The sequence below is a fragment of the Maricaulis sp. CAU 1757 genome (assembly GCF_054482675.1).
Genome location: NZ_JBTLRI010000002.1, coordinates 341543 through 396923, shown reverse-complemented (window position 1 = coordinate 396923; position 55381 = coordinate 341543). Strand labels below are relative to the sequence as shown.

Sequence of the window (55381 nt, the reverse complement as noted above, 5' to 3'; positions counted from 1 at the left end):
GCCGCTGGCGAGGTGGTTGAGGCCTGCTATCAGGGCCTTCATGCCCCGCGCCGCGGCAAACAGGGTCACCGCCAGGGCAATGAAACCGTTCAGTGACACCGCGGCCAGCGGGACGTTGGCGATACGTTCCATCTGGTCGAGCACGAAAGACTGGGCGCCACCCGGAATAATCTCGGCAAAGCGCGCGAACTGGGCTCGCGCATCTTCCATCGAGAACAGGAAGCCGTAGAGCGACATGGCCAGGGCCAGGGCGGGAAACAGGGCCAGCATGGAGAAGAAGGAGGCGCCGCCGGCGAACAGCATGACATCACGCGCCATCGAGCGCTGAATGGCGGCGATGACCGGCGCCACGACATGTCCGACCGGAACGGCCAGGCGTCGCGCCTGTTGCACGGCCGGGTGATCGGCCGGTACCAGTTTCCGGAGTGACTTGAGCATATCCCGTCGTTTACGACCTAGGGCGAACCGCGACTCGCTCATTCCGGCCCGGTCTCGCGACTGATGCCAAACATACGGTAAGCCCATGTCTTTTTCCAAGGCCGTTGACCTTCTCGAGCTGGCCAAACGCGCCAGCGGCCGCATCGGTGTTTCGCTGGACGAGATCGAGGCCGAGTTCGGCTGCGTGCGGCGCACTGCCCAGCGCATGACCGGGGCGCTGGAACAGGTGTTTCCCGACACCGAGGCCTATTTCGATGTCGAGGGGCACAAGCGCTGGCGTATCCCGCGGCGGCGCGTCGCCGAATTCTTTGCCCCCTCGGCCGACGAGATCGCGGCGCTGGAACTGGCCGCGCCGGTGCTCGATGCCGAGGGGCTGGGTGGCGAGGCGGCCAAGCTCCGTCAACTGCGCGAGACTATCAAGATCCTCACTCCCGAACGCCGCCTGATGCCGCTAGAAGCGGACGAGGAGGCGCTGCTGGAGGCCATGGGGCACGCCGCCCGCCCTGGCCCGCGTCCGGCCAATGACCCGGCCGTCGATGCCGCCATCGCCGAAGCCCTGAAGGGGCCGTTCGTCCTGCGCATCCAGTATCGGGGGCGCCGCGACGCGGCAGCGGCCGAGCGCCTGGTCGAGCCCTACGGACTGCTGCTCGGCGCCCGGCGGTATCTGGTTGCCCGCGACCGGCGCCGCGATGACAAGGTGATGCGTCATTATCGCGTCGAGGACATTTCCGCCGCCGAGGTGACGCCGGACTGGTTCGCCCGCGACCCGGACTTCTCGCTCGAAGACCACGCCCAGCGCGCCTTCGGCGTGTTCCAGAACCAGGCCGAATTCGGTCCGGTGGCATGGAAGTTCAGCCCCGACGCGGCGCCACACGCCGCCCGGTTCCGCTTTCACCCGCTGCAGAGCAATGAATGGCTGGAGGACGGCTCCCTGGTCGTCCGCTTCGAGGCCAGCGGACACCTGGAAATGGCCTGGCATCTCTATGCCTGGGGCGACCAGGTCGAGGTCCTTGAACCCCGGGCCCTTGCCGATCTGGTCGCTGGCCATCGCCGCTCCGATTTCCCCAGCCTGCCCTAGCGCACCCCGATACGCACGCTGTCTGAAGGTGTCCAGGACGGCATGGAATGTCCGTCGGACGAGCTCATCGCCAACAGGTAGCCCTTGGCGAGGTAGCGGCACACCGAGCGAAGGTCTTCCACGTGCAGGCAGTCCAGCGTGTCGCCGGGGCGCTGCATGCGGAAATAGCCGTCGCGGAAACGGTGCGGCTTCATGGTGCGCAGGGCACCGTTGGCACCTTCGATATAAGCGTTGATAGCGAGAGCCATCGTGTTCTCCATCCGTATACGAGCTTCGATGAAGACATCTTGCGGGCCGGGCGCGACAAAACCAGTCACCCCAGTTTCTGGCCTGGCAGACGCAGAAACGCCGGCCTTGGGGAGACCGGCGTTTCATCGACTCGCGTCGCGGTCGCAGACCGGCAGGCTGGCGAGGGACAAGAGAATGCCCGCGGGTCTCAGGGGCAGTCTCGGTAACTGCGCCTGAATACGATATGAATGCATTATGCAACTATCCGGAAAGCTTTGGTCTTGGATAACAACCGGACCTTGGGCTTCATTCGGACTCTCGCGACACATGGCGACCATTGACCAGACGGTGATTGACGCGGCAACCCTCGCCCACGAAGCCCTGCTGACCGGGCGGCCCGGCGGCAAGAGCCTCGACTGGCGTGGCATGGATCTGCGCGGGGCGTGCTTTGATGGCCGGGACCTGCGCGATGCCGACTTGAGCGGCGCCCGCCTCGACGGATGTTCGTTCAAGCTTGCGCAACTTGGCGGTGCCCGCCTGTCTGGTGCCAATCTGACTTCGGCAAACCTGGTCGGGGCCGATCTGAGCGGTGCCGATATGCGCGGTTGTGTGTTGGTTGAGGCGGATCTCACCGGCGCTCGCTGCGATCATGCCGATCTGCGGGAACTGGCCGTTCCCGATAACAACGGGGCCCTCAAGGCCCAGCCGGCCTGCCTCGACGGCGCCTGCCTGTCCGGCGCCAGCTTATCGCAAGCGAGACTGAACGCGGTCTCGGCCCGCAAAGCCGACTTTTCCGATACCTGCCTCAAGGGCGCCCGCTTCAATCGGGCGGACTTGTCGGGCAGCGTCTTCGCCGAGAGCCTGCTGGCCGGAACCGTGTTTGTCGGCGCGAATGTCAGCGATTGTGATTTCCGGGGAGCCGACCTGACCGCTGCGGATTTCAGCCAGGCCGGCCAAACAGACATGGTGACCGACGATGCAGCCGCGGCTCATACAGCGCAGCGACTCGACCCGGTCACCGTCACACGCCTGCTCGACAACCACGAAAAGCGGGTCACGAGCGACGGGCGCGAGGGCGAGCCCGCTGACCTGCAGGGCTGCGATCTGCGGGGCGCTGCCGATCTGACCGGGCGGGCCCTGACCGCGCTGCAGGCCCAGGGCGCCAATTTCAGCGGCCTTGACCTGCGCAACACCGAGCTCCAGGGCGCCCGCCTCGCCGGCGCCGACCTGCGCCACTGCAATCTTCGCGGGGCCGATTTGCGGGGTGCCGACCTGACCGGCGCCCGCTTGCGCCACAGCGATCTGCGCGGCGCCTGTCTGGGTCCGCTCGATCTCGGGCCCGGTCGCCGCCTGCCGACCTCACTCATGAACAGTGATTGCCGCTTTGCCGACATGCGCGGCGCCGAGCTCGCTCATGTGCGTGCCGAGGGCACCCGGCTGATCCTGACACGGATGGGCACGACGGAAGCCGGCTGCCTGCGGGCCGGCGGCGCGCAAACCGACAAGAGCATTCTGACCTGAGGGTCAGATGCCCCAGTCCTCAAGCACTGCATCGCGATCGGCTCCGGGCGCGCTCGTCGCCTGGATGGCGCCGGGCGTACGCGAAAAGCGCGGGGCCGGCGCGGGCTGGCGCACGCCGTCCCGTTCAACCTGGCAGCCCCGCTCGCGGATGTGCGGATGCTCGGCGGCTTCCAGGTAATCGAGCACCGGCGCAAAGCAGGCGTCCGTGCCTTCGAGCAACTCGCACCATTCATCGCGGGTTCGCTGGCGGAATATTTCCGCGAATGCAGCCTTGGCCTCGTTCCAGTTGGCGCCGCTCCAGTCGGCCGGATAATCCGCCACGCTGACGCCGATTTTCTCGCACAGCAGGGCATGGAATTCTGGCTCCAGCGGGCCCACGGAGACGTGCTTGCCATCACGGCATTCGTAAGTCGTGTAGAAATGCGCCGCTCCGTCGAGCAGGTTCCTGCCCCGCTTCGGCGACCATAATCCGAGGGCTGCCAGCTGGTATTGCGACGCCATCAGCGAGGTCGCCCCGTCGACGATGGCCGCGTCGACCACCTGCCCCTCCCCGCTCGCCTTGGCATGATGAAGGGCGGCCAGGACCCCGAAGGCGAGATACATGGCACCGCCCCCGAAATCGCCGACCAGGTTGAGCGGTACGGCGGGACGCTCCCGGTCTCCAATGGCACCGAGGGCACCGGACAGGGCAATATAATTGATGTCATGTCCGGCCGCGTGGGCGAGTGGGCCGTGCTGGCCCCACCCCGTCATGCGGCCATAAACCAGGGCCGGATTGGCAGCCAGGGCGACATCCGGCCCCAGGCCCAGCCGTTCCATGACGCCCGGGCGGTAGCCCTCCAGCAATATGTCGGCCTGCCCGATAAGCTTTTTGCCCAGTTCGATTTCGTCCGCCTGCTTCAGGTCGAGACAGACGGACCGGCGTCCGCGACCGAGAATCTCGGCCGGGCCGAGGCCGGCTGCGCCCGGGCGGTCGATGCGCACCACGTCGGCGCCCATGTCGGACAGCATCATGGCGCAGAACGGCGCCGGGCCGAGCCCGACGAATTCCAGAACTTTAACGCCTTTTAGAGGACCTTGCGTTGTCATGGTTACCGACTTCCTCGCGATTCGTTGATTGTGAAGCGTGGCATCTGTGACAAGATCTCCAAATACAGGCGGGCCGAAAATGTCGGCAGGGGGAAATATGGGCCGGGAACTCGACGTTCTGATCCATGCCGGATCGGATGCTCCATCCGACATGGTCGAAGCGCTTCAACGCCTGGCTTTGCAGGTGCGTGTGGTGCGCGGTGACAGTCCACCGCCGCGGCGGCGGCGGATCTGGGCCGCCGGTGTCATCCTTGCCGAGACCGACCAGGATGTCATCGACGGTCTGGCTGCGTTCCAGCGCTTCGCGCCCGGCGAACGTCCGGTTCTGGTGGTGGGACCTGGCCGTATCGGACCTCAGGACCAGATCGACGCCTGGATGCGCTCACCGGCACCACCGGTTCAGATCGCTGCTCGGGTGCGCGCGCTGGTGCGCTTGCACACCATGGAGATCATTGCCCGCCACCGCACCGAAGCGACGGCGCTGTACGGACGTCGCGGCGATGGCGTTGAACGCCGGGAACCCAAACCCTGCGTGCTCTATGTCGGCGACGCCTCGCCGCGCTTCATGGCGCTGAGATTTGCCCTCGAACAGGAAGGCGCGGAGCTGATCGCCGCCTTCTCGTCCTACTCGGCCTTTGACTATCTCCATGAACGTCCGTTTGACGCCGTCGTGCTCAATGCCACCGGGAAGCGCGACATCGCCTTCACCATTTCCTCGGCCATGCGGCGCAATGCCCGGCTCTACCACACGCCGGTTCTGCTCCTGACCGACCAGGTCGACAGCGAAATGGCGGAAGAAGCGTTTGCCCGCGGTGTGTCCGACATCCTGCCGCCGTCCAGCGACGAAGCGGAACTGCGAGAGCGCATCATGACGCTGACGGCCGAGCGCCGCCGCCGCCGCCAGGCCAAGGCCGCGCTGGAAGCCTGCCGCGAACCGCGCACGTTGGAGATCGAGACCGGCCTGTTCCAGCCCGGCTTCCTGACGTCGCACATTGCCGACCTGCTCCAGGCCAGCGCCCGTGATGAACTGCAATTCTCCGCCATCGCCCTCGAAGTGCTGCTGCCGGAAGGCGCAAACCAGCCCGATGCTGCTTCAGCCGAGAAAGCGCGGCGCCAGTTCGCGGCCATGCTGCGCCATCTGCTGAGGTCCGAAGACGGCGCCTGCCGGATTGCCTCTTCGGTGTTTCTTGCCGTCCTGCCCTTCACCGACGCGGCCGGCATCGGCTCCGTCGCGGCGCGCGTGTCGGCGATCGCCGAATGCACAGCGTTCGAAAGCCAGGACCCGCTCCAGCCATTCCGGCTGAGCGTTCGGGCCGCACCGGTCCTCGTGCGCCCGGGGGAAACGGCCGACGAGCTGGTCGACCGCGCTGTGAGGAGTCTGCGCTCAAACGTCTCGCCCCTGTCGGCACAAGGCTGAGCGACCTCAGGCCGGCATTGCCTCGGCCTTGCCCCGTGCCAGATCGGCCAGCGGCTGCATGGCGCGCTCGATGGCCCGCAGCCGGTCCTCCGGTGCATCCCACTCGGCCCGCAGGACAAGCTTCTGGTCCGGTCGCACTTTCCAGAGGGCCGGATTCTTCGAGATGTGCTCGACCAGGCCGCGCGGATCGGCAAACCGGTTATTGCGGAAGTGCACGACGGCGCCCTTGGGCCCGGCATCGACTTTCTCCACCCCGGCCTGCTTGCACAGGGCCTTGACTGCAACCACCCGCATCAGCGTTTCCACTTCCTGCGGCAGCGGCCCGAACCGGTCGATCAGTTCGGCGGCGAAGCCTTCGCGTTCCGCCTTGTCCTCGAGCGAAGACAGGCGACGATAAAGCTGCAGTCGGACGTCGAGGTCCGGCACGTAATGATCGGGGATCAGCACGGCCGCCCCGGCATTGATTTGCGGTGACCAGTCCTGGTCATCCTCTTCACTGCCACCGGAACGTAGAGAGGCCACCGCCTCTTCCAGCATCGACTGGTACAGTTCGACACCGACATCCTTGATATGGCCGGACTGTTCCTCGCCGAGCAGATTACCGCCGCCGCGCAGATCGAGATCATGCGAAGCAAGAGTGAAACCGGCACCCAGCGAATCCAGCGACTGCATCACTTTCAAACGGCGCTCGGCGCTTTCGGTGATCTTCTGTCGGGCCGGGGTTGTCAGATAGGCATAGGCACGCGTCTTGGAGCGCCCGACACGGCCGCGCAACTGGTAGAGCTGGGACAGGCCGAAACGGTCTGCGCGATGGATGACCAGCGTGTTGGCGGTCGGGATATCAATGCCGGATTCGACGATCGTGGTGGACAGGAGCACGTCGTAACGACCTTCGTAGAAGGCCGTCATGATGTCTTCCAGCTGGGTCGGCGCCATCTGCCCGTGCGCCGCCACATAGGTCACTTCCGGCACGCTTTCGCGCAGGAATTTGGTTGCCTCTTCCAGATCGCTGATCCGTGGGACGACGAAGAAGGCCTGGCCGCCGCGATACTTCTCTCGCAACAGCGCTTCGCGAACGGATACCGGGTCGAACGGTGCCACATAGGTGCGTACCGCCAGCCGGTCGACCGGCGGCGTGGCGATCAGGGAAAGGTCGCGAATCCCGGTCAGGGCCAGTTGCAGCGTGCGCGGGATCGGCGTCGCGGTCAGCGTCAGCACATGTACCCCGGAGCGCAATTCCTTCAGCCGTTCCTTATGCTTGACCCCGAAATGCTGCTCCTCGTCGACAACCAGCAGACCGAGGTCGGAAAATTTCACGTTCTTGGCCAGCAGGGCGTGTGTGCCGACGACGATTTCCACCGTCCCCTCGGCCAGACCGTCCCGCGTCGCCTTGGCCTCCTTGGTGCCCACCAGGCGCGACAAGTGCCGCACCTTGACCGGCCAGCCGCGGAACCGTTCGGAGAAGGTCTTGTAATGCTGGCGCGCCAGCAGGGTCGTCGGCGCCACAACCGCGACCTGCTGACCGGACATGGCCACCACGAAGGCCGCCCTCAGCGCCACTTCGGTCTTGCCGAAGCCGACATCGCCGCAGATCAGGCGGTCCATCGGCCGACCCCGGGCCAGGTCGGAGAACACGTCGTCGACGGCATTGAGCTGGTCGTCGGTCTCCGCATAGGGGAAGGCCGAGCTGAACTCGTCATAAATGCCGCTCGCCGGCTCGATCGGCTCGGCCGTGCGCGACAGTCGCTTGGCGGCGATCTTAATGAGCTGGTCGGCCATGTCCCGCAGGCGTTTCTTGGCCTTCGCCTTGCGCGCCTGCCAGGCCACGCCGCCGAGCTTGTCGAGCTGCGCGGTCTCGCTGTCGGCGCCGTAGCGCGACAGCAGTTCGATATTCTCCACCGGCAGGTAGAGACGGGCCTCGCCGGCATACTCAAGCTCGATGCAATCGTGCGGCGCGTCCTGTACCGGCAGGGTTTTGAGGCCGATGAAACGTCCCAGGCCATGGTCGGCATGGATGACCAGGTCGCCGGGCGTCATGGCGCCGGCCTCGACAATGATGTCGGCCGATTTGCGCTTGCGGCGGGGGCGCGCCAGCCGGTCGCCGAGAATGTCCTGCTCGGAGATCACCGCCAGCGTGTCGGTCTCGAAACCATGCTCCAGCGGCAGCACCACACGGGCGACCTGCCTGGGCTTCAGCCCGGTCACATCGCTCCAGCGATCGACCAGGGCGGTCTTGCCGACGCCGTGATCGGCGAGCACGGACGCCAGCCGCTCCGAGGCCCCGAGGGTCCAAGACGCCAGCACCACCCGCTTGCCCACCTTGCCGAGGTCGGCAATGTGCGACGCCGCGGCGTCGAACACATTGACCTCCTGGGCCGTACGTTCTGCGGTGAAATTGCGCCCCTGCTTGCCGCCCACATCGATGCTTTGCGGGCCCGGGTCCCGGAAGGCGGTGAAATGGCGCTGCGGACGCTCGGCGAGCCCGGCCTCCCAGTCGGCCCGGTCGAGATACAGCGCTTCCGGCTTGAGCGCGCGGTAGGCCGGTGCCGACAGGCTGGATTCGTGCTTGCTCTCAGCCACCGACTGGCGCGCCTCGTAATAGTCGCGCACCTGGGACACGCGTTCGTCGAGCGCTTCCTCGGCCAGCTGGTCAACGGCGATCAGGCTGTCTTCGGGCAGGTAATCGAACAGGGTTGCGGTCTGCTCGTAGAACAGCGGCAGCCAGTGCTCCACGCCGGCCGGCCGAGCCCCGGCGCTCACCGCTTCATAGACCGGGTCGCCGCCCTGCACTGCCCCGAAGGTCTTCACGAAGCCCGAGCGGAAGCGCGAAATACTGTCGTCGTCGATCAGCACCTCGCTGACCGGCCGGAATTCGATCCCGTCGAGCTGGCGGGTCGAGCGCTGGGTTTCCGGGTCAAAGCCGCGGATCGATTCCAGCGTGTCACCGAAGAAATCCAGACGCACCGGCTCGCTGGCGCCCGGCGGGTAGACGTCGACCACGCCGCCGCGCACGGCATAATCACCGGGCTCCATGACGGTCGCCGTACGGGCGTAGCCGTTGACCGAGAAATGCGCCTTGAGCACTTCGACATCGACGCTGGCACCGGGACGCACCGCAATCGCCGACTGGGCCATCACGGCGCTGGGAGGCACCCTCTGGGTAACGGCGTTGATGGTGGTGACCAGCAATGTCGTGCCGCCGAGATCCTTGGCCGCCAGGCGGGCCAGCGTTGCAGCCCGGCGCGCGGCCACTCGTGGCGACGGCGAGATCCGGTCGTAGGGCTGGCAGTCCCACGCGGGAAGCCGAAGCAATTCCAGGTCCGGGGCAAAGAATTCGAGCGCTGCCACAAAGGCTGCCGCGCGGCTGTCATCGCGGGCCACGAACATGCTGAGGCCGCCGCGCAGGCGCGCCGCGTCGGCAAAGACAAGCGCGTCCAGTCCTTCCGGAGCACCGCCGACAACGGCGCGCCCCTTTACGGCGGCGATCATCTCGATATCGGCCGGTGCGTCGCTTGCCATCGTCCGGATCAGCCTTTCGGACCGTCGCCATAGGCGGCGTCGCTGTGGGCCCGGAACTCACGCAGGCGTGCCATCACCGGGGTCTCGAACTCGGGCGGGGTCGGGGTGCGCCCGATGATCCATTCATAAATGTCTTGGTCGGGCTGATCGAGCAGATGCTCGTAGGCGTCGAGGTCCGCCTGCCCCATGGCGTCGAGATTGTTGTCGGCAAAGCGTCCGAGAATGAGGTCGGCTTCCTTGAAGCCACGGCGCCAGGCACGGATCTTCAGCTTCTTGCGCTGGATTTCGAGAGCATCGGTCATGCGCCGCATATAGGGCCTGACAAAGCCCTCGTCGACCAGTGGCAACCGCTTCACTTGCCGATAAGGTGCAGCTTATGCGGCCCGAGATTCTTTTTCCCCTGTTCCAGGACGTCACCGCCCTGCCCGGTGTCGGGCCGCGCCTGGCGGCGCTGATGCACAAACTCACCGGGCCGTGTGTGCGCGATGTGCTCTTCCACAAGCCGACCGGCCTGATCGACCGTACCCGCCGCGTTACCATCGCGGAGGCCGAGGGGGACCAGGTTGTCACCCTGACCGCCACCGTCGAGGAACACATATCCCCGGTGCGCCAGGGCCAGCCCTACAAAGTGCGAATGTATGACGGCACGGGCTTCCTGCACCTGGTCTTCTTCCATGCCCGTCGGGACTATCTCCGGAAGCTGCTGCCAGACGGCGAGGAACGTGTCATATCGGGGCGCGCCGACCGCTTCGGCTCGGAAATCCAAATCGTGCATCCCGATCTGGTCCTGAAGCCCGACGAAATGGACTCAACGCCTCTGCTCGAGCCGGTCTATCCGCTGACCGCGGGCCTGTCGGGCAAGGTCCTGCGCAAGGCTGTCGCCGGAGCCCTGGCGCTGCTCCCGGATCTGCCGGAATGGCTCGAGGATGATGTGCGCTCATCGAAGGGCTGGCCGGACTTCAAGCGCGCCGTTCGCCAGCTTCACGAACCGGCCACCCTTGACGATCTGGATCCTGATGCACCGGCCCGCGCCCGCCTTGCCTATGACGAGATCTTCGCGCGCCAGCTGGCCCTGCAACTCGTTCGGGCCAAGCGTCGGGCGCAATCCGGGCGAGCCCTCAAGGGCGATGGCAGCCGCATTGCCAAGCTGCTCGATGCCGCGCCCTACGCCCCAACTGGCGCCCAGAGCCGCGCCTTTGAGGACATCCGCGCCGACATGGCATCAGGCGACCGCATGACCCGCCTGCTGCACGGCGATGTCGGCGCCGGCAAGACCTTCGTGGCAGCGCTTGCCGCCGCCCAAGCGGCCGAGGCCGATACCCAGACGGCGCTGATGGCGCCAACCGAGATCCTCGCCCGCCAGCATGCCAGGACATTGCACGAACTGCTCACCCCAGCCGGTTTGCGCGTGGCGGTGCTCACCGGTCGCGACAAGGGTCAGGCGCGGGCCGAACTGCTAGCCGATCTCAAGGCCCACCGCATTGATGTGATCTGCGGTACCCACGCCCTGTTCCAGGAAACCGTCGAATTCGCCGACCTCGGCCTTGTCGTGATCGACGAGCAGCACCGCTTCGGGGTCTCCGACCGGGTTCGGCTGACCGCCAAGGGGCAGCGCCCCGACACGCTGGTGATGACCGCTACGCCAATCCCGCGCACTCTGTCACTCGCCGTTTACGGCGATCTCGACGTATCGCGACTGGACGAGAAGCCGCCCGGTCGGGTGCCCGCCGATACCCGTCTTGTGTCCTTGGAACGCCTCGATGAAGTTGTCGAAGGCGTGCGCCGGGCGATCAGTCGCGGTGACCGTGTCTACTGGGTGTGCCCGCTGGTCGAAGAAAGCGAGCTGTCCGAACTGTCCGCGGCCGAGGATCGCTGGCGACACTTGCGGGCGGCCTTCGGTGACGACCGGGTGGGCCTCCTGCACGGCCGCATGAAAGCCCAGGAAAAAGAGGCCACGGCCACTGCCTTCCGGGCCGGCGAGCTGGACGTTCTGGTCGCCACCACGGTGATCGAGGTTGGCGTCGATGCCCCGGATGCGACGGTGATGATCATCGAACACGCCGAGAATTTCGGCCTCGCCCAGCTCCACCAGCTGCGCGGCCGTGTCGGGCGCGGTGACAAGGCCTCGTCCTGCCTGCTGCTGTACAAGGCACCGCTCGGTGAAACCGCCCGCAAACGGCTGGAGCTGATGCGCGAGACCGATGACGGCTTTGTCCTGGCCGAGGAGGACTGGCGGCTGCGCGGAGCGGGCGACCCCCTCGGACTACGCCAGAGCGGGCTACCGGACTTTCGCCTCGCGGACATCGAAGCGCATGGCGAGCTTATCGCCGAGGCCAATGACCGGGCCCGTCTGGAAGTGTCGCGCGATCCTGATCTGGAAGGGCCACGCGGCGATGCGCTGCGGGTCCTGCTGTACCTGTTCGGGCACGATCACGGCGTGCGGCTGCTGCGCTCCGGCTAGGAGGCCGCGACTTCCGGCGGCAGGTTTTCGCGCACACCGGGCGGCAGTTTGTCCGTGGTCACCATGCCGAAGGAAATGATCAGCTTGGCCGCCTCCTCGACCGACATGTCGAGCGGAATGGTGTTGGCGCGTGACGTGTAGATGAGAAAACCGGAGGTCGGGTTCGGCGTTGTCGGGATGAACAGGCCGATGACATCGTCGGCGATCTTGGTGCGCAACTCACCCCGGCCCTCCGCCGATACGAAGGCCACCACCCACAACCCCTCTCGTGGGTACTCCACCAGCACCACGTCCTTGAAGGAATTGGCTTCGCCGGAGAACACCGTCTCCACGATCTGCTTCAGGGCCCCGTAGACATTGCGCACCAGCGGCACGCCATTGAGGATGCGCTCGCCGACAGCAATCAGGCTGCGACCGAAGATATTGGCGGCCAGCGCGCCGAGCGCGGTGAGCAGAACCACCGCGATGACGATGCCCAGCCCGGGGATGGTCCAGTCCGCCGGGAGATAAGTCTCCGGATTATAGCGAGCCGGAATCAGCGGCTTAACGACGTTGTCGACGAAGCGGACAAAGGTCACGATGAGGAAGAATGTGACACCCAGCGGCGTGGCAATCACGATGCCGGTCAGGAAACTGTTGCGAAGCCAGCGAAACATGGCGCTCCTGCAGTGCGAACGAGGTGGGCGGCACGAAAGGCGGGATTGCCTCTTGCCGCGCGGGAACAATACGTGATGGGGTGGGCCCCGCCAATTGGTTGATTTATCCGGGTTTGGCGCCGGATGCGAGAACGGACAGCGGGAAAAGAACGTGAAGGTGCTTGCAATGACCCGATGGATGATCCTGGCCGGTCTCGGCAGCTTCGTAATGCTTGTCATTCTCGCGGGGTGGCTCGGCCGCGACCAGGTTTTCCAGACCTTCCAGGACCCCGGCGAACCCTACCAGACCTACACGCCACCGCCCGGTGCCGACTATTCCGATCCTGACGGCTGGTTTGTCAGCGAAACGCCGGAGAGCGACGACCAGGCGGCAGTCTTCTTTGTTCATCCCACGACCTATTCGGGTGGCTCCAACTGGAATGCCCAGCTCGACAAGGCCAGTGCGAACGAGACGGTCGAACGCATTGTTCTGCCCAACTTCGCCGCCCCGTTCGGGGCCGACGCGGCGCTCCACGTGCCACGCTACCGCCAGGCCGCGCTCTACACCTTCATGAACAACCGCGAGGACAGCGCCCTCGCCCGCCGCTTCGCCTTCGCCGACATTGAACGCGCCTTCCAGGCGTTTCTAGAGCGCGTCGGGCCCGACCGGCCGATCATCCTCGCCGGTGTCGACCAGGGCGGGTTTCACGTCCTGGGACTGTTGATCAACAACGTGGCTCCGTCCGACGCGCTGCGCGCGCGACTGGCCGCCGCCTACATCATCGATGCTCCGGTTCCGCTGGATCTTTTCGAAAGCTCCCTGGCCAATCTGGCGCCGTGCAACGGCCCCGACAGCACGCGCTGCGTGTTTGCCTATTCCACCGCACGTCCCGACGAATCCGACCGTATCCGTATCTGGTCGGAGCGTACCATGACCTGGACGCCTGAAGGCGGCCTCGGACTCGTCGATGGACGCGGCCTGCTATGCGTCAATCCGATCCTGTCGGCTCGCAGCAGCGATTATGCGTCGGCCCGGCAGCATCGCGGCGGCGTTGCAGCGGAAGGCCTGCCGGCCGGCGCCTTTCCCGCGCCGATGCCGGCCCAGACCGGTGCCCAGTGCGCCGACGGCCTGCTGTTCATCGATCGGCCGCGCAGCCGCGACCTGCGCCGACGCCAGCGCATCGCCGAGGATTATCGGTTCCCGCCCTACAATTTGTTCTACGAGGATCTGCGCGTCGACGTTCAGCGCCGCACAGGCCGTGTGATCGCCCAGCTGGAAGAGGAACGCCGCTGGGCGCCGGACCTGGCACCGATCGAGGATGTCGAGGAGGCGCCCGTGGTGCCGATCCCGGACCAGCGGCGCGGCTAGTAGCCCTTCGCCAGCGCGTCGAATTCCAGCAACCGGCTGACCAGGGCCTCGAACTCTCCGAGCGGGACCATGTTGGGGCCGTCTGACGGGGCTTTGTCCGGGTCCGGATGGGTTTCCATGAAGACTGCGGCAACCCCGATCGACACCGCCGCCCGGGCCAGGGTCGGCACGAATTCGCGCTGACCGCCCGATGTGGTGCCCTGCCCGCCCGGCTGCTGCACGGAGTGCGTGGCGTCGAACACCACCGGTGCGCCGAACCCGGCCATGATCGGCAGAGAGCGCATGTCGGACACCAGCGTGTTGTAGCCGAAGCTGGCGCCACGCTCACAGGCCATGACATTGCCATTGCCGGCCTCGACGATCTTGGCGAGGACGTTCTTCATATCCCACGGGGCCAGGAATTGCCCCTTCTTCACATTGATCGGCTTGCCCGTCTGGGCGGCAGCGATCAGCAGGTCGGTCTGTCGGCACAGGAAGGCCGGTATCTGCAGCACGTCGACCGCCTCCGAGGCGATGCGGGCATGTTCCTCGGTGTGGATGTCGGTCAGCACCGGCAGGCCGCTTGTCTCGCGGATCTCGGCGAAGATCGGCAGCGAGGCTTCGAGGCCAAGCCCGCGCGCGCTTTTCAGGCTGGTGCGGTTGGCCTTGTCGAAGGAAGTCTTGTAGATCAGGCCGATGTCCAGACGGTCCGCGATTTCGCGCAGCTGCGCAGAGACTTCAAGCCCGTGCTGGCGGCTTTCCAGCTGGCACGGACCGGCAATCATGGTCAGCTTGCGGTCATTGCCGATCTCGATGGGGGCCTGGCCCGGACGGGGAATGGAAATGACGGTATTGGGCTGGCTCACGAGAGGTCTCCTTGCGACGCGGCTTCAGGCGCTCTGATCCGATATCTGCATGCAAGCGTACCGAAACAAGGCCCTTATCAAGCGAGAGAGCAGCGATGGCAACCACATCTGATAGCCGCCCCGCCCTGGTCTGGTTCCGGCGCGATCTGCGGCTGGATGACAACCCGGCCCTGCGCGCTGCCGCCGCAACAGGGCGACCGCTCATCCTCGCCTTCATCCGCGACAGCGACCGCGACATGGCAGCCGCCCCCGGGGCCGCGGCCGATTGGTGGCTGCATCATTCGCTGGCAAGCCTGCAGCGCCGGCTCGGCCAACACAATGGCGGACTGGTTCTGCGACACGGCGACAGCGAAATCCAGATCCCTGGCTTGGCGCAGGATCACGACGTCGCCGACGTGTTCTGGAACTCCACCGGATTGCCCTGGCTCGACGCCCGCGACGAGTCGCTCGCGCAGGCCCTGCGCGACAGCGAAATCACGCCGCACCGCTTCCACGCGGCCACCCTGCTGCGGCCCGACGAGGTCTCGACCAAGTCCGGAACGCCCTACAAGGTGTTTACACCGTTCTGGCGCCAGGCCCTTGAAGTGCTAGACGTCCCTGAACCCAAGCCGGCGCCGGACAGGCTGAGATGGGCCTCGCCCTACCCCGATGGTGATGCTCTGGATGATTGGCAGCTTGTCCCGACGCAGCCGGACTGGGCCGCGGAGTTTGCGGACCACTGGACCCCCGGCGAGAGCGCCGCGGTGGACCGGCTCGAGGCGTTTCTGGACAGCCATCTGGTCGATTATCCGGAGGAGCGCGATCGCCCTGACCATGCCGGCACGTCTCGGCTGTCACCGCATATCAACTGGGGTGAGCTGTCCGTGCGCACGATCTGGCATCGGGTGCAGGCGCGCGTCTCCAACCAGGTCACCCGCAAGGCCGCCGACAAGTTTCTCGCCGAGATCGGGTGGCGGGAGTTTGCCTTTTACCTGTTCCACCATTTCGGTGATTTGCGACGCGAGAACTTCAATCAGGATTATAACGCCTTTCCGTGGCGCAACACGCCCGAACGGCTCGAGGCCTGGCAACGTGGTCAGACCGGCATTCCCATGGTCGACGCCGGAATGCGCGAGTTATGGGCCACCGGATGGATGCACAATCGGGTCCGCATGATTGTCGGCTCCTATCTGGTGAAACATCTGAATTGCCATTGGCAGGCCGGCATGGAGTGGTTCGAGGACACGCTCGTGGATGCGGAACCGGCGGTCAATGCGGCGAGCTGGCAGTGGGTCGCCGGCAGTGGCGCCGACGCCTCGCCCTTCTACCGCATTTTCAACCCGGCACGGCAGGGCGAGCGTTTCGATCCGGATGGCTCCTATGTGCGCCGCTGGGTGCCGGAAATCGCGGATCTGCCGAATGCCGACATTCACGCTCCCTGGGACGCGTCACGCGCAACACTGGACAAGGCCGGCATCAAACTCGGGCAGACCTACCCCCGACCCTATGTCGAACTCGATGAGGGACGGGAGGCGGCCCTGCAGGCCTATCAGGAGCTGAAGGACGCGAAGAAGCAGGGCTGATCAGGCAGTGCGGCGAACATAGCGAATGGTCTGGCCCCGGGCCTCGAACTCGCATCCAATCCACCGCCCCTCCGAATCATACCAGAGGTCGACAGTCAGACTGCCGCTGAGCCGGATATGGCGGGCCTCTACGATGCCATTGGCGCTTTCGAAGCTCACCAGACCCAGGTCTTCGACGGCAACATCCATCACTTCGCCGGTCTCGGTATTGAGCACTTGGTCGGTGCCGGGTTCATAGCCCGCCCAGTGGCTGGACGGCACAAGGTCGAGGACCGGATCCGCACCGTCGACCTCATAGGTCAGGCGATCACCGTCCTTGAGGGTGGATCCGGTCACGGATTGCAGCTCTCCGCCGCGCCACACTTCCGCTGAGTTGTGCTCGTAGCGAAACAGCGTGAGCGGGCCGACGCCAGCGCGCAGGCTGATATCCACTTCGGCGGTAAAGCCGTTTGGGCCCGTGGCTTCAAAATCTATGCGATGCTCGCCAAATGACGCGCCATTGCGGAACACGTCAAAAACGACATCCTCCGGCGGGGATGCGGGCACCGGACTGAGGGGTGCGCTGTCAAAGGCCGACAGGCTGCAGGCGGAAACCAGGGCGACAAGACTGGTGATAACGCGGTGGGTCATGTTTATCCTACGGTTCGACTTCCGGTCCGGATCATGTGCGGGAAACACCTAGGTCTCCCCGGCTTCGGTCCTATATGCAGAACGTCAGCCAATTGAGGGAGTTCCCCCGTGACCCGAGCCGCCACCGTGATCGACCTGATCGGCAACACGCCCCTGCTGCGCCTCAACCGCGCCAGCGAGGAAACCGGCTGCGAAATTCTCGGCAAGGCGGAATTTCTCAATCCCGGCGGCTCAATCAAGGATCGCGCCGCCCTCGGTATCATCCGCGCCGCCGAACGCTCTGGCGCCCTCAGGCCCGGCGGCACCATCGTGGAAGGCACGGCCGGCAATACCGGAATCGGCCTGGCCATGGTCGGCGCTGCCCTCGGCTACAAGGTCGTCATCGTCTTTCCGCGCACGCAGTCGAAGGAAAAGAAGGACGCCATTCGCCTGCTTGGTGCCAAACTGATCGAGGTCGATGCCGTACCCTACGCCAACCCGGCCCATTACGCCCGTTACTCCGGCCAGCTCGCCGAGGAACTCAATGCCAGCGAGCCCAACGGGGCCATCTGGGCGAACCAGTTCGACAATGTCGCCAATCGCGATTTCCATGCCGAGACCACGGGCAGGGAGATCTGGGAGCAGACCGACGGCAAGGTCGACGGCTTCATCTGCGCGGTCGGCTCCGGGGGTACGCTTGGCGGCGTGTCCAACGCCCTCAAGGCCCGCAATCAGGACATCCAGATCGGTATCGCCGACCCGGGCGGCGCGGCCCTTTACGGCTATTACAAGTATGGCGAGCTGAAAAGCGAGGGCACCTCGATCACCGAAGGTATCGGCCAGAGCCGGGTGACAGCCAATCTGGACGGCGTGACAGTCGACTGCGCCTACCGCATCAGCGACGAGGAAGCCTTGCCGATCATCTTTGACCTGGTTCAGGAAGAAGGGCTCTGCCTCGGGGGCTCGGCCGGGGTCAACATTGCCGGTGCCATCCGCCTGGCCCGCGACCTTGGCCCGGGACACACCATTGTGACAGTGCTGTGTGACCACGGATCGCGCTACCAGTCCAAGCTGTTCAACCCGGACTTCCTGCGCGAAAAGGGCTTGCCGACACCGCCCTGGCTCGACGCATGATGTCGCCGCTGATCTCCGTCGAGGATGCCGTTGTGCTGCTTGACGCGCCGGGGGTCACTTTCCTCGACGCCAGCTGGACTTTTCCCGGCGGCCCCGGCTATCGCTGCGAAGGCTATATTCCCGGCGCGCTCGAATTCGATATCGACACCGTGCGCGACACCGCGACCGAGCTGCCGCACATGTTGCCCTCGCCGGACGGGTTTGCAGCCCATGTTCGCGCCCTGGGCATCTCTGCCACCACGCGGCTTGTGGTTTATGACCGCATCGGCGTGTTCAGTGCGCCGCGGGTGTGGTGGATGTTCCGGGCCATGGGGCATGACGCGATCCAGGTGCTCGACGGCGGCCTGCCCCTCTGGCAGGCGCGCGGGGGGCCGATCATCGACGAGCCGGCGGAACCATCCGGTGAGGGAGATTTCACCGGTCATCCGGTGCCGCAGCGCGTCGCCGACCGGCAGCACCTCCTGGACACGCTGGAGACCCGGGGCTGCGCCATACTGGACGCTCGCCCGGCTGAACGCTTTGCCGGCCGGACTGCCGAGCCGCGTCCCGGCATGCGGGCGGGGCACATGCCCGGTGCACTGAACCTTCCATGGACGACCCTGATCGGGGAAGACGGTCGCCTGCGTGCCGACGAACGGCCGTTTCAGGATATCGGTCTGGCTTCGGATCGGCCCGTCATAACCACTTGCGGCTCCGGCGTCACAGCCTGCATCCTTGCGCTTGCGCTGGAGCGCCATGGACGCATTTCCGCGGTCTATGACGGTTCATGGGCGGAATGGGGCAGCCGCTCCGACACACCGGTCCAAACCGATTGAGATGGCCATGAAAGACGACACCCTGCTGACCCGGCTCGGCCGCCCGCACGATGATAGCGGACTGGTCAATCCACCCACCCAGAGGGGTTCGACCATCCTCGCCGACTCGGCCCGTGAACTGTACGACGCGCCCGCCGGCAAGCCGCATTACGGCCGTGTCGGCCTGGCATCCCAGAGCGCCCTGCGTGATGCGCTGACAACCCTGCAGGGGGGCGCGGGATGCGCCCTCACCCCGTCCGGCCTGATGGCCAACACACTGGCCATCCTGTCAGTCACCGAAGCTGGTGGCCGCGTGCTCGCGGCCGATTGCCTGTACGGACCCGTGCGCGGTTTCCTGACGACGACGCTCGCCCGTTTCGGCGTCGAAACGGAGTTCGTGCCGCCGCGTATCGGCGCCGACATTGGCGACCATATAAGCGATGACGTCCAGGCCATACTGCTGGAATCGCCCGGCTCCCTGACCATGGAAATGCAGGATGTTCCGGCCATCGCCAGGATCGCGCGGGACAAGGGCGTCGTCACCATTATCGACGACACCTGGAGCGCCGGCCTGACCTTCAAGCCGCTGGCCCACGGTGTCGATCTCGCGGTGCAGGCGCTGACCAAGTATGTCGGCGGACATTCAGACCTCCTCATGGGCGCTGTCGTGGCACGCGATGACCGGCTTTGGCGGCGCCTGCAGACCACCGAGCGCAGCCTTGGCCTGAATGTCTCACCCGATGACGCCACCCTCGCCTTGCGGGGCCTGCGGACCCTGTCACTGCGCATGCGGCGCAGCGCCGAGAGTAGCCTCGCGATCGCGGACTGGCTGTCGCAACGCCCCGAAGTGGGCGCCATCCACCATCCGGCCCGCGCCGATCACCCCGATCATGCCCTGTTCAAGCGCGACTTCACCGGCGCGGCCGGCCTGTTCTCGTTTACGCTGCCCGGCTGGGAGCTGGCGCGTACAGAGCGTTTTCTCGACGCCCTCGACCTGTTCGGCATGGGCTTCTCCTGGGGCGGGTACGAGAGTCTGGCCATTCATTGCAGCCCGCAATTGCGACGCTCGACCTCGGCGGGCGGGATTGACGGCGAACTGATCCGCCTTGCCGTTGGCCTGGAAGCGCCGGAAGATCTGATCGAGGATCTGGACCGGGCCTTCACCGCCGCAGGGGCGCCTTGACGCCCGGCCAGACGGGAGGCGTATGCCATGTGGATATTCTTGTTGTGGTGGCTGGTGGATGACCACCTGGCTGAAGCCTTGGGACAGCCGGGCCTGGGCGAGTTGCCGATCTGGGTGCCGCTGATACTGGGTCTGGCCTTCAGTTTCACCTTCAGCACCGATGTCAGCAGCCGCAAGGCACGCTGACCCGTCGGAAATTGGCGTCGGCGTGATAGGAGAGGCTGGGCATCCGAAGGCTATGTCCTTCGCGCCCGCCCGTTCCGGTTTGCCCCGGTATCAAGCCGTGGCGCCTCCGGCAGGACTCGAACCTGCAACCATCCGCTTAGAAGGCGGGCGCTCTATCCGGTTGAGCTACGGAGGCGAAGCCGCGATTAGTGCGACCAGGGTTGCTTGCGGTCAGCCGAAAAATTGTCGGCATAGGACTTCACGTAACGCTTAGGCTCCTGGGCCTCAACCACCTGAAAAGGCAAGCCTTGGCGCTTGGCGTAAGCCATCGCCTCTTCCTTGGTGTCGAAGTCGAGGCGGATCTGGCTGCGCATGTCGGAGCTCGACGTCCAGCCCATGAGGGGCTCGGGAGAGCGGGCCATCTCCGGGGTGAATTCCAGGCGCCAGCGCCGCGTCTTGCCGCGGCCGGACTGCATGGCATTGCGAGCGGGACGATAAATCTTCGCGAACATGCGGTTCTCCCTATCCCGAGTCTCATCAATGGTGAGTCTCATCAATGGTCGGGGCGGCAAGATTCGAACTTGCGACCCCCTGGTCCCAAACCAGGTGCGCTACCAGACTGCGCCACGCCCCGAAGCCGCCCTTATGTAAGCGGTTGGAGGTTTAGGCAAGCCTACTGCGCCTCGTCTTGTGCATCCGTTGCAGCGGCCTCGGCCTCATCTTGCTCAGTGGAATCGGCACTCCCCTCTGCTGGCAGTGTTTCCGGCGCAGCGGGAGCAGGTGATTCCGGGGCTGCGAAAAAGCCGTGCTCGACCCGGTCACCCGGCTGGATGCCCAGTTCAAGTGTCCGCCCGGCAGCCAGTTCCAGCACACCGGCCACGACCCCGTCCGAGCTCAGTCCCCGACGCGAGCCGGGTTGGGCAAAGGCGATGATCTTGGCAATTCGGCCATCCGGCTCGATGAAGACGAGATCCAGCGGCACCAGCGTATTCTCCATCCACATCGCGGCGCGGCGCGGCGGCTCGTAGCGGAACAGCATGCCGCCCGCCGGGTCGACGCTGTCACGCCACATCAACCCGCGCTGCAACTGGTCAGGCCGGGTCGCCAGCTCGGCCATGAATGTGTGGGAAGCATCGCCGGAATGAATGACCACCGCCTCCGGCCCTCCGAAGATGACCTGGGTGTCCTGGGCGGTGGGATCGACGGCACTTGGCGCAGCCTCATCACTGGCTTGGTTTGCGGGAGCCGTCTGTTCCGCGACCTGGCTCCAGACCGGCGTCGACGCGCTGATCAGGGCAAAGCCGGCCAAGGCGGCGGTGAAGGCGAAACGGGGGGTCAAATCATGCATGTAGCGAAGCTAGCCGCGCCCAACCGGTCAGGCAATCACCGAAACGCAATTCCATGAGGATGGAAACAGGAGATTGGCGATGCAGGGCGCCGGACCAGGTCCGGCGCCTCATGCCTGGCCGGCCACTATCCCTGGCCGGCCATCTGCGCCGACTTGATTTCCGCTGCCAGAGCCCCTTTCGGGCCTTCCACGCAGCGCACCTCAAGGGCATCGCCTGGCTGGACATCTTCCAGACCCGCGCGACGCAGGGTGGCGGCATGCAGGAACACATCGCCCTCCACTTCCTCGCAGGTGACAAAGCCATAGCCGCGCACGGCGTCAAACCATTTCACCACGGCCTGACTGAAGGGCGCACTGACAACCGCGTAGGGATGGAAGCGTCGGGGCCGCGACGGCGTTTCGGCATCGCCACCGCGCATTTCGAGCAGCTCGACCGCCTGGCGGCCCTTTTCGCCGCGAACCGCCTTGCACACGATGGTGGCGTTGGGAAGCACACCGCCCTGGCCGTATCGCCTCAAGCAACTGGCATGCAGGAGGATGTCGCCCTGCCCGTCACTCGCATCGATGAAACCATAGCCGCGCGCCGGATCGTACCATTTTACGCGGCCCTCCAGTTGAAGCACCTCAGTGTCTTCAAAAACTTCGTGGGCCAGAACCATGACTGTCTCGCTTACAAACAACCCCAGAGGGAAATGTTGTACACAAATCAGTTCATGAACGGAAGGTTAAATTCGTATTTTTCGAGTAAACAGTGTTCAATATATAGTAGTTGAGATCAATTCTCAGCACGGTAAACGCAATATATAGGGGATCGACTTATCGCTTAACGCAACGTCGTGTGAATGCGCCCAAATCAAGGCAAGAGATTTTTTTCGCCTGACAGGAGAGTGGTCGACTCAACGGAACGCATCGGCTGAAGCTTTGGTTCCCGAACTTTCCGGATCCATCAACAGTCGGCTATTTTTCGCCGGACTCCGCCTCGGCAAGGCGCGCCTCGGCCGCCATGGAACGATAGACGGCGCTGTTGGCGCCGTGCTCGGAGCACTCGACCGAAATCACCCAGCATCGCCCTTGCGTGCGCTCCCGGACGATCTTGTCCGCCGCCTCGAAAGCCAGCTTCGCCATGCGCTCGCAGCTTGTACCCTCAACAACGCGAACTCGGGCTATGCCCTGCTCCCCGAGGGCTTCGAGCTGGGCCCGGTCGGGATCATCCTCGGCCACGAGAAGGGTGTGGTCGAACATGTCGTGCAGCCACTCGCGGATCGGGCCGAAACCACCCTTGCCGAAATCCAGTACCCAGCCGCGCCGGTCCAGTTCCGCGGCCGCAAACACGAAGTGAAAGCCGAAGGAATAGCCGTGCAGCAGGCTGCAATGGCTATCAGCTGACCATTGCCGCGAACAGCACGACAGGCCCCGCTCATTGCCGTAGGTCTTGGTGGAAAGATGCGCCATGACGCCTGCTCCGCACGCTCGGTCTGGAAAAACGAGCGCGGGTCTTACAATGCCGCTTGCCCCGGTGCAAACCCGGACCGCGCCTAATCCGGCGTGACACGCGCCTCCCGACGCATCAGATCGTCCAGCAGCACTTTCATCATCAGAAAGAAGATCAGGGCTTCCAGGACCAGGCTGACAGCGCCGTTGACGCTGAGCTTGGCATGTCCCTCCAGGGTCGCGAGGATCCAGTCGGCCTTGTAGCAGCTGACGGCCATGGCGTAGACCACGAGCGCAAACAGGGTGCGCTTCTGGAACAGCACCAGGCTGGTGATGTTGAGCAGGACGCCGGAGTAGAAGATGACTTCCTGCAACCAGCCGACCTGCAGGATGAAGCGCGTTGTCTCAGGCCCGACAAGCTCCTGCATCATCGGTGAGAACCGCACGGTGACGTCGAGGAAGGCCCACCAGCCCACATACAGCAGCTGCGCCGCCAGCAAGCCGATAACGATCCGTCGCAGCAACATTCCTAGCCTCCCGCAACGCATCAACGCGCCCAGCATCAGACCTTCGCAGAAGTGATATGGGGAAACAAGTTGTCCGTCCTGAGAGGCTCGGCTTGGCCGGTTTCAGGAGCAGCACCGCTGGCAGGCCCTAGGGGAATCGAACCCCTCTTTCCAGGTTGAAAACCTGGCGTCCTAACCGATAGACGAAGGGCCCGCGGCGGTGAGAGCGGTTGTTTATGAAAGCCTGAGCAGCGTTGCAAGCACGAATTTCGGTAAATCAGCAGTCAGCTGCAGTTGCCAGGTCTTCAAGTTGCAGCTGGACCCGCCTCCGGCCCTGCCATGTATCAAGTTTCACGCGCCCGACCGCATGCCACAGCGCGTCACCCGCGGACAGCAGTGCTTCGCCCATCGGCGTGTCGGCGCAGCGAAAGGCGATGCCGGAGACCGGCGTCCCGGCGACATCGCTCAGGGTGAAGCGCACATGATCGCTGCCGACCCGCTTGGCGAAGCTCACGCGCAGGCCGCTGAATGCAAAACGCGGCTCCGGATTGCCCTGCCCGAAGGGCGCAGCGCGCTCCAGCAGCTCGGCCAGTTCGGGGGTCAGCCCTGACGCTGTCAGCAGACCGTCCACATGCAGCGCCCGCGCCTCGCTGGCCGCGGCCAGCTCTGGCGCCAGACGATCGTCCAGCCATGCGACCAGCTCGGTGATGCGGTCCGGATCGACGCTGAGCCCGCCGGCCATGGCATGGCCGCCACCGGCCAGCAGCAGGCCCTGCTCGCGCGCCGCCGCGATCGCCCCACCCAGATTGACACCGGGGACCGACCGTCCCGACCCCTTGCCGATCGGCGGGTTGGACTTGCGGTCGATCCCGATCACCAGGCTTGGCTTGCAGTGCTTCTCCTTGAGGCGTCCGGCGACGACACCGATCACGCCCGGGTGCCAGCCATCTCCCGCGGCCACCAGCACCGAGCGCTCGGCCCCCTGGCGTTCAACCTGGGCCATGGCTGCGTCCAGCACCTCGCTCTCGATACCGCGGCGCTCCCGGTTCAGGGCATCCAGCTCGCGGGCCAGGCGCAGCGCCTCGTCATCCTCGTCGGTGGTCAGCAAGCGGGCGCCGAGATCCGCGCGCCCGACCCGGCCGCCGGCATTGATCCGCGGGCCAAGCAGAAAGCCGGCATGATAGGCTGTCGCGGCGCCGTCCACGCCGGCCACCTCGGCCAGGGCGCGCAGGCCGGGCTGTTGCCAACGTCCCATCACCTTCAGTCCCTGGGCCACCATGGCGCGGTTGAGGCCGGTCAGCGGCACCACATCACAGATCGTCCCCAGGGCTGCTAGGTCGAGCCAGTCGATCAGCTTGGGCTCGCTGGCCTCTGACAGGCGTCCGCGCCGCCTGCCCTCGCGATTGAGCGCCGCCAGCAGGACGAACGTCACTCCGGCCGCCGCCAGATGCCCGCAGCCGGACGTATCGTCCGGCCGGTTGGGATTGACCAGGGCCGCGGCGGGTGGGAATTCGGCGTCCATCAAATGGTGGTCGATGACCACGATCTCGAGCCCCAGACCGGCGCCATGGCGCAGGGCTTCATGCGCCGCCGCGCCGCAGTCGAGGGTCACGACCAGTTCGGCCCCGCCGTCGCGCAGCGCCTCGAAAGCTCGGGCGCTCGGCCCGTACCCCTCCTCGATGCGGTCGGGGATGTAGATGATCGGGTCTTGTCCGACATGGCGAAGCCATCGCGTCAGCTGGGCCGCCGAAGTGGCTCCGTCGACGTCGTAATCGGCGAACACCGCGATCGGACGTCCGGCCTCGACAGCGTCCCAGATCAGCCCGGCCGCCTTGTCCATGTCCTGGAAGTCCGACGGATCGGGAAACACGTCGCGCAGGCGCGGTGCCAGGAATTGCGCGGCATCGTCGGGCTTCACGTCGCGTGCGCACAACACACGGGCCAGCGCATCGGGAAGTTTCTGCTGCCGCGCGGTCAGGATGACCTCGGCTTCAGGAGCCGGCCTGAGCCGCCAGCACCGTCCTGTCAGCGATTCCGCGACGCCGAGAAAGTCCTCGGTGACGGTCTGGCTTTCGGGCAAGGCGGTGGCGGGCTCCATCAGCCGACCTCCGTCAGCTCGAGGGGCGGCTGGAGCGAATGCGGCGTACCGAATGATCGGACGAATCGAGCAGCAGGGTGTGCGTGTGCACCTCGCCCTTGCTGTGCCGAACACCATCAACCAGATCGCCGTCGGTCACGCCCGCAGCGACGAACAGGCAATGGCTGGCCGCCAGGTCCGCCAGGTCATACTTGCGATCCAGATCGGTGATGCCGGCGCGCGTCGCCCGGGCCCGCTCTTCACTGTTGCGGAAATGCAGGCGGGCCTGCATCTGGCCGCCGATGCAGCGCAGGGCCGAAGCGGCGAGCACGCCTTCAGGCGCCCCGCCCTGGCCGATATACATGTCGACCCCGACACCGAGCCCGGCGGCCCCCATGGCGCCGGCGACGTCCCCGTCCGGGATCAGTCGGACGCGCGCGCCGACTTCCAGAACACCGTCAATGATGTGCTGGTGGCGATCGCGTTCCAGCACGCAGACGGTGATGTCGGACACGTCGACGCCCTTGGCCTTGGCCAGGTTCTTCACATTGTCCTGGGCGGTGGCGTCGAGATCCACCACGCCGGTCGGCAGGCCCGGCCCAATGGCGATCTTGTCCATATAGGTGTCCGGAGCGTGCAGCAGGCCGCCGCGCAGCGCAAATGAGACCACCGCCAGCGCATTGGACTGCCCCTTGGCGGTCAGCGACGTGCCTTCCAGCGGGTCCAGGGCGATATCGATCGCGGGGCCCGAACCGGTGCCCACTTCCTCGCCGATGAACAGCATCGGCGCTTCATCGCGCTCGCCCTCGCCAATGACGATGCGTCCCATCATCGGCATGGCATTGAGACCCTGGCGCAGGGCGTCCACGGCTGCCTGGTCGGCCGCTTCCTTGTCACCCCGGCCAATCCAGGACGACGCCGCAATGGCCGCGGCTTCCGCGGCCTGAACGGCCTGGAACGCCAATGAAGTGAGGGCACGCGTATCGCTCATGTGTCTGTCCTCTTGGGCCGCGCCGGAACGCAGTCCGCATCTGTTGGTCAATTACTGGTCGGTATCGGCCGTGCGGACCATGGCCCGCTCGACGAATTGCTCGGTCGCCAAGGTGCGAGCCCGTTCGAGCTGGGCCTCGGTCATGGCCTCGAGCTGAGCGCGCTTGCGCAGCAGCTCCTGCATCGCGAGGTCCATCGCAGCCGCATCGCTGGCGGTGAAACTGGTTGTGGGAATGCTGGTTGGAGCATTGGCCGGCGCCTCGGGGGCGGCCAGGCGGACCTCGATCCACTCCGGGTTATCGCCGTCATCGAGCGCAGAACCCAGCCCGGCACAGGCCGTGGCCAGACCAGCCAGCAAACAAACCGTGAGCAATCGCACCATGACAACCCCTCGCGCTGGACGCGCGTTGCACTTTCTATACGCTGATTGTTGGCTGAGTCACCCGTGGAGGACAAGGAAACCGCATGACCGACACGCCGTCCGACGACCCGTCCGCCACCGATGCCTGGCGCGCCTTTACCGCGAAGGAACTGGAGACGCTCGACATCCTGTCGCGCAATCTCATGCGCGCCTCGCTGAAATCCCAGAAGCTGATGTCGGATGTGATGCAGAAGGCGCTCGCCGGTGACCCGGTGATGCCCCAGGCCGATCCGTTCCACGCCGCGCCGGAAGTTGGCGAGACCTGGCAGAAGATCGCCGGTCAGCCCGAACTCGTGCTGCAGGCCCAGGCCGATCTTCTCAGGGGCTATCTCGACCTGTGGTCGGGCACCGCCCGGCGCACCATGGGCGGCGATGATACCGTGGCCGACACGGTCAAACCGGACGCCGGCGACAAGCGCTGGCGCAGCGCGGACTGGTCGGACAATCCGGTCTTCTCCGCCATCCGCCAGTCCTACCTGCTGAACCAGAATTTCATGCTCGGCCTGGTGCGTTCGGTCGAGGGGCTGGACGAGCGCACACGGCGCAAGGCGGAATTCCTCACCCGCCAGATGACCGACGCCCTCGCCCCGACCAATTTCGCCCTGACCAATCCGGACGTGCTGCGCGCCACGGTCGAAAGTCATGGCGAGAACCTGGCCCGCGGTCTCGACAATCTGATGAATGACCTGGACGCCGGCAAGGGTCGCCTCGCCCTCACCCAGACCGACCTTCAGGGCTTCAAGGTCGGCGAGGACCTGGCCACCACGCCTGGCGAAGTGGTGTTCCAGAACGATGTCATGGAGCTGATCCAGTACGCCCCGGCCACACAGACGGTGAAGCAGCGGCCGCTGCTGATCGCTCCGCCCTGGATCAACAAGTTCTACATTCTCGACCTGCGCCAGCACAATTCGATGATCCGCTGGCTCACCGAACAGGGCTTCACGGTGTTTCTCATCTCCTGGGTCAATCCGGGCCCTGAACTCAAGCACAAGACCTTCGAGGACTACATGCACGAAGGCCTGTTCGCGGCCCTGCACGCCATCGAGGCGGCGACCGGCGAGACCTCGGTCAACGCGGTGGGCTATTGCGTCGGGGGCACCCTGCTGGCCTCCGGCCTGGCCTATCTGGAAGCGGACGGCCATGCCGACCGCATCGCCTCGGCCACCTTCTTCGCCGCCCAGACCGATTTCGCCGAGGCCGGCGAGCTCCTGCTCTTCATCGACGAGGCCTGGATCGCCGAGATCGAGCGCCTGATGGATGCCCAGGGCGGCGTGCTCGACGGGCGCACCATGGCTGATACCTTCAACCTGCTGCGTTCCAACGATCTGATCTGGTCTTTCGTGGTCTCCAACTACCTGCTCGGCAAGCAGCCGCAGGCCTTTGACCTGTTGTACTGGAATGCCGACCAGACGCGCATGCCCAAGGCGCTACACCTCTGGTACCTGGAGACCATGTACCGCAACAACAGGCTGGCCAAAGGCGAGATCGAGCTGTCCGGACGCAAGCTCGACCTGGGCTCCGTGAAGGCCCCGATCTACATGCAGGCATCACGAGAGGACCATATCGCTCCGGCCAATTCGGTCTATCGCGGGGCCCGCCTGTTCGGCGGTGAGGTGCGCTACATGATGGCCGGCTCGGGACACATTGCCGGGGTCATCAACCACCCGGACGCTCAGAAATACCAGCATTGGACCAATGATGCCCTGCCCGAGACGCTTGAAGAGTGGCAGGCCGAGGCCAGCGAACATCCCGGCTCCTGGTGGCTCGACTGGCGTGACTGGCTGTACCAGCGCTCCGGCGAGGACGTGCCGGCCCGCCAGCCCGGCGAGGGCAAGCTCAAGGCCATCCGACCGGCGCCCGGCGACTATGTGCGGGTGCGCAGCGACAGCTGACCCGGGCCCTGCCTGCCCGCTCCAGTCAGCATTCAAGGGCAGGCTAACCGGCGACGACCGTCCCGGTACGCAGGCTTTCGCGATAGGCCTCGACCATGTCCGCCGGCATGTCGCCCGCTTCGGCCAGCACGTTGACGAACCGCCGTTCGATCTGGCCGCGTAGCTTGTCATCCAGCGCAAAGGCCTGGAAATTCTCCACATCGCCCAGCTCCAGCGTGCCCGACACCGCCGTGAGGCTGTCGTCCGATGCATGTTCGACCAGGCGTCGCGCCACCCAGGGCCAGGCCTGGGTAAATGGCGGCAGGAAGCCGGCGCGCTCCTGCTCGACGTGTGCGGGCAATCCGTCGAGCTCGGCATAGGCGGCACGCACCGCGCCCATCGAGCGGTTCAGCGCCGCGAGCTGGGGCAGCCGATGCCCGAGCGACACATTGCCGGCATTGGGAGCGGCGGCCACCTGCTCGATGGTTGCCTGCGCTGGCCGCTCGACTTCGAACTGGGCCTCGAACCGGCTCCAGAAGCGGTCCGGATCGGTGCGCATCTCGTCCGCCGACAGGAAGACCACGCGCCGGAATGACTTGCCGTAAGCCTCGCGCAGTGATTCCAGGTTCAGCACATCGCGAATGAAGCGCAGATGGGAGACGACAAACTCGGACGCAGGCTCGCTGCCGCCTTCCTTGATGCTCTGCTCGTGTGTCGCCCGCACCCAGTCGAGGGGATTGCGCACCAGCACCAGAATGGTGTCCGACAGCCGCGCCTTGACCAGAAGACGCGCCGCCATGGCATGGATGTGCTGCAGATGCTTCAGCTTCTTGGGTTCGTTCAGGAAGGCCCAGCTCAGGCCTTCCGAACTGGCCACGACATTGCTCGGGCCGGGCGAGGTGTTGAAGTCGACGGTCGGCAACTTGCTGGCATCGCCCAGCTCGGTCGCTTGGCACAGGGGCTTCACCAGGGGCAGCAGGTTGAGCACCTTGTAGCCCGGATCCACGTTCAGCACCGTCTGCAGATAAGTCGAACCGCACTTGCCGAGGCCGACATGGACGAACTTGGCGGGACCTTTGGCCATGACGGGCTCCTGTCGGCTCAGCCGAAGCGCGGCTGGTGAATCAGTCTCGGGCCTAGGCTAACCAGCGAACCGGTCGGGTCCAAGCGGCCAGCTCTCTCCGCCCGCAGCTGCCGGGACAGGACATCTCGCGGCGCCATGGCCGGAACCGACTTGCCACGCTACACTGACAGCAGGGTGATCGGGAGATGAGCGTGGCCGTGACCTTTTCCGGCTTCAGGCAGTCCGCCCTCGCCGTCCTCGCGGCGGGGCTGGCCAGCCTCGGTCTGGGTGCCCTGACACCACCATCGCCGTCTCCAGCCGAAGCGACGGATTCGTCGGCGCGGGCCGGCAGTGTCCACGCCATCCCGATTGACGGCATCATTGGCCCGGCCACGACGGCGTTTGTGTCGCGTTCCATCGCGGCCGCCGAGAATGCCGGTGCCGAGGCGATCATTCTCACCATCGACACGCCAGGCGGCCTGGTCGATGCCATGCGCGCCATCAACCTGGCCATCCTGGCGTCCGAGGTGCCGGTCATCGCCCATGTCGCGCCGTCCGGAGCGCGCGCGGCCAGCGCCGGCACCTACATCCTGTACGCCAGCCACCTCGCGGCCATGGCCCCCGGCGCCACGGTCGGCGCGGCCACGCCGGTCAGTCTCGGCCCGTCGCCGACCCTGCCGGGCAGCGAGGAGACCGAGGATGACGAGCAGGAGGGCAACCCGGATGCCACCTCCAACGACCAGGCCATGCGCAACAAGGTGGTCAATGACAGCGTCGCCGCGCTCAGGGCGCTGGCCGAACTGCGCGGGCGCAATGCCGACTGGGCCGAACAGGCGGTGCGTGAAGGCGTCAGCGTGACGGCTCGCGAAGCGCTCGAGCTCGGCATCATCGAGATCATGGCCGAGAGCCGGCGCGAACTTCTGACCGCCGCCGACGGGCGCACGCTTGCCCTGCAGTCCGGGGCCAGTGTGACCTTGGCCGTGGCCAATGCCGGCATCCTCGAAATCGAACCGAGCTTTGTCGACCGCTTCCTGGCCGTCATCACCAATCCCAATATCGCCTTCCTGCTGATCAATGTCGGCGTCATCGGACTGATCGCCTCATTCTACAACGGGCTGGAGCCGGTCACGCTGGCCGCCGGCGTGCTCTGCCTGATCGTCGGATTCTACGGCCTCAACACGCTGCCGGTGAACTATGCGGGCGTCGCCCTCATCCTGTTCGGTCTCGGCCTGCTGGTGGCCGAGGCCTTCGTGGTCTCCTACGGCGTCCTCGCCCTCGCCGGAACCGGTGTATTCGCGCTCGGCGCCATGATGCTGGTCGACACCGAGATTGACGCCCTCGACATCGACTGGCGCCTGATCGCCGGCACCGCCATCCTCATGGCTGTCACCGTGCTCGGCGTCGTCAGCTACGGTCTGGCGGCCCAGAGGCGCGGCGTCAGCGCCGGACGAGAGAGCCTCACCGGCATGACCGGCCCGGTCCTGGAATGGTCCGGCATGACGGGCTTCGTGCACATCGACGGAGAGCGCTGGCAGGCCGTCTCACCGGATGTGCTCGGTCCCGGTGACACAATCGAGGTCGCCGGCGTGGAGGGCCTGCTGCTCACCGTCCGCCGCCGCACCCAACCCGCCCCCACACTTAACCCACAGGGAACCCCGTCATGATTGACGACATGGGAATCAACATGGCGCTGCTCGGCGTCGCCATCATCATCCTGGCCAGCCTGCTGTCGGCGGCCATCAAGATCCTGCGCGAATACGAGCGCGCCGTGGTCTTCACCCTCGGTCGCTATACCGGCACGGCCGGGCCCGGCCTGGTGATCCTGGTCCCGCTCATCCAGCAGATGGTGCGGGTCGACATCCGCATCTACGCCGAGGACGTGCCGTCCCAGGACGTGATCTCCAAGGACAATGTCTCCGTCCAGGTCAATGCCGTGCTCTACTACCGTGTCATCGAGGCGGAGAAGGCGATCAACAAGGTCACCGACTTTCGCATGGCGACCAGCCAGCTGGCCCAGACCACCCTGCGCTCCGTGCTCGGCAAGCACGATCTGGACGAGATGCTAGCCGAACGCGACAAGCTCAACCAGGACGTCCAGCAAATCCTCGACAGCCAGACCGATGCCTGGGGCATCAAGGTCTCCAATGTCGAGATCAAGCATGTCGACATCGACTCGACCATGGTCCGCGCCATCGCCCGCCAGGCCGAGGCGGAACGCGAGCGCCGCGCCAAGGTGATCTCGGCGGAAGGCGAATTCCAGGCCTCCCGCAAACTCGCCGAAGCCGCCGACGTCCTCGCCCGGGCCCCCGGCGCCATGCAGCTGCGCTATCTCGGCACCCTGCAGGAACTCGGCATCAACGGCACCAACACGGTGGTGTTCCCGATGCCGATCGAATTCATGAAAGGGCTGACGGGCGCGGGCAAGGATGATTGAGGGCTCGGGGGGTGTCCCCGATCCCCGTCCGCCAAGAGAAAAACCGGCACAGAAAAAGGGCGGCGCCATGTGGCACCGCCCTCTTCGTAAGCGTTCTGTCCTGAAAGCTTAGCGCTTCGAGAACTGGAAGCTCCGGCGGGCTTTCGCGCGGCCGTACTTCTTGCGCTCGACGACGCGGCTGTCGCGGGTCAGGAAACCGCCGGCCTTCAGGACCGGGCGCAGGCCCGGTTCGAACAGCTGGAGGGCCTTGGAGATACCGTGACGCACGGCGCCGGCCTGGCCGGACAGGCCACCGCCGACGACGGTCGCGACGACGTCAAACTCGTTAACGCGCTCGGCAGCTTCCAGCGGCTGCTGGAGCAGCATGCGCAGGACCGGGCGGGCAAAGTACTGCTCTTGGTCCTTGCCGTTGATGGTGATCTTGCCATTGCCCCGCTTGATCCAGACGCGGGCGACCGCGTTCTTGCGCTTGCCGGTGGCATAGGAGCGACCATGCTCATCGATCTTGGGCTCGGCCGGGGCAGACTCTTCGGTGGCGACGGCAGCCGTGTCGGCTTCCTTCATCACGTCTTTCAGGTCTTCGAGCGAGCGGGCTTCGTCAGACATATCAGCCTCGCGTATTCTTGGAGTTCATGGACTTGAAATCGATCACTTCGGGCTGCTGGGCCTCGTGCTTGTGATCGGGACCGGCATAGACGCGCAGGTTCGAGAACTGCTGACGGGCCAGCGGGCTGTCTTTGGGCAGCATGCGCAGCACGGCCTTCTCGACAACGCGCTCCGGGAACCGGCCATCGAGCAGTTTCGCAGGGCTGGTTTCCTTGATGCCACCCGGGTGACCGGTGTGGTGGTAATAGCGCTTGTCTTCACGCTTGCGGCCGGTGAACACGACCTTCTCAGCGTTGATGACAATGACATTGTCGCCCATGTCGACATGCGGGGTGTAGTCGGGACGGTGCTTGCCGCGAAGAAGCGTCGCGACATACGCAGCGAGACGGCCAACAATGGCGCCTTCCGCGTCGATCACGACCCACTTCTTTTCGACATCCGCCGGCTTAACGGAAAAGGTCTTCATAATAATCCTGCCTCGGGGCCAATGGCTCGGGGTGGTTCGGGTTGATTTCAAGCGCGCCGTTTAGAGGCTGTTTTCGGTCCGGTCAAGCGACGTCGCCAATCCTGCTGTAATTTTATACACCTATGGATGCGGTTATATAATACCGCAGGACTGTCATTGCGTCATGAAAGCGCCTCCTGACTGGTGTAACCAGCGCCCTATATCAAGAGGGCAAGCAAGCCCCCGCACTGTCTATCCGGAGCCGTCATGTCCCTGAGCCGTCGTCACTTTCTGCGCAACGCCACCGCCACCTCACTCGCCTTCGCCGGCCTGCCCGCCCTGCGGGCGCAGTCCGGGAGCGAGACCTCGCAAGTCTATCTCAGCGAGGTCGAGGGCTATGGCCGGTTGCAGCCGGACGCCGCCGGATTGTTCGACCTGCCGCAGGGCTTTCAATACCAGGTGTTGTCGGAAACCGGCGACGCCATGAACGACGGGCTGATCGTCCCGGGCCGGTTTGACGGCATGGGTTGCTTTGCCCGCGAGGACGGCAAGATCGTGCTGGTGCGCAATCACGAACTGCGCCCCGACCAGCCCGACCAGTCGCCGTTCGGCGCCGACCAGTCCGGCCTCGACCTGATCGATCGTGACAAGGTGCACGACTTCATGGAGAACGGCATGCCGCATCTCGGCGGCACCACTCATCTCGTGCTCGACCCGGACACGCTTGAAGTCGAGGAGCAGTACCTCTCCCTGACCGGAACCCTGCTCAACTGCGCCGGTGGGGTCACGCCGTGGGGCAGCTGGATCACCTGCGAGGAAGGCGAGCTGTCGGTCGGCGAACATGCCGGTGTCGAGCATGGCTATTGCTTCGAGGTTCCCGCCGACGCCACCGGCCTGGTCGCCCCCGTGCCGCTCAAGGCGATGGGGCGCTTCCGCCACGAGGCGGTCGCGGTCGATCCGGCCACCGGCGCCGTCTACCAGACCGAAGACCGCTATGAGGCCGCCCTGTTCTACCGCTTCCTGCCCGACGTGCCGGGTGAACTGGCCCGCGGCGGCCGGCTGCAGGCGCTCGCCATCAAGGGCCGACCGGGCATGGACATGCGAAATTGGGCGGAGAGCCGCGACCTGCTGCGCACCGGCGACTGGCTGGAGGTTGAATGGATCGACATGGACGATGTCGAGGCCCCCGACGCCGACCTGGCCCTGCGCGGCCTGGCTGCGGGCGCGGCGCGCTTCGTCCGAGGGGAAGGCCTGTGGTGGGGCGAGAATGAATGCTATTTCACCTGCACCGATGGCGGACCCGGCCATCTCGGCCAGATCTTCCGCTACCAGCCCTCGCCGCTGGAAGGCCAGCCCGGCGAAGCCGACCAGCCCGGTCGCATCCAGCTGTTTGTGCAATCGGCCGATGCGCGCATCCTGGAGAGGTGCGACAATCTGTGTGTCGCCCCGTGGGGTGACCTGATCGTCGTCGAGGACGGCGATGCCGAGCAGTTCATCCGCGGCGTGACGCCGGAGGGTGAGGTCTATACGATTGGCCGAAATGCCGTTTCCGGCCCTGATGGTGAAAAGAGCGAGATTACCGGCCCATGTTTCAGTCCCGACGGTTCGACCCTGTTCTTCAACGTGCAGCGCTATCCCGGACGCACTTTCGCGGTGCGCGGTCCCTGGGAGTCTCGCTTGCGCTAGGCGCCTCCCTGCTGGCGCTGGCCGCCTGCGGCAACACCAGCGAAACCGAAGAGGCGCCGACCGAAAGCGCCGCTCCGGACGCGCGTGAAGTCCTGGTCACGGCTGCCTTCACCGGCGTCGAGGGCGGGGCTTCCGCCCTTGCCTTCCTGCCCGACCCGAACGCCCCGTCTCTCGGCTACGTCGTCTCTGCCACCCGCCAAGGCGGGCTCGATCTGTTCGATCTCGACGGCGCCCTGAAAACCCGCCAGGCGGGCGAACGCCTGTCAGGTCTCGCAACCGCACCGGCCTTCCAGCTGCGCGGCGAGAACCTGCCGCTGATCTTCGGCGCTGCCCCGGACAGCGGCCGCCTGGTCGGCTATGGCGTGGTGCGCTCGCAGGACCAGGTCGTGGAAATCCCGCTGCAAACGCTCGAGCCGGTCGACGGCCTGGCCGGCCTCTGCCTGCTTCGCGAAGGTACCGGCTTCGTCGAACTGGTCATCCTCGGCACCGGCGCACGGGCCGAGATCTGGCGCGTTCGCGACAGCGGCGAGGACGTGCTCTCGGTCGAGCATTTGCGCGATTTCCCGCTACCCGCACCGGCCCGGCAGTGCGCCAGCTTTGACGATGACATCTACACCACCAGCCCTGGCGGTGGCCTGACCCGTCTCAGCAGCGACGGGGCTGTCCTGGCCGAAGCGAGCTTTGCCGCTTCCGGCCTGACCGTCGACGAGTATGGCGGCACGCGTCTTGTGCTGGCGACCAATGGCAATGACCCACTGGTCCAGGCCTTCACCGCCCGCGACCTGGAACCGCGCGACACGATTGATATCATCGATGGCCTGTCGACGCGCGGCGTCGGCCAGCCGGCCGCCATTGCCTCCACCGGCGCAGATTACGGGTTTACCGCCTATTCCGGCGGTCTCCTCGCCGTGTTCGATGCGGAAGACCAGCGCATCAAGGTGGTCTCCCGCGACGCGTTCACCCGGGCCATGCTGGCGCCGACCACCAGCACGTCGATCGACAGCGAGTAACGGTGATCAGACGGCGCGGCGGGCTGTCCAGGCCGCCGCGACCGTCGCCGTGTACAACACAACCGCTCCGGCCTGGTGGGCCAGGGAGAGATGCAGCGGCACCACGGCCAGCAGCGCGGCGATGCCGAGTGCGATCTGAGCGATTACCAGGGCCGGCAGGATCACCATGAAGGGTTTCAGCGATACTCGCGGCTCGCGCCACACCAGCGCCGCATAGGCGAACACCGCCAGCGCCACGACATAGCCGGTCCAGCGGTGGTGGGCCTGAACCGCGGCATGGCTCTCGAACATGGCCGTGAAGAACGGCATTCCGGCCAGGTAGTCCTCCGGCACCAGAGACCCGTGCATGCCCGGCCACGTATTGTAGATGCGCCCGGCATCCAGCCCGGCCACGAAGGCGCCGAGCAGGATCTGAATGAAGATCAGGACCAGCAGGCCGAAAGTCACTCCGGCCAGCCGTCCGCGCCTGAGCGGCGGCGGCCCGAAGCGCGCCTCGAGGGCCAGCCAGATCGCCGTAGCGAGAATGATGAAAGCCATGCCCAGGTGCGTGGCCAGCCTGTACTGGCTGACATCGGTGCGGTCGACCAACCCGCTCGACACCATCCACCAGCCGATCGCGCCCTGCGCCCCGCCGAGGACGAGCAGGCCCAGCAGGCGCGGCTTGAGCCGGCTCGACAGCTTGCCCTGCCACCAGAACACGACGAGCGGTACGAAGAAGACCAGCCCGATGACCCGGCCCAGCTGGCGGTGCCCCCATTCCCACCAGAAGATGAACTCGAATTCCTCCAGCGTCATGCCGCGGTTCTGGACCTGGTACTCGGTGGTCTGCCGGTAGGCGTCGAACTGCTCCTGCCAGGCGTCCTGGCTGAGCGGCGGCAAGGCACCCGAGATCGGCGCCCATTCGGTGATCGACAGGCCACTATCGGTCAAGCGCGTGGCCCCGCCGACCAGGATCATTGCGACCACGAAGGCGGCGACGACAAACAGCCAGTTGGACACGCTGCGAGAGGTGATCGAGGAATGATAAGCCATGACAACTCCTGTGACCTGCTACCTACCGCAGCCACAGCGCGAGGCAAGACCGCCGCGGCAGGCCCGGCCGACGAACCGCAAGAAGGGGCTCGCACCACAGGCCGAGACGCGCCATCATGTCGCAATCCAGCGATGAGGGAGATCGGGGCATTGACGGTTCAGGGCAAGACCTCTTCGGGTTCGGCGGCGACGGGCAAGGACGACCGCGTCATCATCCTCGGTGCCGGCCAGGCCGGGGCCCAGTGCGCCGCCTCGCTGCGTCGCTTCGGTTTTGAAGGTCGCATCATGATGATCGGCAGCGAGCCCCATCCGCCCTATCAGCGTCCGCCGCTGTCCAAGGCCTATCTGTCCGGCGACATCGAGGATGACCGGTTGTGGCTGCAATCGCGCGAGACCTGGGTCGAGCAGCGCGTCGATTTGCGCCTGTCGACCACGGTGACCCGCATCGATCGCGCGGCCAAGCAGATCCGTTGCCATGATGGCGAGACCCACGACTACACCCATCTCGTCCTGGCCACCGGGTCGCGGGTGCGTCCCCTGCCCGTCAAGGGCGCCGACCTGCCCGGCGTGCGCTATCTGCGCACCATCGATGATGTCGATCTGCTGAAAGCCGATTTCCAGCCGGGCAAGAAGATCGCCATCATCGGCGGGGGCTATATCGGACTGGAAGCGGCAGCGGTGGCCAAAAAGCTTGGCGCCGAACCCATTGTCCTGGAGGCCATGGACCGCCTTCTGGCCCGGGTCGCCGTGCCACAACTCTCCGAATTCTACCTCAACGCCCACCGCCGCCGCGGCGTCACCGTCGAGCTGGGCGCCCAGGTCACCCGCCTCACCGCCCGTCGCGGCAGCCGCTGGCGCGGCGGCAAGCGTGTGGGCTGTGTCCATCTCGCCGACGGCCGTCACATCGACTGCGACAGCGTTCTGGTCGGTATCGGTATCCTGCCCAACCAGGAACTTGCGGCGGAAGCCGGGCTGGAAGTCCAGAATGGAATCACCGTCGACGCGGAGTGCCGCACCTCGGACCCGGCCATCTGGGCCATCGGCGACTGTGTCGAGCAGCGCAACTGGCTGAGCCGGCGCCGCCAGCGCCTGGAATCCGTGCCCAACGCCATCGAACAGGGCAAGCACGCCGCCGCCGCGATCTGCGGCGCGCCGCCGCCCAAGCCGGAAGTGCCCTGGTTCTGGTCCGACCAGTTCGACCTCAAGCTCCAGACCGCCGGCCTGATCGGTGACGAGGACACCACCATCGTGCGCGGCGACATGGCGGCCGACCACTTCACCCTCTTCCACCTGAAGGACGGTGTCCTGATTGCCGCCGACGCGGTGTGCGACGGGCACGGCTTCATGGCCGCCAAGATGATGATCGCCCAGGGCGCCCGGCCGGATCCGGAAGCCCTCGCCGACACCTCGGTGCCGATCAAGGACACCATGAAAGCGGCCCTGACGGCGCAGCGGGAAATGGCCGACTGAGCGTCGAGGGCCGGCGCTAGTCCGCTTGCATGGCCTCACGAACCTGCCAGGTGTCGGTAAACTGCTGGAAGCTCACCGCCTGGCCGTCCTCGATGGTCATGACATGCACGAACTGGGCATTGATCGCCTCGCCGGTGGCCCTGTAGGTCCCCGTATAGCGGCCGAGAACGGCCACGCGATCACCCTCCACGATCATCTCCGAAGGCGTGGCGGCAAAACCCTCCCAGGCTTCGGCGGTCCGGCCCATCACGCCCTCCATCACCGCGTCCGGCCCGATATAGGGATTTCGGTCCGCATAGGGGTAATTCTCGGCCTCGTTCCACACGATGTCCGGGTGCATCAGGGATACGAAACGGTCCACATCACCTGTGGCAAAGGCCGCATACATGCTCTCGGCAACCTCGCGCGGACCTGTACTGGCAGCAGCGCTTTCGTCCTGCGCCGGTTCCAGGCCGGAACAGCCGGCCAAGCCGAGCGCAGCAATCATCAATATTCTCATGACAGTCCCCCTTGTGCGGGGAAACCCTAGTCACGCGGTGCCGGGAATGTCACGCACAATCGCGATCCGGGCCCGCCCACCCGGGGCGGACATGATGCCAATTTTTTCAGGAATGCATTGGAAAAATGGTCGGAGCGGCGAGATTCGAACTCGCGACCCCCGGTCCCCCAGACCGGTGCGCTAACCGGGCTGCGCCACGCTCCGACACTCGATTTAGGACAGGTCACCCCGTCCAGTGGGGAAGGCGGTTATAGGGTGAGGTCGGACACTCCGCAACCGGCCTGTCAGCGGCAAAAGCGGTGCCTGCCGAAGCGGTTCAGACTTGCGGGTCGAGGGCGGCCTTGAGCTTGGCCCGGGCCCCTTCCAGATCGCTGATGATATCCGACAGCTGGCGCTGCGAGCCATCGCTGGGACGCGGCGCGGCCGGCTTGGGCGCGCTGGGCTGCTCGCGGTCGGCGGCATCGATGGCGGACGGCCCGGGATCGACATGGCCGAGCTCCAGCACCGCGGCCACCCCGTTGTCCTTGATGAACTTACGGGCGCCCTTGATGGTGAAGCCGTCTTCATAGAGCAGCCGCTTGATCCCGCGCACCAGCTGCAGATCCTGCGGCCGGTAAAAGCGCCGGCCGCCGGCGCGCTTCAGGGGGGAGATCTGCGGAAACTTGCTTTCCCAGAACCGGAGCACGTGCGCCGGCACGCCGATTTCCTCGGCGGCTTCGCTGATCGTGCGAAAGGCATCTGGCGATTTCTTGGTGAGCGACATGCTTTGCTATCGCGCCAGGCCGAGGCCCTTGGACGTCCTAGTCTTTGGACAGGGCCGAGTCGACGCGCTCCTTGAGCACTTGGGATGGTTTGAACACCAGAACCCGGCGTTCCTCGATCGGGACTTCCACGCCGGTCTTCGGATTGCGCCCGACACGCCCGCGCTTGTCGCGCAGGAGGAATGAGCCAAACGACGAAAGTTTCACGGACTGGCCGTTGGCCAGGGTATCGGAGATCATGCCCAGCACGGACTGGACGAGATCGGACGATTCCTGTCTGGACAAACCGACTTCCTGGTAGACGGCCTCGGCCAGATCTGCACGCGTCAAGGTCTTGTCGGACATTGCTTTCCCCAATTGGACATCAAACAAGCTACGCTTCCCTGCCCCGTCAGGTCAACGCCAAGACCTTGGTTCGAGGCGATAAAAACGACAAAGCCCTGAAAATCAGAGGCGCGCCAGCGCGGCGCCCCAGGTAAATCCGCCGCCCAAGGCTTCCATCAGCACCAGGTCACCCTCCTTGATCCGCCCGTCCTGACGGGCCCGGTCGAAGGCCAGCGGCACCGACGCCGCCGAGGTATTGCCATGGTCCGCGACGGTGGAGATCACCTTGTGGGTCGGTATGGACAGCTTGCGGGCCACGCCTTCCAGGATGCGCTGATTGGCCTGGTGCGGCACGAACCAGTCGACATCGGCGATCTCGATACCGCTGCGCCCGGCAATCGTCGTCATCGACTCCGCGATATTGGTCACGGCATGGCGGAACACCTGGTTGCCGATCATCCGCAGATGCCCGACCGTGCCGGTCGCAGACGGCCCGCCATCGACATGGAGCAGGTCCTTGAAGCGTCCGTCAGAGCGCAGATAGGTGCCCAGGATGCCGCGTTCATTCTCGGCCCCGGTGCGCTCCTGGGCGGTCAGCACCATGGCGCCGGCCCCGTCTCCGAACAGCACGCAGGTCGAGCGGTCGGTCCAGTCGAGGATTCGCGACATGGTCTCGGCGCCGATGACCAGCGCGGTCTCCGCCTGGCCACGCGCCAGCATGTTGTCGGCCACGGACAGGCCATAGACGAAGCCGGAACACACCGCCTGCACGTCCATCGCCGCACCCCGCGTCGCGCCAAGGCGCGATTGCAGCATGGTGGCAACAGACGGAAAGGTGAAATCGGGCGTGGTGGTGGCCACCACGATCAGGTCGACATCACTGCCCTCGAGACCGGCATCATCGAGCGCGCGCCGGGCCGCCTGCTCTCCGAGATCGGACGTGGTGACGCCCTCCCCGGCAATGTGGCGCTGGCGGATGCCCGTGCGTTCGCGGATCCAGGTGTCGGACGTGTCGACCATGCTGGCCAGCTCGTCATTGCTCAGAATCCGCTCGGGCAGGTAAGAGCCGATACCGGTAATACGGGAAATGCGATCTGTCATCAGGCCTCGGCCGTCTCTAGCGCGGCCTGCTCCTCGAATTGCGCGAACTTGTCGAGATTCTTGCGGATCTCGGCCATGAAGTCACTGCGGGCCATGACATAGGCCAGGCCCAGTGCCGAGGCGAAGCCTTCGCCATCGGCCCCGCCATGGCTTTTGACCACAATGCCCTTGAGGCCGAGCAGCACGCCGCCATTGATATAGCGGGGATCCATGCGCTGGCGCAGCTGGTCGAGCGCGCCCAGTGACAGCAGGCCGGCCGCCAGCTTGGCGATCCAGGAACTGGTCAGGGCCTCGCGCACCCAGCCCGCCACAAGACGGGCCGTACCCTCGGCTGTCTTCAGCGCGATATTGCCGGTAAAGCCGTCCGTCACCACGACGTCGATGCCGCCGGCAGAAATGTCATTGCCCTCTATGAAACCCCGATAGGCTATGTCCAGACCGGACGTGCGGATCAGCCCGTCGGCCTCGCGCACAGTGTCATTGCCCTTGAGTTCTTCCTGCCCGACATTGAGCAGGCCCACGCTGGGCTGCTGGCCACCAAAAACCGCGCGGTGATAGGCCTCGCCCATGATGGCGAATTCGACCAGCTGGGTCGCACCGCACTGTACGTTCGCACCCACATCGAGCACCACGGTATGGCCTTTCGGGGTCGGCCAATTGGCCGAGATGGCCGGGCGATGCACGCCCTTTTTCATGCGCAGGATGACCTTGGATATGGCCATCAGGGCGCCGGTATTGCCCGACGAGACGATCGCCCCCGCCTCGCCGCTCTTGACCGACTGCACCGCGTTCCACATCGACGAACCGCGCGCCCGGCGTACCGCTTCGCTCGGCTTGTCGGTCATCTGCACCAGGGTTTCGGTATGCCGGATCTCCGACACCGCCGCGACCTCGGGATGAGCTTCGAGCAAGGGCCGCAGCTTGTTTTCATCGCCGTGCAGCAGGTAGTGGGCAGAGCGCTCGGGCCAGCGCTTGAGAGCGTGTCCGATACCTTCGACCACCGCTTGGGGGCCGAGATCGCCACCCATGGCGTCGACAGAGATCGTGGGCTTACCAGTCATGAGCAGTGATTACGTGTCCCTGGCAAAGGCGCGTGGCGCCGGAAGCCGAGGGAACTTAGACGATGATCTCGCTTATGCAAGACAGCTCGGCGGCACTCACGGCTCGGCAAAGTGTGGCGACGCCCCGCGGGCCAGTGTCCGCCCGCCCTGGGCGACCAGCAGCGCATGCGACCGCCGCACGTAATCGGCCAGCCCGGCGACCCGCGCGTCATCGCTGTCGCTGGACAGGAGGTTGCGCGCGATGGCTTCGTTCAGCGTCGCGTCCTCGTCCTCAGCCAAGGCGACGCCGAGCGTCTGCGCGCGGCCATAGAAGCCTTCCGCCATGAAGCGGATTTTCTTGCCGACGCCCGAATCCCCCACCCCGAGCTCGCGCATGGCGGCGTCGAAATCGTCGAACATGATGTCGAACAGGTGCTGGCTGACCTTGCCGGCTACGGCATCGTCCTTCGCTTCACGCAGCACCAGTGTCACCAGTGCAGCGTGCAGGATGACCAGCTCGAACCGGCCCTCCACCGTGTCGGCCACGCCATGCTCACTGTACAGTCTGGGCTGGCGGGCCGCCGCCACGACGGCATCGTGCAGACCGCGCGCCACGCGCTTTTCAGGCTCGGAGGTGAACAGCTTGCGCCACATGCGTTGGGGGCTCCCTTCAATTGCCGCTTGAAGCTAGGCTCGTGCTTGTTTAGGTCAAGGCATGGCCACAGGCGCGACCTGGGTCCGCCTGACCGGTTTTGGAGTTCAACATGAAACGCCGTGTAAGCATGACTGTCCTGGTTGTCGCCTGCGCTCTGGGAGCCAGTGCCTGCAACCCGACCCTGAGAACACACGGCTATCGCCATTCCACCCAGGAAGAGCCGAACATCGTGCCGGACGAGGACACGGTCGCCAGCGTGCGCGACCGTCTCGGCAACCCGTCGCTGCACGGCACGTTCGACGACAATACCTGGTACTACATCTCCGCCACCCGCGAGAGCCTGGCCTATCTGCGCCCGGTCACCCGCGACCGCCGCATCATTGCCATCCGCTTCGACGATGCGGGCATCGTCTCGGAAGTCGCGGAGTACGATCTGGATGACGGCCGCGTCGTGTCCTACGCCGCGCGCGAGACCCCGACGCGGGGCCGCGAACTGAGCCTGCTGGAACAGCTGCTCGGCAATGTCGGCCGCCTGCCGACCGAGCAGTTCGGCGGTGAGCAGAACCTGCCTGGCGGTGCCGGCGGACCGCGTCGCCAGTAGCCCGGTCCCGACTTCACGGCAGATTACCAGCCCCGGCCCCCGAGCCGGGGCTTTTTCGTTTGGGTTGTCTCCTGGCCGGGAACACCCGGCTCGCATCGGCGTTGCTTGTATTCCCCCACGACGAAGGAGTACTTCACATGTCCAACCAGAATGTCGACGCTCTCAACGACACGCTCAAAACCCTGATCGACAGCCGCAAGGGCTACGAGAAGGCGTGCGAGATGTGTGACGACAACGCCCTGCGTTCGACCCTCGAGCGTCGCGCCCAGGAGCGCGTCCAGCTGATCAATGAAATGCAGGCCCAGGTCCGACAGCTTGGTGGCGAGCCGGAAACCGAAGGCGGCATGCTCGGAAAGGCCCACCGCACGCTCATGGACCTGTCCGGCTCGTTCCGCGACAATCGCGAGGCCGCGCTGAACGCCATCGATGACGGTGAGGACTACCTGCAGGACCGCATCGAGAGCCAGCTTGAGACCGACGGCCTTGAGCCGCAGACCCGCCAGCTGCTCGAGCGCGCCAAGTCGAGTGCCTATTCCGGCGAACATCTCGCCGACATGCTGCAACAGCACTGATCCGGATTTATCGGAAGATTGAAGCGGGCCCCGGCATCACGCCGGGGCCCGTTGCCTGTCCGGCCGGAGGGCCGGACCGTCTATTCGGTCCACCAGTTCACCGTCAGAAAGGGACTGCTGGGCGCTCCAGGCTGGACGCGCAGACGCAAACCGCTATCCCCGCCGCCCGGCCAGTTCAGGGCGATCTCGCCGTCCGCCGCGGTCCAGGCCCGGCCCTGGGTGATGGTCTGGTTCGGCGCCCCGATGATCGCCACGGCGGCGCCTTCCGGGAAAGCCGGATTGATGGCCTGCAGATTGACCGGGTTGCCATCCGCGCCGACCTGCACATACCAGATCACCAGGCCGGTGGATCCCACATCCCGGTCGAAACTGCTGCCCTGTCGCACCCGGTATTCCAGCATGAAGAACGCATTGCGGCCGCGGTCCGGGTCGTACATCAGCACGGCTTCGTAATCGCGCGTGTTTGACGGCATGGTCAGGCGCAGATTCTGCGGCGCCTGCCGCTCCGGCAGGGCGATGACACGCGGACGGGCAAACCCCATCACCATCTTGTGCCACGGGTCCATGTGGAAATAGATCTCGCTGTTGGCAATCGTGGAGCCGTGCAGCGAATAGCCAAAGTTATTGTTGAAGCTGGCCCCGTAGATGTCGCCTCCGCCCAGGATGTGGGCGACTTCGTGGGCGGTCGTCAGCAGATTGGCCTCATCGCCCAGCGGCAGGTAGCCCCCGCATATCTCCAGCTCCATCCCCTGCAGCTCCGCGCACCGCGGCAAGCTGCGTCGCAGACCCCCATTGTCACCATAGGGATAACCTTCGATCGGTGGCGGTCCGGCCTGCAGGTTGATCACGAAGAGCTCATCATTGGTCAGTATGCCGTCCCCATTGCGGTCATAGCGCGACAGCCGTGTCACCAGCGCGGGCGGAAGCTGTTCCAGCTGTTCGACTGTGCCCATGGTGAAGGCTGCGCCGTCATGGCCGCCAGGGCACATGCTCTCGGTTAGACCGTTGCGCGCCGTGGCGCCGGTCCAGCGATGGGCGCAGGCGTTGGAGCGGGGATCGGAGTATCGCACCAGCTCGACCAGGTTCACCCGGATGTCCAGGTCCGGCGCATTGTCCTGGAAATAGGCCTGGAGGCTCTGGCGGGCGCCGAAATACTTCTCCCGGTAGAACGCCTCGGTCTGGTCGTCATCGAAGAAGGTGTCGTTGTAATCGGTCATCAGCAGCAGAATGTTTATGTCCACCCGCCGGTCCCCGACGCGCGCGACCTGCAAGCGATCGAAGCCGAAATCCTCTGCCGTCAGTGTCGTGGCCGAGCGGGCGCTGGGCAGGGTCATGCGGCCGGGAAACACGTAGATCCGGCTGCGGTCTGGATTGAAGCTGCTGAACGCTTGCCCTCCGAGGCTCTGCCAGTTGCTGCACGGCGAACGCGGGCAAGAGCCGCCGCTCCAGCGCCAGACCCGGCCGTCAGCGCGCATCTGGAAGACCGGCAAGGGTCCGGCGGTCGGGGTCGTGGAAAACTCGTCCGCCACCGGTCGCACACCTGCCACCAGCTGGCGGGTTCCCGGATTGGCATCGAGGCGCTCCCAGTGCGGACAACTACCGCCATCGCAGGGACGCCCGAGCCAGCGCCAGATCGCACCGCCTTCATGGCGCTGGTACAGATCGCCGGCGACCGCCGTCAGTTCGACACTGCGAGGATTGCCATCAATGCGCGTCCAGTGCGGACAGGCCGAAGCGTTGCAGGGTCGCCCGTCCCAGCGATAGATGGCACCGCCACGGTGTCGCTGGTAGAGACCGGCAGCACCGGCCGCCTCGATCTCCACGGTCTGCGGATTGGCATCGAGCCGTTCCCAGGACCGGCATTGCGCGCCGGCGCACGGCTCGCCTGTCCAGCGATAGATCGCGCCGGTCTCGTGTCGCTGGAAGAGCTGGCTGCCAGCGGCCACGATCTGCCGGGTCGCTGGATTGGCGTCGAGCCGCTCCCAGGACCGGCAGCCTTGCGGCCCGCAGGCCCCGCCGGTCCAGCGATAGATGGCGCCGCCGGCGTGGCGCTGGAAGAGGTCGCGGTCATTGCCGACAATGGCCCGGGTCTGGGGATTGCCATCCAGGCGGGTCCAGGACGTGCACCGCCCCGCCTCGCAGGGCGCCCCGCCCCATTCCCAGATCGAACCGTCCCGGCGCATCTGGAACAGGCCGGTGGCGGTCCCGGCCAGCTGGACCGAACCCGGATTTCGGTCGATCTCGATCCAGCGGCAATCCGATCCGCCACAGTCAACATTCTCCAGGACGCGGATGACCCCGTCCGGCGAGATCGTCGCCACCCTCTGGGCCAGGGCGCTGGCGGGCCAGACCAGCCCCGCCAACAGGAGAAGCAGGGCCAGGCCGGCCCCCCCATGCCGCGACACCCGGGTACGAAATGCTGAGTGCCCGTGAAAAAGGAATGATATCAGCCGCATGGCGCAACCCCTCCAGCTACGGTCTAAAGTTGTATAGCTGAAAATTGAACGCCCGGCCATGCGAAACGCAAATTCGACGCGCCAATGAATCGGAGCTTGACGGTTTAGAACACCGCCCGTGCGCCCATCCACACGCCCATGCCCAGCATCATCAGGTTCTCCGTCAGCGAGACGAAGCCCAGGGGCACATTCGTGTCTCCGCCGACGCAGGCACATTTCAACTCGCGCTTGTCGACATACACGGCCTTGATCACCGAGGCGGCGCCGACAAGGCCAATGAAGACGGCCACCGGCGCGGCCAGCCAGGTCAGAACGCCGCCCAGCATGGCAACCCCGGCGAAGGCCTCGGCGAACGGGTAGACATGCCCGTACCGGACCCAGCGCCGGGCCAGCAGGTCATAGCCCAGGAACATGGTCGAAAAGCCTTCGAGATCCCGCAGCTTGAGAATGGCCAGGACGCACATCGACAGGGCCACGAAGGTCTCCAGCCAGCGAATGATCGCGCCATCGGGTGGAGCCATGCGCCAGACCAGGCCCAGCGCCATCAGCGCGGTCATGGCAAAAATGGCGATGACGGGCGTGTAGGTCGTGGCATCCGGATCGGGCACCGGATCGCCCAGATAGGCGCGCAGGTCCTCGTAACCGCCGATACGGCGTGGGCCGAGGAAGACTTGCGGGGTGGTTCTCACCCCGTGCTCGTCCTTGAAGGCCTCGGTCTCCTCACGCGATGTCAGGTGATGGTCCTCGACCTCATAGCCTTCGCGTTCCAGCAGGGCCTTGGCTTTCAGGCCCCAGGGACACAGGTGCTTGTCCCTGACCATGCGATAGAGACGGGCGGTACGGGGGCTGGCAGAATCCATTGCGGGGCCTCGGGCTGTGCAGCGTCGGTCCGTCAGGGCAACGGGTCGGCCCGGCCAGGCGTTCCCTCCCCCGCCCATGAAAAAAGCCCCGGCCATGCGACCGGGGCTTTCTCCACGCGGATGAGGTCAGGCCTAGCCGGCCAGCACCGCCAGCAGCAGAAGCGCCACGATATTGGTGATCTTGATCATCGGATTGACCGCCGGTCCGGCCGTGTCCTTGTAGGGATCACCGACCGTGTCACCGGTCACCGCGGCCTTGTGGGCTTCCGAGCCCTTGCCGCCGTGATGGCCGTCCTCGATATACTTCTTGGCATTGTCCCAGGCGCCGCCGCCGACGGTCATCGAGACCGCCACGAACAGGCCGTTGACGATGACGCCGAGCAGCATCGCACCGACCGCGGCCAGGGCCTGCTCCTGTCCCGCCAGGTAGAAGATGGCGAAGTAGAGCACGATCGGCGACAGCACCGGCAACAGCGACGGCACGATCATCTCGCGGATCGCCGACTTGGTCAGGATGTCCACGGCCCGGCCGTAATCCGGCTTGGTCTCGTAGGTCATGATGCCCGGCATCTCGCGGAACTGGCGGCGCACCTCGGCCACCACCGCGGTCGCCGCGCGACCGACCGCCATCATCGACATGCCGCCGAACAGATACGGCAGCAGGCCGCCGAACAGCAGGCCGACAATCACGTAGGGGTTCTCCAGCGAGAAGTCCGGCTGGATACCCAGCAGGTGCTCCACGTCCGTCGTATAGGCGGCGAACAGCACCAGGGCGCCGAGACCCGCGGAACCGATGGCATAGCCCTTGGTCACGGCCTTGGTCGTGTTGCCCACCGCGTCCAGCGTGTCGGTGGTGTTGCGCACGCTCTCGTCCAGCCCGGCCATCTCGGCAATGCCGCCGGCATTGTCGGTGACCGGTCCGAAGGCATCGAGGGCGACGATCACGCCGGCCAGGGCCAGCATGGTGGTCACCGCGATGGCGATGCCGAACAGCCCGCCCAGCATGTAGGTCGAGATGATGCCGACAATGATGATCAGGGCCGGCAGGGCGGTTGACTCCAGCGACACGGCGAGGCCCTGGATGACATTGGTGCCATGCCCGGATTCCGACGCCGCGGCGACCGAGCGGACCGGACGGAAGCCCGTGCCGGTATAGAATTCGGTGACCCAGATGATGGCCGCCGTCACCGCCAGGCCGATCAGGCCGGAGAAGAACAGCCCCTGCCCCGTGATCATGCGACCGTCGACTTCCGCGATGGCGCCCATGCCGCCCGGCAGGGCGTAGCTGGTGACGATCCAAAGGGCCCCGACCGACAGCACGCCGGAGACGATGAGGCCCTTGTAGAGCGCCCCCATCACGTCATTCGACTTGCCCATGCGGACAAAGAAGGTGCCCAGGATCGAGGTGACGATGCAGGCCGCCGCGATCATCAGCGGGTAGATCATCATTACCGGACCGAGATCGCCGACGAAGAAGATCGAGGCCAGCACCATGGTGGCCACGACGGTCACCGCATAGGTCTCGAACAGGTCGGCCGCCATGCCGGCACAGTCGCCGACATTATCACCGACATTGTCGGCGATGGTGGCGGCATTGCGCGGATCGTCTTCCGGAATGCCGGCTTCGATCTTGCCGACCATGTCGCCACCGACATCGGCACCCTTGGTGAAGATGCCGCCGCCGAGGCGGGCGAAGATGGAGATCAGCGAGGCACCGAAACCGAGCGCCACCAGGGCGTCGACGACCGTGCGCGATCCCGGGGCGAAGCCCATGGCATCGGTCAGGATCCAGAAATAACCGGCCACGCCGAGCAGGGCGAGCCCCGCCACGAGCATGCCGGTGATGGCCCCGGAGCGGAAGGCGATCGACAGACCACCCGCCAGGCTGACGCTGGCCGCCTGCGTGGTGCGCACATTGGCGCGCACCGAGACCAGCATGCCGATGAAGCCGGCAGCGCCCGACAGGACCGCCCCGATGGCGAAGCCGAGCGCGACCTGCCAGCCCAGGAGGAAGACAATAAGGATACAGACGACGACGCCGACAATGGCGATGGTGGTGTATTGCCGCTTGAGGTACGCGTTCGCGCCCTCCTGAATGGCCGATGCGATTTCCTGCATCTTTTCAGTGCCGGCACTCGCGCTCATCAGTCTCTGTGTCTGTACGACACCGTAGACGATGGCGAGGACGGCCGCCGCAATGGCCAATAAAAGCATGTTCATGGAATCCAGCCCCGTTTGATCAACAACATTGGTCTGGGAAGGAATGGAAGGGACATGCACGCGAGGACCGCGCCGACCAGCATTTGCCCCCCTGCTTTTTGTATTGTTGCATCGACTATGCCTTGAGTGCCGGGGAGGTGCAACATGGCTGAAAATTCATGTGCTGGCAGGGCCGAAGCATGGGCGGGCTGACCCGGGTCGGGAGGAAAAATGTCGAATCAAACGATCTGGATCGGGCTCTGGCGCGGCCTCAATGTCGGCGGCCACAACCGGCTGGCGATGGCCGACCTGCGCGCCGTGCTGGACCGCCTCGGCCATGCGCCTGCGAGAACCCTTGTCCAGAGCGGCAATGCGGTGTTTCGCGGCCGGAGCGGCGACCCGGCATCGCTTGTCGCGACCATACGCGAGGCGGTCCGGCTCGACACCGGCATCGACACCGCCCTAGTCGTCCTGAGCGCCCGGGACTTGCGCGCCGTGCTGGCTGCCAACCCCTTCCCCGACGCGACGCAACAGCCCAGCAGCCTGCATGCCTTCCTGTCGACCGACGGCGCCCTTGAGCTCGACAGTGCCGGCGTCGACCGCCTGCGCCAAACGGATGAAGCCGTGACGAGGACCGAACACGCCATCTGGCTGCACACGCCGCAGGGATATGGCCGGTCAAAACTGGCCGCGGCCCTGCCTAGCCTGTGCGGCACGGCTGTTACCGCGCGAAACTGGCGCACGCTGACGCGTCTCGCCGGACTGGCGGAAGAGATCGAAGGCACAGGCGCCGAATAGGCACGGGAGCCATGTCGAGGGCCATTTGCCGGCCCCGTCGCGACGCTGTCTTTCTGAACTGCGGCGCGCCGGGTGCCCGAGCCGTACTACCGGGAAGAAATGAGCGCCGCCCGGAAGTCTCAGCCGTTCAGCAGCCGTGTGTCGGCGTGGCGGATATCGATCGTGTCGATGGCATTGGCGCCGTAATAGCCGCGCAGCTCTTCGCCGAACACTTCGACCGCCCGCGCGCGGTCCAGCTGGTCGCCGGCCTCGTTGGCCAGCGGCGTGCGATAGGCGGCGCGGATCAGCCGGTCGAGGGCGTAATGCGCATTGTCCTGGATGTTCCAGATGTTCTGGCCGTCGGCGACACGCACCCGCATCTGCACATAGGCAAACCCGGTCAGGCGGCCATCGCGCGACAGCGGCACCACGACGGCGGGCATGGAAAAGGCCCTCGGATCGTCGTCGTCATAGGTCTCTTCTTCATCCTCGGCATTGTCACCGGACAGGTTGAACAGGGTGAGAAAGCGATTGCCCGAGCCGCTGGAGCTGCGTTCATCGCCTTCACCGCCTCCGCCCCCGCCGCCGGCCAGCGCCGCCGTGCTCAGACCAAGGCTCATCAGGATCGCGAGAAATATACGCATGTCGGGTCACTCCATCTGGAGGCACCCTGACAGCTCGCTGTCAAAAATGCGTAAATCCGGCCGTCCCGACCTGGATCGGTGCCCCGCCAGCCCCGCGCAGCGTGACGCCCTCGCCGGCCCCGGCCTGGCCGATACGGCTGAGCGGCACACCGAGGCGCTCGGACATGTCGGCGACGTCACTGCGCCGAGCGCCCGGAGCGGTGAACAGGAGTTCGTAATCGTCGCCCGCTGTCAGCAGGGTTGCCAGAGCGGTCTCACCCTCCCCGGCCAGCCAGGCCCGCGCCTCGTCCGACAGGGGAACCGCTGCGGCGTCTATGACCAGCGCCAGCTCGCTTGCGGCTGCGACATGCCCGGCATCGGCGACAAGTCCGTCAGACACATCGATGCAGGCCGTTGCGACGCTCCGCAGCATCGCGCCGAGCGCCAGACGCGGGTCCGGTCGTTGATAGCGCTGCAGCGCCGAAGCGCCGCTGTCACGCCCGGCCCGGGCCTGGTGAAGTCCGAGCAAGCCGTCCCCGATCACGCCGGAAACCCAGACATCATCGCCGGCCCTGGCTCCGGAGCGCTTCAGTGCGGTACCGGCCGGAACCCGCCCGATGAGCGTCAGGCTGATGGTCAGGGGACCGGGCGTGCTCGTGGTGTCGCCGCCCCACAGGCTCAATCCGAATTGCGCCTGTTCGGCGCTCAGCGCCGCGGCAAACGCGGCCCGCCAGCCGGCATCCCGGTCAGCCGGCCAGGCCTGGCTGGCCAGGTAGCCCATCGGTTCGGCGCCCATGGCGGCGAGGTCGGAGAGATTGCTGCGCAGGGCCCGGGCGGCCGCGGTCTGCGGACTGTCGGTGGCCAGGAAGTGCACACCCTCGACCAGCATGTCGCTGGCCAGCACCAATTCACAACCGGCAGGCGGTTGGAGTATGGCGGCATCATCGGACAGCTCGAGCGCCGTCTCATCGCCCCGGGTCAGCGCTTTGAGGTGCGAACGGATGAAGTCGAATTCCCCGTCGCCGGCCATCATCAGAACTCGTCGGGGCGCGCCTCGCGGGCACAGCGGTCGAGCGCGGCATTGATGAATTTCGGCTCGGAGCCATCAAAGAAGGCGTTGGCCACCTCGACATACTCGTCAATCACCACCCGGGCCGGCACGTCCTGCCGCTCGAAAAGCTCATAGCCACCCGCGCGCAGGATGGCGCGCACCGTTGCGTCGAGCCGCTCCAGGCGCCAGCCATCGGCCAGCAGCGCGTCGATCGCCGGATCGACCTTGGCCTGGCGCTCGACCACGCCGGCCACCAGCGCGTCGAAGAAATCCTCGTCGGCGGCGACGAATTCCTCGCCCTCGCCCTCTGCGCCGAAGCGGTGGTCGCGGAATTCACGGATCACCGAACTGGCACCGCGTTCGCCGATCTCCATCTGGTACAGCGCCTGCACCGCCGACAGGCGGGCCGCGCGTCGCAGGCGGGCCCGGGCTTCGGACGGGTTTTCCTTGGCATTGGCCGACATCATGGTCTCCTGAAGCGATCGCGCAGGGCAATCAGTGACAAGGCCGCATTGGCCGCATCCGCGCCCTTATTCTTGTCGCGCGCTCGCTGCAAGGCCTGGGCGCGGTTCTCGACCGTGAGAATACCGTTGCCGACCGCCAGGCCTTCCAGGTTCAGATCCATCAGTCCCCGCGCGGACTCGCCACAGACATAGTCGTAATGCGTTGTTTCGCCACGGATGACACAGCCCAGGGCCACATAGCCGTCATACCCGGCCTCGGCCAGTTCGGCCTGGACGATGGCACCGGGAATTTCCAGTGCGCCCGGAACTTCCACCGTGTCGAAGGCGGCTCCCGCGGCGTTCGCCGCACCTTCGGCGCCGGCAATCAGGGCGTCCGCGATGTCGCGGTAGAAGGCCCCCGCGATGATCAGAAGTTTCGGCGCGCTCACGAGCGGTCCTCCGGGAAATGGCGTTCTTCGACAATGCTCAGCCCGTAGCCTTCGAGGCCGACCGGGCTTTGCGGCTTGGTGGTCAGCAGGACCATGTCCCGCACACCGAGATCGAGCAGGATCTGGGCGCCGACACCATACTCGCGCAAGCGCCTGGCGTCGCGCTCGTCCTGTGGCATGGCCGGCTGGGCCCCGAGCCGCTCGATGATCGCCGTGTGTGAAGTCTCCCGGATGAAGACCATGACCCCGGGACCGTCATGCTGATGCAGGCTGCGGATGCCGGCCTCGACGAGCTCGCCGCGCGGGCCCTCCTCATGCAGCACATCATCGACGAAAGAGACCTTGTGCATGCGCACCAGGGTGGGCGTGTCGCCGGACGGTGTGCCCTTCACCAGGGCGACATGCTCGGCATGATCCAGGGTGTTGCGGAACACCATGAGCTTGAACGGGCCACCGAAATGCGAGGTGAAATCACTTTCCAGACGACGCTCGATGAAGCGGTCATTGCGGCGGCGATAGGCGATCAGGTCGGCGATGGTGCCGATCTTGAGCCCGTGCAGCTGTGCAAATGCGATGAGATCAGGCAGGCGCGCCATGGTGCCGTCTTCATTCATGATCTCGCAGATCACACCGGCATTGCCGGCGCCGGCCAGGCGCGACAGGTCGACCGCCGCTTCGGTGTGCCCGGCACGCACCAGCACGCCGCCGTCGCGCGCCACCAGCGGAAAGACGTGACCTGGCGTGGCGATGTCCTCGGCGCCCTTGGAAGGGTCCGTGGCGACCTCGATGGTGCGCGCGCGGTCATGCGCGGAAATGCCAGTTGTCACGCCGTCGACGGCCTCGATCGACGTGGTGAAGGCGGTCTGGTGACGCGAGCGGTTCTCCGTCGACATCAGCTTGAGGCCGAGATGCTCGGTGCGTTCGCGGCTCATGGCCAGGCAGATCAGGCCGCGCCCGTGCTTGGCCATGAAATTGATCGCGTCCGGCGTAGCGAACTTGGCCGGAATGACCAGATCGCCCTCGTTCTCGCGGTCTTCCGCGTCGACCAGGATGAACATCCGGCCATTGCGGGCGTCCTCGATGATGTCCTCGATGGGAGATAGGGGGATATCGCTCACGCTTCTGTCTCCGCGTCGGGCCCGGCACTGGCACGGGAAGGAAATTCGTTCAGACGGGCGGCGTAGCGCGCCATGAGATCAACCTCAAGGTTGACGCGCGCCCCAGCCTGCAATGCACCCAACGTGGTCACCTGCGCCGTGTGCGGAATGATCATCAGTTCGAAGCTGTCGCGGGTCACCGCATTGACGGTCAGCGAGACGCCGTCGACAGTGATCGAGCCCTTGCGGGCAATGTAGCGGTTGAGCTCGCTCGGCGGACGCACGGTGAAGATCAGCCACTCGCCGTCCTGGCGCCGCTCGACGATGTCGCCCATGCCGTCGACATGGCCGGTGACCAGATGCCCGCCAAGCTCTTCGCCCAGGCTCAGCGCGCGCTCCAGATTGACCTCGTCGCCAATCTTGAGATCGCCCAGCGTGGTCAGGCGCAGGGTTTCCGGTGAGACCTCGACCGCGTACCAGGAGCCGCCATCCAGCACGCCCTTGTCGACGATCGTCAGGCAGGCGCCGGCATGCGCGATGGAGGCGCCCAGGGCCAGGCTGTCCGGATTGTAGGGACTGGCCACCTCGATCCGGCGTACGCCGGCACCGGAAATGTCGCGCACGCGACCAAGGGCAGTGACGATACCGGTAAACATCAGCGGATCCGTTCGTAGCTTTCCTGCAGGTCGGCACCGCGCTCGACCAGCCCGACCCGCCTGAACATGGGCGCGTCCGCCAATCTCTCAAGGCCCAGCGCTGCGATCACCGCCAGCCCGTCGCCGCCGAGGACCACCGGCGCGCGGAACCATTCGATGCGATCGACCAGCCCCGCCTGGACCGCCGCCCCGGCAATGCCGGCCCCGGCCTCGACCAGGATGCGGTCATAGCCCGCCATGGCCTGCGCCAGGTCACGGTGCGCGAACCGGTGCACGGCGCGTCCGGGCTCGGCATGGACGGCCGCATCCGCAGGCGTCCGGCCGGCCGTGTCCATGATCAGCACGTCGGGCTGGCGCGTGCAGCCGCCTTCCGGCCGTGCGGTCAATCGCGGATCATCGGCCAGCACGGTGCCGATTCCGGTCAGGATGGCGTCATGCGCGGCCCTCAGGCGATGCACTTCGGCCCGGCTCTCAGGCCCCGTGATCCATTGCGAGGCGCCATTGGCGAGTGCGATCCGCCCGTCCAGCGAGGTGGCCAGCTTCAGGGTGACGCGCGGCCCGGGCGCGCCGCTCATCCCGGTTTGTCTTCTTCGTCGTCGTCACGCCCGGCGCGGGCCGCCGCGAGATGCTCGTCCGTGATGAATTCACGGAAGTCCTCGACGCGGTGGAAGTCCTTGTATACCGAGGCGTAGCGGACATAGGCCACGGCATCGAGATTCTTCAGGCCTTCCATCACCAGCTCGCCGACCCGGTCGGAGGTGACATCGGTCTCGCCGGTCG

At 65.8% G+C, this 55381-nt stretch carries 56 protein-coding genes and 4 tRNA genes (2 of these 60 cut by a window edge); 19 read left to right on the top strand and 41 right to left on the bottom strand.

From position 1 onward, the window contains the following. On the bottom strand, window positions 1-438 hold the 5' end (the start) of the coding sequence (locus ACXYMR_RS08175) for a YihY/virulence factor BrkB family protein (RefSeq protein WP_458942360.1). It extends 636 nt beyond the left edge of the window; the window shows 438 of its 1074 coding nt (coding positions 1-438); the start codon lies at window positions 436-438; its stop codon lies beyond the left edge, outside the window. 85 nt (window positions 439-523) lie between these two features. Here ACXYMR_RS08175 and ACXYMR_RS08170 point away from each other — a divergent pair, with 85 nt between their 5' ends. After that, entirely contained in the window at window positions 524-1516 is a 993-nt protein-coding gene (locus ACXYMR_RS08170; RefSeq protein WP_458942359.1) for a helix-turn-helix transcriptional regulator, read from the top strand. Here the strand turns inward: ACXYMR_RS08170 and ACXYMR_RS08165 are convergent. Beyond that, complete coding sequence (locus tag ACXYMR_RS08165; RefSeq protein WP_458942358.1) at window positions 1513-1764, bottom strand: hypothetical protein; 252 nt, start codon at window positions 1762-1764, stop codon at window positions 1513-1515. The two genes, ACXYMR_RS08170 and ACXYMR_RS08165, sit on opposite strands and share 4 nt — an antisense overlap. Window positions 1765-2071: 307 nt before the next feature. Between ACXYMR_RS08165 and ACXYMR_RS08160 the strand changes: the two genes are divergently transcribed. Beyond that, a complete protein-coding gene (locus ACXYMR_RS08160) occupies window positions 2072-3265 on the top strand; it encodes a pentapeptide repeat-containing protein (protein ID WP_458942357.1) in 1194 nt (397 codons plus the stop codon). Window positions 3266-3268: 3 nt separating this feature from the next. On the opposite strand, the gene ACXYMR_RS08155 is transcribed toward ACXYMR_RS08160, so the two are convergent. Next, entirely contained in the window at window positions 3269-4354 is a 1086-nt protein-coding gene (locus ACXYMR_RS08155) for a CaiB/BaiF CoA transferase family protein (RefSeq protein WP_458942356.1), read from the bottom strand. A 79-nt stretch (window positions 4355-4433) separates the two neighbouring features. Between ACXYMR_RS08155 and ACXYMR_RS08150 the strand changes: the two genes are divergently transcribed. After that, the gene (locus ACXYMR_RS08150; protein ID WP_458942355.1) at window positions 4434-5771 is read left to right on the top strand and encodes a PleD family two-component system response regulator; all 1338 of its coding nucleotides are present in this window, start codon (window positions 4434-4436) and stop codon (window positions 5769-5771) included. A 6-nt stretch (window positions 5772-5777) separates the two neighbouring features. Here the strand turns inward: ACXYMR_RS08150 and mfd are convergent, their stop codons facing one another. Next, window positions 5778-9290 (bottom strand): transcription-repair coupling factor, encoded by a 3513-nt coding sequence (gene mfd / locus ACXYMR_RS08145; RefSeq protein WP_458942354.1) that lies wholly within the window; start codon window positions 9288-9290, stop codon window positions 5778-5780. An 8-nt stretch (window positions 9291-9298) separates the two neighbouring features. Beyond that, the gene (locus tag ACXYMR_RS08140; RefSeq protein WP_458942353.1) at window positions 9299-9592 is read right to left on the bottom strand and encodes an FAD assembly factor SdhE; all 294 of its coding nucleotides are present in this window, start codon (window positions 9590-9592) and stop codon (window positions 9299-9301) included. Between the two features lie 74 nt (window positions 9593-9666). Between ACXYMR_RS08140 and recG the strand changes: the two genes are divergently transcribed. Beyond that, entirely contained in the window at window positions 9667-11751 is a 2085-nt protein-coding gene (gene recG, locus ACXYMR_RS08135) for an ATP-dependent DNA helicase RecG (RefSeq protein ID WP_458942352.1), read from the top strand. Here the strand turns inward: recG and ACXYMR_RS08130 are convergent. Further along, the gene (locus ACXYMR_RS08130) at window positions 11748-12407 is read right to left on the bottom strand and encodes a DUF502 domain-containing protein (protein ID WP_458942351.1); all 660 of its coding nucleotides are present in this window, start codon (window positions 12405-12407) and stop codon (window positions 11748-11750) included. The genes recG and ACXYMR_RS08130 overlap by 4 nt on opposite strands. 166 nt (window positions 12408-12573) lie before the next feature. On the opposite strand from ACXYMR_RS08130, the gene ACXYMR_RS08125 reads away from it, so the two are divergent. Then, on the top strand, window positions 12574-13755 hold the full coding sequence (locus tag ACXYMR_RS08125; protein ID WP_458942350.1) for a DUF3089 domain-containing protein: 1182 nt from the start codon (window positions 12574-12576) through the stop codon (window positions 13753-13755). Here the strand turns inward: ACXYMR_RS08125 and kdsA are convergent. Continuing rightward, window positions 13752-14600, bottom strand: a complete 849-nt coding sequence (gene kdsA / locus ACXYMR_RS08120) for a 3-deoxy-8-phosphooctulonate synthase (protein ID WP_458942349.1) — start codon at window positions 14598-14600, stop codon at window positions 13752-13754. The two genes, ACXYMR_RS08125 and kdsA, sit on opposite strands and share 4 nt — an antisense overlap. A 95-nt stretch (window positions 14601-14695) precedes the next feature. Between kdsA and ACXYMR_RS08115 the strand changes: the two genes are divergently transcribed. Further along, window positions 14696-16162 carry a cryptochrome/photolyase family protein gene (locus ACXYMR_RS08115; protein ID WP_458942348.1) on the top strand — a complete coding sequence of 489 codons (1467 nt, stop codon included), beginning with the start codon at window positions 14696-14698 and terminating at the stop codon, window positions 16160-16162. On the opposite strand, the gene ACXYMR_RS08110 is transcribed toward ACXYMR_RS08115, so the two are convergent. After that, window positions 16163-16792, bottom strand: a complete 630-nt coding sequence (locus ACXYMR_RS08110) for a DUF6134 family protein (protein ID WP_458942347.1) — start codon at window positions 16790-16792, stop codon at window positions 16163-16165. A gap of 108 nt (window positions 16793-16900) precedes the next feature. Here ACXYMR_RS08110 and ACXYMR_RS08105 point away from each other — a divergent pair, with 108 nt between their 5' ends. Genes ACXYMR_RS08105 through ACXYMR_RS08090 form a run of 4 tightly spaced genes read left to right on the top strand, consistent with a single transcriptional unit; the run spans window position 16901 to window position 20068 of the window. Beyond that, window positions 16901-17905, top strand: coding sequence for a cysteine synthase A (locus ACXYMR_RS08105; protein ID WP_458942346.1), 1005 nt, complete (start codon window positions 16901-16903; stop codon window positions 17903-17905). Beyond that, window positions 17902-18720, top strand: coding sequence for a sulfurtransferase (locus ACXYMR_RS08100; protein WP_458942345.1), 819 nt, complete (start codon window positions 17902-17904; stop codon window positions 18718-18720). The genes ACXYMR_RS08105 and ACXYMR_RS08100 overlap by 4 nt, the downstream gene beginning before the upstream one ends. Window positions 18721-18727: 7 nt before the next feature. Further along, window positions 18728-19882, top strand: a complete 1155-nt coding sequence (gene metC / locus ACXYMR_RS08095) for a cystathionine beta-lyase (RefSeq protein WP_458942344.1) — start codon at window positions 18728-18730, stop codon at window positions 19880-19882. 27 nt (window positions 19883-19909) lie between these two features. After that, entirely contained in the window at window positions 19910-20068 is a 159-nt protein-coding gene (locus tag ACXYMR_RS08090; protein ID WP_458942343.1) for a hypothetical protein, read from the top strand. Between the two features lie 98 nt (window positions 20069-20166). Here ACXYMR_RS08090 and ACXYMR_RS08085 read toward each other — a convergent pair. The 11 genes from ACXYMR_RS08085 to ACXYMR_RS08035 all read right to left on the bottom strand — a co-directional run bounded on the left by ACXYMR_RS08085 (window position 20167) and on the right by ACXYMR_RS08035 (window position 26781). Further along, window positions 20167-20243: transfer RNA gene (locus tag ACXYMR_RS08085), tRNA-Arg, on the bottom strand. Between the two features lie 10 nt (window positions 20244-20253). Further along, the gene (locus tag ACXYMR_RS08080) at window positions 20254-20559 is read right to left on the bottom strand and encodes an ETC complex I subunit (protein WP_458942342.1); all 306 of its coding nucleotides are present in this window, start codon (window positions 20557-20559) and stop codon (window positions 20254-20256) included. Between the two features lie 45 nt (window positions 20560-20604). Further along, window positions 20605-20681, bottom strand: a tRNA-Pro gene (locus tag ACXYMR_RS08075). A gap of 39 nt (window positions 20682-20720) precedes the next feature. After that, window positions 20721-21395, bottom strand: a complete 675-nt coding sequence (locus tag ACXYMR_RS08070) for a DUF192 domain-containing protein (protein WP_458942341.1) — start codon at window positions 21393-21395, stop codon at window positions 20721-20723. A 125-nt stretch (window positions 21396-21520) separates the two neighbouring features. Further along, window positions 21521-22054, bottom strand: coding sequence for a cold-shock protein (locus ACXYMR_RS08065; RefSeq protein ID WP_458942340.1), 534 nt, complete (start codon window positions 22052-22054; stop codon window positions 21521-21523). 298 nt (window positions 22055-22352) lie between these two features. After that, window positions 22353-22847 (bottom strand): 6-pyruvoyl trahydropterin synthase family protein, encoded by a 495-nt coding sequence (locus ACXYMR_RS08060; RefSeq protein WP_458942339.1) that lies wholly within the window; start codon window positions 22845-22847, stop codon window positions 22353-22355. An 83-nt stretch (window positions 22848-22930) separates the two neighbouring features. Further along, the gene (locus ACXYMR_RS08055) at window positions 22931-23353 is read right to left on the bottom strand and encodes a hypothetical protein (RefSeq protein ID WP_458942338.1); all 423 of its coding nucleotides are present in this window, start codon (window positions 23351-23353) and stop codon (window positions 22931-22933) included. A gap of 118 nt (window positions 23354-23471) precedes the next feature. After that, window positions 23472-23546, bottom strand: a tRNA-Glu gene (locus ACXYMR_RS08050). Between the two features lie 63 nt (window positions 23547-23609). Beyond that, complete coding sequence (gene recJ, locus ACXYMR_RS08045) at window positions 23610-25430, bottom strand: single-stranded-DNA-specific exonuclease RecJ (RefSeq protein ID WP_458942337.1); 1821 nt, start codon at window positions 25428-25430, stop codon at window positions 23610-23612. A 13-nt stretch (window positions 25431-25443) separates the two neighbouring features. After that, on the bottom strand, window positions 25444-26400 hold the full coding sequence (gene glpX, locus ACXYMR_RS08040) for a class II fructose-bisphosphatase (protein ID WP_458942336.1): 957 nt from the start codon (window positions 26398-26400) through the stop codon (window positions 25444-25446). A gap of 51 nt (window positions 26401-26451) precedes the next feature. Beyond that, window positions 26452-26781 carry a hypothetical protein gene (locus ACXYMR_RS08035; RefSeq protein WP_458942335.1) on the bottom strand — a complete coding sequence of 110 codons (330 nt, stop codon included), beginning with the start codon at window positions 26779-26781 and terminating at the stop codon, window positions 26452-26454. Between the two features lie 83 nt (window positions 26782-26864). On the opposite strand from ACXYMR_RS08035, the gene phaC reads away from it, so the two are divergent. Then, entirely contained in the window at window positions 26865-28712 is a 1848-nt protein-coding gene (phaC, locus tag ACXYMR_RS08030; RefSeq protein ID WP_458942334.1) for a class I poly(R)-hydroxyalkanoic acid synthase, read from the top strand. A gap of 43 nt (window positions 28713-28755) precedes the next feature. Here phaC and ACXYMR_RS08025 read toward each other — a convergent pair whose 3' ends face one another. After that, window positions 28756-29775 (bottom strand): hypothetical protein, encoded by a 1020-nt coding sequence (locus ACXYMR_RS08025; RefSeq protein WP_458942333.1) that lies wholly within the window; start codon window positions 29773-29775, stop codon window positions 28756-28758. Window positions 29776-29966: 191 nt separating this feature from the next. Between ACXYMR_RS08025 and ACXYMR_RS08020 the strand changes: the two genes are divergently transcribed. Beyond that, window positions 29967-31418, top strand: a complete 1452-nt coding sequence (locus ACXYMR_RS08020) for an NfeD family protein (RefSeq protein ID WP_458942332.1) — start codon at window positions 29967-29969, stop codon at window positions 31416-31418. After that, window positions 31415-32188 carry a slipin family protein gene (locus ACXYMR_RS08015; protein WP_458942331.1) on the top strand — a complete coding sequence of 258 codons (774 nt, stop codon included), beginning with the start codon at window positions 31415-31417 and terminating at the stop codon, window positions 32186-32188. The genes ACXYMR_RS08020 and ACXYMR_RS08015 overlap by 4 nt, the downstream gene beginning before the upstream one ends. 108 nt (window positions 32189-32296) lie before the next feature. Here ACXYMR_RS08015 and rpsI read toward each other — a convergent pair whose 3' ends face one another. Then, window positions 32297-32794: a 30S ribosomal protein S9 gene (gene rpsI / locus ACXYMR_RS08010; RefSeq protein WP_458942330.1), complete on the bottom strand. Its 498-nt coding sequence runs from the start codon at window positions 32792-32794 to the stop codon at window positions 32297-32299. A gap of 1 nt (window position 32795) precedes the next feature. After that, complete coding sequence (gene rplM / locus ACXYMR_RS08005; RefSeq protein ID WP_458942329.1) at window positions 32796-33260, bottom strand: 50S ribosomal protein L13; 465 nt, start codon at window positions 33258-33260, stop codon at window positions 32796-32798. 246 nt (window positions 33261-33506) lie between these two features. On the opposite strand from rplM, the gene ACXYMR_RS08000 reads away from it, so the two are divergent. Both ACXYMR_RS08000 and ACXYMR_RS07995 read left to right on the top strand, forming a co-directional pair. Then, complete coding sequence (locus ACXYMR_RS08000; RefSeq protein WP_458942328.1) at window positions 33507-34925, top strand: alkaline phosphatase PhoX; 1419 nt, start codon at window positions 33507-33509, stop codon at window positions 34923-34925. Further along, window positions 34826-35935: a hypothetical protein gene (locus ACXYMR_RS07995; protein WP_458942327.1), complete on the top strand. Its 1110-nt coding sequence runs from the start codon at window positions 34826-34828 to the stop codon at window positions 35933-35935. The genes ACXYMR_RS08000 and ACXYMR_RS07995 overlap by 100 nt, the downstream gene beginning before the upstream one ends. Window positions 35936-35941: 6 nt before the next feature. Here the strand turns inward: ACXYMR_RS07995 and ACXYMR_RS07990 are convergent, their stop codons facing one another. After that, entirely contained in the window at window positions 35942-36967 is a 1026-nt protein-coding gene (locus ACXYMR_RS07990) for a COX15/CtaA family protein (protein WP_458942326.1), read from the bottom strand. A 150-nt stretch (window positions 36968-37117) separates the two neighbouring features. Here ACXYMR_RS07990 and ACXYMR_RS07985 point away from each other — a divergent pair, with 150 nt between their 5' ends. Continuing rightward, window positions 37118-38437 (top strand): NAD(P)/FAD-dependent oxidoreductase, encoded by a 1320-nt coding sequence (locus tag ACXYMR_RS07985; protein ID WP_458942325.1) that lies wholly within the window; start codon window positions 37118-37120, stop codon window positions 38435-38437. A gap of 16 nt (window positions 38438-38453) precedes the next feature. Here the strand turns inward: ACXYMR_RS07985 and ACXYMR_RS07980 are convergent, their stop codons facing one another. From ACXYMR_RS07980 to ACXYMR_RS07950, 7 genes are all read right to left on the bottom strand, one after another. After that, complete coding sequence (locus ACXYMR_RS07980; protein ID WP_458942324.1) at window positions 38454-38936, bottom strand: nuclear transport factor 2 family protein; 483 nt, start codon at window positions 38934-38936, stop codon at window positions 38454-38456. 126 nt (window positions 38937-39062) lie between these two features. Next, a tRNA-Pro gene (locus ACXYMR_RS07975) sits at window positions 39063-39140 on the bottom strand. Window positions 39141-39252: 112 nt separating this feature from the next. Then, window positions 39253-39699 carry a MerR family transcriptional regulator gene (locus ACXYMR_RS07970; protein ID WP_458942323.1) on the bottom strand — a complete coding sequence of 149 codons (447 nt, stop codon included), beginning with the start codon at window positions 39697-39699 and terminating at the stop codon, window positions 39253-39255. Window positions 39700-39736: 37 nt separating this feature from the next. Further along, window positions 39737-40042, bottom strand: a complete 306-nt coding sequence (locus ACXYMR_RS07965) for an integration host factor subunit alpha (protein ID WP_458942322.1) — start codon at window positions 40040-40042, stop codon at window positions 39737-39739. Window positions 40043-40144: 102 nt separating this feature from the next. After that, a complete protein-coding gene (locus ACXYMR_RS07960) occupies window positions 40145-41122 on the bottom strand; it encodes a beta-ketoacyl-ACP synthase III (protein WP_458942321.1) in 978 nt (325 codons plus the stop codon). After that, on the bottom strand, window positions 41122-42183 hold the full coding sequence (gene plsX / locus ACXYMR_RS07955) for a phosphate acyltransferase PlsX (RefSeq protein WP_458942320.1): 1062 nt from the start codon (window positions 42181-42183) through the stop codon (window positions 41122-41124). The genes ACXYMR_RS07960 and plsX overlap by 1 nt, the downstream gene beginning before the upstream one ends. 96 nt (window positions 42184-42279) lie before the next feature. Then, window positions 42280-42816: a ubiquinol-cytochrome C chaperone family protein gene (locus ACXYMR_RS07950; protein WP_458942319.1), complete on the bottom strand. Its 537-nt coding sequence runs from the start codon at window positions 42814-42816 to the stop codon at window positions 42280-42282. Window positions 42817-42926: 110 nt separating this feature from the next. On the opposite strand from ACXYMR_RS07950, the gene ACXYMR_RS07945 reads away from it, so the two are divergent. Together ACXYMR_RS07945 and ACXYMR_RS07940 are read left to right on the top strand one after the other, a co-directional pair. Further along, window positions 42927-43418, top strand: coding sequence for an outer membrane protein assembly factor BamE (locus ACXYMR_RS07945; RefSeq protein WP_458942318.1), 492 nt, complete (start codon window positions 42927-42929; stop codon window positions 43416-43418). 137 nt (window positions 43419-43555) lie between these two features. After that, window positions 43556-43990 (top strand): ferritin-like domain-containing protein, encoded by a 435-nt coding sequence (locus ACXYMR_RS07940; protein ID WP_458942317.1) that lies wholly within the window; start codon window positions 43556-43558, stop codon window positions 43988-43990. An 80-nt stretch (window positions 43991-44070) separates the two neighbouring features. Here ACXYMR_RS07940 and ACXYMR_RS07935 read toward each other — a convergent pair whose 3' ends face one another. The 3 genes from ACXYMR_RS07935 to ACXYMR_RS07925 form a co-directional block, all read right to left on the bottom strand. Continuing rightward, window positions 44071-46446: a hypothetical protein gene (locus tag ACXYMR_RS07935; RefSeq protein ID WP_458942316.1), complete on the bottom strand. Its 2376-nt coding sequence runs from the start codon at window positions 46444-46446 to the stop codon at window positions 44071-44073. Between the two features lie 104 nt (window positions 46447-46550). Continuing rightward, the gene (locus tag ACXYMR_RS07930) at window positions 46551-47306 is read right to left on the bottom strand and encodes a MauE/DoxX family redox-associated membrane protein (protein WP_458942315.1); all 756 of its coding nucleotides are present in this window, start codon (window positions 47304-47306) and stop codon (window positions 46551-46553) included. Window positions 47307-47438: 132 nt separating this feature from the next. Next, window positions 47439-49526: a sodium-translocating pyrophosphatase gene (locus tag ACXYMR_RS07925; protein WP_458942314.1), complete on the bottom strand. Its 2088-nt coding sequence runs from the start codon at window positions 49524-49526 to the stop codon at window positions 47439-47441. Window positions 49527-49736: 210 nt separating this feature from the next. Between ACXYMR_RS07925 and ACXYMR_RS07920 the strand changes: the two genes are divergently transcribed. Further along, the gene (locus ACXYMR_RS07920) at window positions 49737-50303 is read left to right on the top strand and encodes a DUF1697 domain-containing protein (RefSeq protein ID WP_458942313.1); all 567 of its coding nucleotides are present in this window, start codon (window positions 49737-49739) and stop codon (window positions 50301-50303) included. A 119-nt stretch (window positions 50304-50422) separates the two neighbouring features. Here the strand turns inward: ACXYMR_RS07920 and ACXYMR_RS07915 are convergent, their stop codons facing one another. The 8 genes in view from ACXYMR_RS07915 to nrdR are tightly spaced (at most 40 nt apart) and all read right to left on the bottom strand, a layout consistent with a single transcriptional unit that may run on beyond the window. Beyond that, a complete protein-coding gene (locus ACXYMR_RS07915) occupies window positions 50423-50926 on the bottom strand; it encodes a hypothetical protein (RefSeq protein WP_458942312.1) in 504 nt (167 codons plus the stop codon). 40 nt (window positions 50927-50966) lie between these two features. Beyond that, entirely contained in the window at window positions 50967-51938 is a 972-nt protein-coding gene (gene thiL, locus ACXYMR_RS07910; protein WP_458942311.1) for a thiamine-phosphate kinase, read from the bottom strand. Continuing rightward, window positions 51938-52420 (bottom strand): transcription antitermination factor NusB, encoded by a 483-nt coding sequence (gene nusB, locus ACXYMR_RS07905; RefSeq protein WP_458942310.1) that lies wholly within the window; start codon window positions 52418-52420, stop codon window positions 51938-51940. Before nusB ends, thiL begins: the two co-directional genes overlap by 1 nt. Next, window positions 52420-52848 (bottom strand): 6,7-dimethyl-8-ribityllumazine synthase, encoded by a 429-nt coding sequence (ribH, locus tag ACXYMR_RS07900; RefSeq protein WP_458942309.1) that lies wholly within the window; start codon window positions 52846-52848, stop codon window positions 52420-52422. The genes nusB and ribH overlap by 1 nt, the downstream gene beginning before the upstream one ends. Continuing rightward, entirely contained in the window at window positions 52845-53966 is a 1122-nt protein-coding gene (gene ribB / locus ACXYMR_RS07895; RefSeq protein ID WP_458942308.1) for a 3,4-dihydroxy-2-butanone-4-phosphate synthase, read from the bottom strand. Before ribB ends, ribH begins: the two co-directional genes overlap by 4 nt. Further along, entirely contained in the window at window positions 53963-54601 is a 639-nt protein-coding gene (locus tag ACXYMR_RS07890) for a riboflavin synthase (protein WP_458942307.1), read from the bottom strand. Before ACXYMR_RS07890 ends, ribB begins: the two co-directional genes overlap by 4 nt. Further along, window positions 54601-55176 (bottom strand): RibD family protein, encoded by a 576-nt coding sequence (locus tag ACXYMR_RS07885; protein ID WP_458942306.1) that lies wholly within the window; start codon window positions 55174-55176, stop codon window positions 54601-54603. Before ACXYMR_RS07885 ends, ACXYMR_RS07890 begins: the two co-directional genes overlap by 1 nt. Then, on the bottom strand, window positions 55173-55381 hold the 3' end of the coding sequence (nrdR, locus tag ACXYMR_RS07880; protein WP_458942305.1) for a transcriptional regulator NrdR. 289 nt of this gene lie beyond the right edge of the window; 209 of the gene's 498 nt are visible here — the last part of the coding sequence; its start codon lies beyond the right edge, outside the window; the stop codon is at window positions 55173-55175. Before nrdR ends, ACXYMR_RS07885 begins: the two co-directional genes overlap by 4 nt.

Bases quoted from the DNA above. Each gene is read 5' to 3' on its own strand.
- glpX (WP_458942336.1), bottom strand. From the start codon at position 26,400: ATGAGCGATACGCGTGCCCTCACTTCATTGGCGTTCCAGGCCGTTCAG.
- ACXYMR_RS07945 (WP_458942318.1), top strand. From the start codon at position 42,927: ATGAAACGCCGTGTAAGCATGACTGTCCTGGTTGTCGCCTGCGCTCTG.
- ACXYMR_RS08125 (WP_458942350.1), top strand. From the start codon at position 12,574: ATGACCCGATGGATGATCCTGGCCGGTCTCGGCAGCTTCGTAATGCTT.
- ACXYMR_RS08065 (WP_458942340.1), bottom strand. From the start codon at position 22,054: ATGGTTCTGGCCCACGAAGTTTTTGAAGACACTGAGGTGCTTCAACTG.
- ACXYMR_RS08140 (WP_458942353.1), bottom strand. From the start codon at position 9,592: ATGACCGATGCTCTCGAAATCCAGCGCAAGAAGCTGAAGATCCGTGCC.
- ACXYMR_RS07970 (WP_458942323.1), bottom strand. From the start codon at position 39,699: ATGTCGCTCACCAAGAAATCGCCAGATGCCTTTCGCACGATCAGCGAA.
- ACXYMR_RS08035 (WP_458942335.1), bottom strand. From the start codon at position 26,781: ATGGTGCGATTGCTCACGGTTTGTTTGCTGGCTGGTCTGGCCACGGCC.
- ACXYMR_RS07965 (WP_458942322.1), bottom strand. From the start codon at position 40,042: ATGTCCGACAAGACCTTGACGCGTGCAGATCTGGCCGAGGCCGTCTAC.
- ACXYMR_RS07915 (WP_458942312.1), bottom strand. From the start codon at position 50,926: ATGCGTATATTTCTCGCGATCCTGATGAGCCTTGGTCTGAGCACGGCG.
- ACXYMR_RS08150 (WP_458942355.1), top strand. From the start codon at position 4,434: ATGTCGGCAGGGGGAAATATGGGCCGGGAACTCGACGTTCTGATCCAT.
- ACXYMR_RS07990 (WP_458942326.1), bottom strand. From the start codon at position 36,967: ATGGCTTATCATTCCTCGATCACCTCTCGCAGCGTGTCCAACTGGCTG.
- ACXYMR_RS07960 (WP_458942321.1), bottom strand. From the start codon at position 41,122: ATGACAGATCGCATTTCCCGTATTACCGGTATCGGCTCTTACCTGCCC.
- ACXYMR_RS08100 (WP_458942345.1), top strand. From the start codon at position 17,902: ATGATGTCGCCGCTGATCTCCGTCGAGGATGCCGTTGTGCTGCTTGAC.
- ACXYMR_RS08060 (WP_458942339.1), bottom strand. From the start codon at position 22,847: ATGGCGCATCTTTCCACCAAGACCTACGGCAATGAGCGGGGCCTGTCG.
- mfd (WP_458942354.1), bottom strand. From the start codon at position 9,290: ATGGCAAGCGACGCACCGGCCGATATCGAGATGATCGCCGCCGTAAAG.
- plsX (WP_458942320.1), bottom strand. From the start codon at position 42,183: ATGACTGGTAAGCCCACGATCTCTGTCGACGCCATGGGTGGCGATCTC.
- ACXYMR_RS08080 (WP_458942342.1), bottom strand. From the start codon at position 20,559: ATGTTCGCGAAGATTTATCGTCCCGCTCGCAATGCCATGCAGTCCGGC.
- phaC (WP_458942334.1), top strand. From the start codon at position 26,865: ATGACCGACACGCCGTCCGACGACCCGTCCGCCACCGATGCCTGGCGC.
- ACXYMR_RS07940 (WP_458942317.1), top strand. From the start codon at position 43,556: ATGTCCAACCAGAATGTCGACGCTCTCAACGACACGCTCAAAACCCTG.
- recG (WP_458942352.1), top strand. From the start codon at position 9,667: ATGCGGCCCGAGATTCTTTTTCCCCTGTTCCAGGACGTCACCGCCCTG.
- ACXYMR_RS07925 (WP_458942314.1), bottom strand. From the start codon at position 49,526: ATGAACATGCTTTTATTGGCCATTGCGGCGGCCGTCCTCGCCATCGTC.
- ACXYMR_RS08070 (WP_458942341.1), bottom strand. From the start codon at position 21,395: ATGCATGATTTGACCCCCCGTTTCGCCTTCACCGCCGCCTTGGCCGGC.
- rpsI (WP_458942330.1), bottom strand. From the start codon at position 32,794: ATGTCTGACGAAGCCCGCTCGCTCGAAGACCTGAAAGACGTGATGAAG.
- ACXYMR_RS07920 (WP_458942313.1), top strand. From the start codon at position 49,737: ATGTCGAATCAAACGATCTGGATCGGGCTCTGGCGCGGCCTCAATGTC.
- rplM (WP_458942329.1), bottom strand. From the start codon at position 33,260: ATGAAGACCTTTTCCGTTAAGCCGGCGGATGTCGAAAAGAAGTGGGTC.
- ACXYMR_RS08160 (WP_458942357.1), top strand. From the start codon at position 2,072: ATGGCGACCATTGACCAGACGGTGATTGACGCGGCAACCCTCGCCCAC.
- thiL (WP_458942311.1), bottom strand. From the start codon at position 51,938: ATGATGGCCGGCGACGGGGAATTCGACTTCATCCGTTCGCACCTCAAA.
- nusB (WP_458942310.1), bottom strand. From the start codon at position 52,420: ATGTCGGCCAATGCCAAGGAAAACCCGTCCGAAGCCCGGGCCCGCCTG.
- ACXYMR_RS08090 (WP_458942343.1), top strand. From the start codon at position 19,910: ATGTGGATATTCTTGTTGTGGTGGCTGGTGGATGACCACCTGGCTGAA.
- metC (WP_458942344.1), top strand. From the start codon at position 18,728: ATGAAAGACGACACCCTGCTGACCCGGCTCGGCCGCCCGCACGATGAT.
- ACXYMR_RS08015 (WP_458942331.1), top strand. From the start codon at position 31,415: ATGATTGACGACATGGGAATCAACATGGCGCTGCTCGGCGTCGCCATC.
- recJ (WP_458942337.1), bottom strand. From the start codon at position 25,430: ATGGAGCCCGCCACCGCCTTGCCCGAAAGCCAGACCGTCACCGAGGAC.
- ACXYMR_RS07950 (WP_458942319.1), bottom strand. From the start codon at position 42,816: ATGTGGCGCAAGCTGTTCACCTCCGAGCCTGAAAAGCGCGTGGCGCGC.
- ACXYMR_RS08155 (WP_458942356.1), bottom strand. From the start codon at position 4,354: ATGACAACGCAAGGTCCTCTAAAAGGCGTTAAAGTTCTGGAATTCGTC.
- ACXYMR_RS07995 (WP_458942327.1), top strand. From the start codon at position 34,826: ATGTTTCAGTCCCGACGGTTCGACCCTGTTCTTCAACGTGCAGCGCTA.
- ACXYMR_RS08055 (WP_458942338.1), bottom strand. From the start codon at position 23,353: ATGTTGCTGCGACGGATCGTTATCGGCTTGCTGGCGGCGCAGCTGCTG.
- ACXYMR_RS07935 (WP_458942316.1), bottom strand. From the start codon at position 46,446: ATGCGGCTGATATCATTCCTTTTTCACGGGCACTCAGCATTTCGTACC.
- ACXYMR_RS07930 (WP_458942315.1), bottom strand. From the start codon at position 47,306: ATGGATTCTGCCAGCCCCCGTACCGCCCGTCTCTATCGCATGGTCAGG.
- ACXYMR_RS08025 (WP_458942333.1), bottom strand. From the start codon at position 29,775: ATGGCCAAAGGTCCCGCCAAGTTCGTCCATGTCGGCCTCGGCAAGTGC.
- ACXYMR_RS08110 (WP_458942347.1), bottom strand. From the start codon at position 16,792: ATGACCCACCGCGTTATCACCAGTCTTGTCGCCCTGGTTTCCGCCTGC.
- ACXYMR_RS08170 (WP_458942359.1), top strand. From the start codon at position 524: ATGTCTTTTTCCAAGGCCGTTGACCTTCTCGAGCTGGCCAAACGCGCC.
- ACXYMR_RS08115 (WP_458942348.1), top strand. From the start codon at position 14,696: ATGGCAACCACATCTGATAGCCGCCCCGCCCTGGTCTGGTTCCGGCGC.
- ACXYMR_RS07885 (WP_458942306.1), bottom strand. From the start codon at position 55,176: ATGAGCGGCGCGCCCGGGCCGCGCGTCACCCTGAAGCTGGCCACCTCG.
- ACXYMR_RS07980 (WP_458942324.1), bottom strand. From the start codon at position 38,936: ATGAGAATATTGATGATTGCTGCGCTCGGCTTGGCCGGCTGTTCCGGC.
- ACXYMR_RS07890 (WP_458942307.1), bottom strand. From the start codon at position 54,601: ATGTTTACCGGTATCGTCACTGCCCTTGGTCGCGTGCGCGACATTTCC.
- ACXYMR_RS08165 (WP_458942358.1), bottom strand. From the start codon at position 1,764: ATGGCTCTCGCTATCAACGCTTATATCGAAGGTGCCAACGGTGCCCTG.
- ACXYMR_RS08130 (WP_458942351.1), bottom strand. From the start codon at position 12,407: ATGTTTCGCTGGCTTCGCAACAGTTTCCTGACCGGCATCGTGATTGCC.
- ACXYMR_RS08000 (WP_458942328.1), top strand. From the start codon at position 33,507: ATGTCCCTGAGCCGTCGTCACTTTCTGCGCAACGCCACCGCCACCTCA.